The 57671-nt window shown below is 48.3% G+C and carries 55 protein-coding genes and 1 other annotated feature (2 of these 56 running past the window's edge); of the genes, 37 read left to right on the top strand and 18 right to left on the bottom strand.

What is annotated here, in order from left to right:
* Positions 1–1231 carry the 3' portion of an asparagine synthase (glutamine-hydrolyzing) gene (gene asnB / locus D889_RS0101480; RefSeq protein WP_010631333.1) on the top strand. Its footprint begins 620 nt before the window's first position, so only the last 1231 of its 1851 coding nucleotides appear in the window; its start codon lies beyond the left edge, outside the window; the stop codon is at positions 1229–1231.
* Between the two features lie 104 nt (positions 1232–1335).
* Here asnB and D889_RS0101475 read toward each other — a convergent pair whose 3' ends face one another.
* A complete protein-coding gene (locus D889_RS0101475; protein ID WP_010631332.1) occupies positions 1336–3267 on the bottom strand; it encodes a S53 family peptidase in 1932 nt (643 codons plus the stop codon).
* A gap of 439 nt (positions 3268–3706) precedes the next feature.
* On the opposite strand from D889_RS0101475, the gene D889_RS0101470 reads away from it, so the two are divergent.
* A complete protein-coding gene (locus tag D889_RS0101470) occupies positions 3707–4033 on the top strand; it encodes a metal-sulfur cluster assembly factor (RefSeq protein ID WP_010631331.1) in 327 nt (108 codons plus the stop codon).
* A gap of 237 nt (positions 4034–4270) precedes the next feature.
* Positions 4271–4915 (top strand): hypothetical protein, encoded by a 645-nt coding sequence (locus tag D889_RS0101465; protein WP_010631330.1) that lies wholly within the window; start codon positions 4271–4273, stop codon positions 4913–4915.
* A 128-nt stretch (positions 4916–5043) separates the two neighbouring features.
* Here the strand turns inward: D889_RS0101465 and D889_RS0101455 are convergent, their stop codons facing one another.
* Complete coding sequence (locus tag D889_RS0101455) at positions 5044–5352, bottom strand: YppG family protein (RefSeq protein ID WP_010631329.1); 309 nt, start codon at positions 5350–5352, stop codon at positions 5044–5046.
* A gap of 209 nt (positions 5353–5561) precedes the next feature.
* Between D889_RS0101455 and D889_RS0101450 the strand changes: the two genes are divergently transcribed.
* From D889_RS0101450 to D889_RS0101440, 3 genes are all read left to right on the top strand, one after another.
* Positions 5562–6497, top strand: a complete 936-nt coding sequence (locus D889_RS0101450; protein WP_010631328.1) for a beta-ketoacyl-ACP synthase III — start codon at positions 5562–5564, stop codon at positions 6495–6497.
* 59 nt (positions 6498–6556) lie between these two features.
* Complete coding sequence (fabF, locus tag D889_RS0101445; protein ID WP_010631327.1) at positions 6557–7795, top strand: beta-ketoacyl-ACP synthase II; 1239 nt, start codon at positions 6557–6559, stop codon at positions 7793–7795.
* Positions 7796–7957: 162 nt separating this feature from the next.
* Positions 7958–8704 (top strand): DUF3603 family protein, encoded by a 747-nt coding sequence (locus D889_RS0101440; RefSeq protein WP_010631326.1) that lies wholly within the window; start codon positions 7958–7960, stop codon positions 8702–8704.
* A gap of 72 nt (positions 8705–8776) precedes the next feature.
* Here the strand turns inward: D889_RS0101440 and trpS are convergent, their stop codons facing one another.
* Positions 8777–9769 (bottom strand): tryptophan--tRNA ligase, encoded by a 993-nt coding sequence (trpS, locus tag D889_RS0101435; protein WP_010631325.1) that lies wholly within the window; start codon positions 9767–9769, stop codon positions 8777–8779.
* 76 nt (positions 9770–9845) lie between these two features.
* Positions 9846–10101, bottom strand: a binding site (T-box leader).
* A gap of 241 nt (positions 10102–10342) precedes the next feature.
* Here trpS and D889_RS0101425 point away from each other — a divergent pair.
* Positions 10343–12028 (top strand): peptide ABC transporter substrate-binding protein, encoded by a 1686-nt coding sequence (locus D889_RS0101425; RefSeq protein WP_010631323.1) that lies wholly within the window; start codon positions 10343–10345, stop codon positions 12026–12028.
* A 133-nt stretch (positions 12029–12161) separates the two neighbouring features.
* Here the strand turns inward: D889_RS0101425 and D889_RS0101420 are convergent, their stop codons facing one another.
* Positions 12162–12551, bottom strand: a complete 390-nt coding sequence (locus D889_RS0101420; protein ID WP_010631322.1) for a DUF3899 domain-containing protein — start codon at positions 12549–12551, stop codon at positions 12162–12164.
* 289 nt (positions 12552–12840) lie between these two features.
* On the opposite strand from D889_RS0101420, the gene D889_RS0101415 reads away from it, so the two are divergent.
* From D889_RS0101415 to spxA, 7 genes are all read left to right on the top strand, one after another.
* Positions 12841–14520, top strand: coding sequence for a peptide ABC transporter substrate-binding protein (locus D889_RS0101415; protein ID WP_010631321.1), 1680 nt, complete (start codon positions 12841–12843; stop codon positions 14518–14520).
* Between the two features lie 178 nt (positions 14521–14698).
* Positions 14699–15628, top strand: a complete 930-nt coding sequence (locus D889_RS0101405; RefSeq protein WP_010631320.1) for an ABC transporter permease — start codon at positions 14699–14701, stop codon at positions 15626–15628.
* Positions 15628–16635, top strand: coding sequence for an oligopeptide ABC transporter permease (opp3C, locus tag D889_RS0101400; protein WP_010631319.1), 1008 nt, complete (start codon positions 15628–15630; stop codon positions 16633–16635). Before D889_RS0101405 ends, opp3C begins: the two co-directional genes overlap by 1 nt.
* Before the next feature lie 15 nt (positions 16636–16650).
* Positions 16651–17667 carry an ABC transporter ATP-binding protein gene (locus tag D889_RS0101395; protein WP_010631318.1) on the top strand — a complete coding sequence of 339 codons (1017 nt, stop codon included), beginning with the start codon at positions 16651–16653 and terminating at the stop codon, positions 17665–17667.
* A gap of 3 nt (positions 17668–17670) precedes the next feature.
* Entirely contained in the window at positions 17671–18714 is a 1044-nt protein-coding gene (locus tag D889_RS0101390; protein ID WP_010631317.1) for an ABC transporter ATP-binding protein, read from the top strand.
* Positions 18715–19271: 557 nt separating this feature from the next.
* Positions 19272–19397, top strand: a complete 126-nt coding sequence (locus D889_RS15880) for a hypothetical protein (protein WP_018962086.1) — start codon at positions 19272–19274, stop codon at positions 19395–19397.
* 268 nt (positions 19398–19665) lie between these two features.
* On the top strand, positions 19666–20061 hold the full coding sequence (gene spxA, locus D889_RS0101375; RefSeq protein WP_010631316.1) for a transcriptional regulator SpxA: 396 nt from the start codon (positions 19666–19668) through the stop codon (positions 20059–20061).
* A 59-nt stretch (positions 20062–20120) separates the two neighbouring features.
* Here the strand turns inward: spxA and D889_RS0101370 are convergent, their stop codons facing one another.
* Positions 20121–20792, bottom strand: coding sequence for a TerC family protein (locus D889_RS0101370; protein ID WP_010631315.1), 672 nt, complete (start codon positions 20790–20792; stop codon positions 20121–20123).
* Between the two features lie 292 nt (positions 20793–21084).
* On the opposite strand from D889_RS0101370, the gene mecA reads away from it, so the two are divergent.
* The 3 genes from mecA (at position 21085) to pepF (ending at position 25157) form a co-directional block, all read left to right on the top strand.
* Positions 21085–21798: an adaptor protein MecA gene (gene mecA, locus D889_RS0101365; protein ID WP_010631314.1), complete on the top strand. Its 714-nt coding sequence runs from the start codon at positions 21085–21087 to the stop codon at positions 21796–21798.
* 224 nt (positions 21799–22022) lie between these two features.
* Positions 22023–23255: a competence protein CoiA gene (locus tag D889_RS0101360; protein WP_010631313.1), complete on the top strand. Its 1233-nt coding sequence runs from the start codon at positions 22023–22025 to the stop codon at positions 23253–23255.
* Positions 23256–23327: 72 nt separating this feature from the next.
* Positions 23328–25157 (top strand): oligoendopeptidase F, encoded by a 1830-nt coding sequence (gene pepF, locus D889_RS0101355; RefSeq protein ID WP_193379216.1) that lies wholly within the window; start codon positions 23328–23330, stop codon positions 25155–25157.
* A 35-nt stretch (positions 25158–25192) separates the two neighbouring features.
* Here the strand turns inward: pepF and D889_RS15540 are convergent, their stop codons facing one another.
* The gene (locus D889_RS15540; protein WP_141629372.1) at positions 25193–25399 is read right to left on the bottom strand and encodes a hypothetical protein; all 207 of its coding nucleotides are present in this window, start codon (positions 25397–25399) and stop codon (positions 25193–25195) included.
* A gap of 88 nt (positions 25400–25487) precedes the next feature.
* Positions 25488–26396: a DsbA family protein gene (locus D889_RS0101345; protein WP_010631310.1), complete on the bottom strand. Its 909-nt coding sequence runs from the start codon at positions 26394–26396 to the stop codon at positions 25488–25490.
* Between the two features lie 357 nt (positions 26397–26753).
* Here D889_RS0101345 and D889_RS0101340 point away from each other — a divergent pair, with 357 nt between their 5' ends.
* Positions 26754–27785 carry a YitT family protein gene (locus D889_RS0101340; RefSeq protein ID WP_010631309.1) on the top strand — a complete coding sequence of 344 codons (1032 nt, stop codon included), beginning with the start codon at positions 26754–26756 and terminating at the stop codon, positions 27783–27785.
* 31 nt (positions 27786–27816) lie between these two features.
* Here the strand turns inward: D889_RS0101340 and D889_RS0101335 are convergent, their stop codons facing one another.
* Entirely contained in the window at positions 27817–28704 is an 888-nt protein-coding gene (locus tag D889_RS0101335) for a LysR family transcriptional regulator (protein WP_010631308.1), read from the bottom strand.
* A 169-nt stretch (positions 28705–28873) separates the two neighbouring features.
* Between D889_RS0101335 and D889_RS0101330 the strand changes: the two genes are divergently transcribed.
* Positions 28874–30121, top strand: a complete 1248-nt coding sequence (locus D889_RS0101330) for an MFS transporter (RefSeq protein ID WP_010631307.1) — start codon at positions 28874–28876, stop codon at positions 30119–30121.
* 125 nt (positions 30122–30246) lie between these two features.
* A complete protein-coding gene (locus tag D889_RS0101325; RefSeq protein WP_010631306.1) occupies positions 30247–31965 on the top strand; it encodes a M3 family oligoendopeptidase in 1719 nt (572 codons plus the stop codon).
* Between the two features lie 90 nt (positions 31966–32055).
* On the opposite strand, the gene D889_RS15535 is transcribed toward D889_RS0101325, so the two are convergent.
* From D889_RS15535 to D889_RS0101310, 3 genes are read right to left on the bottom strand one after another with little or no spacing between them, the layout of a single operon-like run.
* Positions 32056–32229: a hypothetical protein gene (locus D889_RS15535; protein ID WP_018962082.1), complete on the bottom strand. Its 174-nt coding sequence runs from the start codon at positions 32227–32229 to the stop codon at positions 32056–32058.
* A gap of 17 nt (positions 32230–32246) precedes the next feature.
* Positions 32247–32969 carry a lytic transglycosylase domain-containing protein gene (locus tag D889_RS0101315; protein WP_010631305.1) on the bottom strand — a complete coding sequence of 241 codons (723 nt, stop codon included), beginning with the start codon at positions 32967–32969 and terminating at the stop codon, positions 32247–32249.
* Positions 32966–33559 carry a CYTH domain-containing protein gene (locus D889_RS0101310; RefSeq protein ID WP_010631304.1) on the bottom strand — a complete coding sequence of 198 codons (594 nt, stop codon included), beginning with the start codon at positions 33557–33559 and terminating at the stop codon, positions 32966–32968. Before D889_RS0101310 ends, D889_RS0101315 begins: the two co-directional genes overlap by 4 nt.
* A gap of 203 nt (positions 33560–33762) precedes the next feature.
* Here D889_RS0101310 and D889_RS0101305 point away from each other — a divergent pair, with 203 nt between their 5' ends.
* Positions 33763–34611 (top strand): NAD kinase, encoded by an 849-nt coding sequence (locus tag D889_RS0101305; protein ID WP_010631303.1) that lies wholly within the window; start codon positions 33763–33765, stop codon positions 34609–34611.
* Between the two features lie 68 nt (positions 34612–34679).
* Positions 34680–35603 (top strand): RluA family pseudouridine synthase, encoded by a 924-nt coding sequence (locus D889_RS0101300; RefSeq protein WP_010631302.1) that lies wholly within the window; start codon positions 34680–34682, stop codon positions 35601–35603.
* A gap of 18 nt (positions 35604–35621) precedes the next feature.
* Here D889_RS0101300 and D889_RS0101295 read toward each other — a convergent pair whose 3' ends face one another.
* On the bottom strand, positions 35622–36785 hold the full coding sequence (locus D889_RS0101295; protein WP_010631301.1) for an FtsW/RodA/SpoVE family cell cycle protein: 1164 nt from the start codon (positions 36783–36785) through the stop codon (positions 35622–35624).
* A 291-nt stretch (positions 36786–37076) separates the two neighbouring features.
* Between D889_RS0101295 and fabI the strand changes: the two genes are divergently transcribed.
* Together fabI and D889_RS0101285 are read left to right on the top strand one after the other, a co-directional pair.
* Complete coding sequence (fabI, locus tag D889_RS0101290) at positions 37077–37853, top strand: enoyl-ACP reductase FabI (protein ID WP_010631300.1); 777 nt, start codon at positions 37077–37079, stop codon at positions 37851–37853.
* Positions 37854–38014: 161 nt separating this feature from the next.
* Positions 38015–38248 carry a hypothetical protein gene (locus tag D889_RS0101285; protein ID WP_010631299.1) on the top strand — a complete coding sequence of 78 codons (234 nt, stop codon included), beginning with the start codon at positions 38015–38017 and terminating at the stop codon, positions 38246–38248.
* A 71-nt stretch (positions 38249–38319) separates the two neighbouring features.
* Here the strand turns inward: D889_RS0101285 and D889_RS0101280 are convergent, their stop codons facing one another.
* A complete protein-coding gene (locus D889_RS0101280) occupies positions 38320–39012 on the bottom strand; it encodes a DUF421 domain-containing protein (RefSeq protein WP_010631298.1) in 693 nt (230 codons plus the stop codon).
* A 460-nt stretch (positions 39013–39472) separates the two neighbouring features.
* On the opposite strand from D889_RS0101280, the gene D889_RS0101275 reads away from it, so the two are divergent.
* A complete protein-coding gene (locus D889_RS0101275; RefSeq protein ID WP_010631297.1) occupies positions 39473–40072 on the top strand; it encodes a phosphatidylglycerophosphatase A family protein in 600 nt (199 codons plus the stop codon).
* 128 nt (positions 40073–40200) lie between these two features.
* Complete coding sequence (locus tag D889_RS0101270) at positions 40201–40821, top strand: RBBP9/YdeN family alpha/beta hydrolase (RefSeq protein WP_010631296.1); 621 nt, start codon at positions 40201–40203, stop codon at positions 40819–40821.
* 66 nt (positions 40822–40887) lie between these two features.
* On the opposite strand, the gene D889_RS15315 is transcribed toward D889_RS0101270, so the two are convergent.
* The gene (locus D889_RS15315) at positions 40888–41046 is read right to left on the bottom strand and encodes a Fur-regulated basic protein FbpA (RefSeq protein ID WP_010631295.1); all 159 of its coding nucleotides are present in this window, start codon (positions 41044–41046) and stop codon (positions 40888–40890) included.
* 207 nt (positions 41047–41253) lie between these two features.
* Between D889_RS15315 and D889_RS0101260 the strand changes: the two genes are divergently transcribed.
* The 6 genes from D889_RS0101260 to cydC all read left to right on the top strand — a co-directional run bounded on the left by D889_RS0101260 (position 41254) and on the right by cydC (position 48911).
* Positions 41254–41586, top strand: a complete 333-nt coding sequence (locus D889_RS0101260; protein WP_010631294.1) for a MerR family transcriptional regulator — start codon at positions 41254–41256, stop codon at positions 41584–41586.
* A gap of 223 nt (positions 41587–41809) precedes the next feature.
* Positions 41810–42583, top strand: coding sequence for a GDSL-type esterase/lipase family protein (locus D889_RS0101255; protein ID WP_010631293.1), 774 nt, complete (start codon positions 41810–41812; stop codon positions 42581–42583).
* Between the two features lie 355 nt (positions 42584–42938).
* Positions 42939–44342 (top strand): cytochrome ubiquinol oxidase subunit I, encoded by a 1404-nt coding sequence (locus D889_RS0101250; protein ID WP_010631292.1) that lies wholly within the window; start codon positions 42939–42941, stop codon positions 44340–44342.
* Positions 44329–45342, top strand: coding sequence for a cytochrome d ubiquinol oxidase subunit II (gene cydB, locus D889_RS0101245; protein WP_010631291.1), 1014 nt, complete (start codon positions 44329–44331; stop codon positions 45340–45342). The genes D889_RS0101250 and cydB overlap by 14 nt, the downstream gene beginning before the upstream one ends.
* Before the next feature lie 75 nt (positions 45343–45417).
* The gene (gene cydD / locus D889_RS0101240) at positions 45418–47154 is read left to right on the top strand and encodes a thiol reductant ABC exporter subunit CydD (RefSeq protein WP_010631290.1); all 1737 of its coding nucleotides are present in this window, start codon (positions 45418–45420) and stop codon (positions 47152–47154) included.
* Positions 47151–48911: a thiol reductant ABC exporter subunit CydC gene (gene cydC / locus D889_RS0101235; protein ID WP_010631289.1), complete on the top strand. Its 1761-nt coding sequence runs from the start codon at positions 47151–47153 to the stop codon at positions 48909–48911. Before cydD ends, cydC begins: the two co-directional genes overlap by 4 nt.
* Before the next feature lie 56 nt (positions 48912–48967).
* Here cydC and D889_RS0101230 read toward each other — a convergent pair whose 3' ends face one another.
* Positions 48968–50320, bottom strand: coding sequence for a hemolysin family protein (locus tag D889_RS0101230; RefSeq protein WP_010631288.1), 1353 nt, complete (start codon positions 50318–50320; stop codon positions 48968–48970).
* Between the two features lie 214 nt (positions 50321–50534).
* The gene (locus tag D889_RS14810) at positions 50535–50717 is read right to left on the bottom strand and encodes a YjcZ family sporulation protein (protein WP_010632815.1); all 183 of its coding nucleotides are present in this window, start codon (positions 50715–50717) and stop codon (positions 50535–50537) included.
* A 312-nt stretch (positions 50718–51029) separates the two neighbouring features.
* Here D889_RS14810 and D889_RS0101220 point away from each other — a divergent pair, with 312 nt between their 5' ends.
* The 5 genes from D889_RS0101220 (at position 51030) to D889_RS0101195 (ending at position 55371) form a co-directional block, all read left to right on the top strand.
* Positions 51030–51929 carry an SDR family oxidoreductase gene (locus tag D889_RS0101220; protein ID WP_026039138.1) on the top strand — a complete coding sequence of 300 codons (900 nt, stop codon included), beginning with the start codon at positions 51030–51032 and terminating at the stop codon, positions 51927–51929.
* Positions 51930–52031: 102 nt separating this feature from the next.
* The gene (locus D889_RS0101215) at positions 52032–52673 is read left to right on the top strand and encodes a hypothetical protein (protein WP_010632817.1); all 642 of its coding nucleotides are present in this window, start codon (positions 52032–52034) and stop codon (positions 52671–52673) included.
* Between the two features lie 363 nt (positions 52674–53036).
* Positions 53037–53921 carry a UTP--glucose-1-phosphate uridylyltransferase GalU gene (gene galU, locus D889_RS0101205; protein ID WP_010632819.1) on the top strand — a complete coding sequence of 295 codons (885 nt, stop codon included), beginning with the start codon at positions 53037–53039 and terminating at the stop codon, positions 53919–53921.
* A gap of 59 nt (positions 53922–53980) precedes the next feature.
* Positions 53981–54952, top strand: coding sequence for a glycosyltransferase family 2 protein (locus D889_RS0101200; RefSeq protein ID WP_010632820.1), 972 nt, complete (start codon positions 53981–53983; stop codon positions 54950–54952).
* Positions 54949–55371, top strand: coding sequence for a GtrA family protein (locus D889_RS0101195; protein ID WP_010632821.1), 423 nt, complete (start codon positions 54949–54951; stop codon positions 55369–55371). Before D889_RS0101200 ends, D889_RS0101195 begins: the two co-directional genes overlap by 4 nt.
* Positions 55372–55440: 69 nt before the next feature.
* Here the strand turns inward: D889_RS0101195 and D889_RS0101190 are convergent, their stop codons facing one another.
* Entirely contained in the window at positions 55441–56772 is a 1332-nt protein-coding gene (locus D889_RS0101190) for a DUF6270 domain-containing protein (protein WP_010632822.1), read from the bottom strand.
* A gap of 118 nt (positions 56773–56890) precedes the next feature.
* Positions 56891–57671, bottom strand: partial view of a CDP-glycerol glycerophosphotransferase family protein gene (locus D889_RS15945; protein WP_026039139.1) — the 3' portion only. 383 nt of this gene lie beyond the right edge of the window; only the last 781 of its 1164 coding nucleotides appear in the window; its start codon lies off the right edge, out of view; it ends in the stop codon at positions 56891–56893.

Here is a 57671-nt window from a genome sequence, read left to right as displayed (position 1 = left end):
GGGTCATGCGTTGAGTTATACGAAGGATGGTCTGAAAGTTTGGCGGTACTGGAATGTAAAAAGTCACATCCATCAGGACAGTCTGAACGATACCGTGGCTCATATCCGGTACTTGCTTAAAGATGCGGTGGAACGTCAGCTCTACGCCGATGTACCGGTGACCACGTTCCTGTCCGGTGGTCTGGATTCAAGCGGGATTTCCGCTATCGCTGCCGAATACTTCAGAACAACCGGCCGGCCGCCGCTTCATACGTATTCGATCGACTATGCCGGCAATGACCAGTACTTTCATACAAGTAAATTCCAGCCGAACAGCGATGCACCGTATATCAGGGAGGTATCGGATGCGCTCGGAACGGTCCACCACAGTCTCGTGATCGATAATGAGCAGCTTGTCGGCTATCTGAAAAAAGCGATCATCGTCCGGGATATGCCGGGCTATGCCGATGTTGATTCATCATTGTTATGGTTCTGCGAAGGAATCAAAAAGGAATTCACGGTTGCTCTGTCCGGAGAGTGTGCGGATGAAATCTTCGGCGGTTACCCCTGGTTCCACAGCCCGGAAACATCAGCAAAGGAAGGGTTCCCGTGGATGCGTTCGATTGATGCCCGTCAGGAACTGCTGAATGACCGGTGGAACAGCCGGCTGAACCTGAAGGATTATGCGCTGATGCGCTTCAATGAAACAATTGCCGAAACACCGCGGCTGGAGAGCGAATCAGCGGTTGATGCCCGGCGAAGAGAACTTTTTTATCTCAACATGAACTGGTTTATGACTGCTCTTCTTGACCGGAAGGACCGGATGAGCATGGGCGCAAGCCTGGAAGTCCGTGTGCCGTTTGCTGATCACCGGATCGTGGACTATTTGTGGAATGTCCCGTGGGAGATGAAGATGCTGCACGGCCGCGAGAAGGGGATTCTTCGGGAAGCTCTGAAGGGTTATCTTCCCGATGACGTGCTCTACCGTAAGAAGAGTCCGTATCCGAAAACGTACCATCCGAAATACACGAAAGCAGTGTCTGAATGGCTGCAATCCGTGATTGACCGGCCGTCTTCGCCGCTTCTGGAATTCATCGACAAGACAAAGATCCAGTCGATCATCGATACTCAGGGGGCATCATTTAAGGTTCCATGGTTCGGACAGTTGATGAGCGGACCGCAGCTGATCGCTCACCTGGCAATGATCAACGAATGGCTGGAGACGTATTCCGTCGACATTGTCGATCAATGAAATCGACCGAGAACGGGTGATTACATTGAAAAAGCAGGGAAACCGGGATCATTTCCAGTTTCTCTGCTTTTTCAATTTGTGAATTTGTTGCTCCGTCCACTGAGTTATTTTGCCTGAAAGTCTTGATCCAGTTTGGCAAAATCGATAGTCCCGAGGCCGGTTGCCTGATTATAGAGCGTACCCGCTGTGCCGGTATAGAACAAGTTGTCATTAGTCGCCCCTGTTTCATTCAGCGGCGTGAACGGAGAATCGGCGCCCCTGGCAAAGCGGTAAATCTGACCGTTCCAGAATCCGATACGGTCTTTCTGCCCGCTGTTCATCAGTGCGGTCAGTCCGGCAAGCTGCGGGGATACAACGCTTGTGCCGCCGTAGGTGACAAAGCCGGAATTGGTGCCCGGCGCACCGGGATCAGACAGGTAAACTTTGTAACCTGTATACGGATCGGCGTTGAGTGAAACATCAGGAAGATTTCGGCCGCTGCCGGTACCTGTGACGATCTGAGGGGTGCTCAAACGGGTGACGGAGGAGAAGTCGGCGCCCGGCTGCCAAAGTTTTACCGCTGTAAACGTATTGACACCAGAAACACCTTTCTGATAATCAGGTGTTTTAAAAATGCTGCTGAAACCGCCGCCGCCGCCGACAAAGTAATAGTTCAGCCAGCCGTCAGGATTGTTCAGACCGCGTGCATCGAAATAGGGATACAGATAATCCCAGCTCCAGGCACGTTCTTTCGTGACTGAAATATCCGCTTTCGCAATGGAGCCGTCGGCAAGTTTTCGCTGAAGCGTCCCTGACCAGGGGAGGGTTGTCCCGCCGGCAGCGGTTATATAGGGGCTGTCTGCAGGATTGTCGGCGGCAAGATTATAGGTCCCCAGATCGCGTGTGGCATCGTAAGCACCGGCATCGCCGGCAGAAGCGAACAGGGAAGCACCTTGTGCTGCAGCCTGTTCAAACAGTTGGTTAAAGACCTGAGCATAGGCGGGATCTTCTATTTTCTGCTGTACAGAATAGGTGATCGCTGATTCACTCAACCCCCAGCTGACGGAGATCTGCGCCGCATGATTCTCATTGATGGCGGAAGCAAAGGCGTCGACAAATCCGGAGTCTGTATTCGGACCGACATAAACATTGATATCGGCCTGAGGGGCAAGGGAACCGGATTGCTCAACATCCAGCGAGGTCTCTTCATACCCATTGTAATCCGAACCGCCATCTACAGGTTTGACATGAATTCGGTCAGCCTTTGTATTGATGCCCTCTTCCTTCCAGAATTCATAGGCATCCGAGGGATTAAAGTTCGCCAGTGTGACGATATCGATCGTCTGGCCGGCTCCCGACAACCCCTTGCTGTAAAGCGGCTGAACGTTGTATTGTTTGATCAAGTCTGACGGATCGAGATTCAATGGACCGGATCCGTCTTTCGGCTGCGCACCGACCGGCTGCTTGATCGCTTTTGGGGTCAGCGCTGAATAGTCACTCAGACCAAGGATCGCCAGAACATGCCGGGCTATGTATGCCGGAGCTTTGGGTCCCTGTTTTGTTGCATGGAACGTCTTGCCTTTTAATTTAGCTTTCCGGATATGCACACTGAAAGCTTTATTAAAGTCCCCGACGGTTCCCTTCGCCGTGACGACGAGATTATCCGGATAAACTTGTGAGGTAATGTTATTCTTTGCCAGATAGGCCGTCAGGTCACTGACTGTTTTGGCTGATGCACCGTACCGGTGTTTAAATTCACTGACGCTCAGATACTGATGATAGTTCCGGCTTCCCGGATTGACTGTTGCGGCGATATAGTTCTGCAGCTGTTTTTCTTTGTTTGCTTTCAGAACGATATCGACTGTGACGGGCGTACTGTCCGGTAAGTCGCCAAAATAGCTGGCATTGTCCAGAACGGCACTGCCTGTCCCCTGGCTGATCGGTTCGAGCTGGTTACCATTTGCTCCCGACGGTGCCGCGGCAAATGCCGGAACGGAACCGAAGACGAGAAAAAGTGATAATACTACGGCGGCAATGTGTTTTAGTGATGAATGCATGTGCAAGAACCCCTTTCCTTGTCATCTCTCAATCTCTCTGTGAACCAAAAAAGGAATATCCCCCCTTTTTTGAAAAGAATGATTAATCTAATAGTTTAGATCCATCATACAACCATTTAAATCCAATAGGGTAAACCAAAACTTGCGGGAAAAATGACGCAATTGATATATGAAGGTCTTTCTACCCCGGACAAATCAGGACGAATGACTCACAAACTTGCTCGGAATCGTTAAACATGTCGGGATGATCCGCAAAAATGGTGTAAGAAACAGGGAATAAAGTATGAAAAACAGATCTGGAAAAATATTCTGGGCCGAAAGGACTTTTTTTGCTGCATATGACAATTTACGGAGATAACGGATACAGGGGCGCAAACGGATGAAAAATAGCCGATAATCCGTTATACTTAACACGAGATACGGGAAGGAGGGAACCCCAATGGCCGATAAAGAATCGGAAGAACTGAAGGATCGTGTTCTTGAAGCACTCGAGGATGTGATCGATCCCGAACTTGGTATCGATATTGTCAATCTTGGTCTGGTTTATGGCGTTGACATAGATGATGAAAACAATGTTCTGGTCACGATGACCCTGACCTTTATGGGCTGTCCGCTGTCAGCGTCGCTGACGTATGAGGTGAAGCGCGCGCTCGCTGATATTGAAGGGATAAAGGAAGTTGAGGTCAATTTCGTCTGGGATCCGCCGTGGACAAAGGACCGGATGTCACGCTATGCTCGAATCGCATTAGGTTTGCCTGAGGAATAACGTACTCTGCCCGTCAGAGGCGTTATTTTTTTGCATTCTTTAAAAGCAGTTCTCTTTTCTCCATTTTATCGTTTGGCGTGGATGGTACGGGACCCCGCGGAAACTGAGCACCTGCAGCGGAAAACAAACGCCAGGTTTGATTGAGGATTCGTCGCCTATGGATGAACGCCTGCATCAATTTTCGGCTGACGCCATACACATGTTATTGAGCAGAAATCTAAGGAGGGACCCGATATTTTGAGACAGGCGGTCGTTTTCGGCGGACTTTCCGCCTGTGGTCTGCCCTTATCCGAAGCACTTATGAACCAGGGAGTGGCCGTCTGCGCCCTGAGCTCGGCACTGACCAGGCAGGAGAAGGCCAATGAAGCGGAGCGAGGATACATATTAGGCAGAAATGCGCTGTTCCAAACTGTCGATGAGACGCTGCCTTTGCCGTGCGGCACAGTTTTTATCGCTGATTCATTCCGGACGCGTCCGGACGTAAATCAATTGCTTCAGGACAAGATCGGTCAATTGACAGATGTTGTTCACTTAAAAAAATGGCAACGGTTAATCGTTATGTCCAGCCTTGAGGCTGCAGGAAACGATGCGTCCGTTAATCACGCAGGATCGGCAACCGCCGAAAGAGAGGCTGCCGAGGCAATGGAAGCCTTTCTGATTTCTGCAGTACCCGGAGCGAAGACGCTGATTTTTTTCAGAACCAGACGATCGGAAATGTGCCGGCGCGGCAGCCAGGCATCGAAATACATGGCGGCATTTTATTTTGCCGATTGTCATGGCCTGAGCCGATGGGCTTATGATCCGGATGCCGGTGCCGATACAAAAGCAAACAAAGATCTTAATGCCTTGCTGGGTGAACCGGGGAACGACGAATTCTGCTAGATTCTGCGGGAGTGAGCCGCTGTGGTATGCACTTCACAAACAGGCTCCGGACATCCCGGAATTATAATGAAGAAAAAAGTCCGGGCGCATACCCGGACTTCAGAATGACCGTCATCCCGGACCTGCCGTTAAGGCCGTTTGAAGAATTTTAACAGCGGCGATAACTGCTTAATGGCCGGTGCGGTCTGATTCAGTACGGTAACAAGCTGTGTGGCACCGTTCATCACTTTGCCGACGTCAAAGTGGCCGTTCTGATCCATAAACGGTTTGATAAATCCTGGCTGGGGCGAAAGCTGTGCCGGCTGACCACTTGCCTGCGGCGTGCCGTTCTGATAAAATGCTTGTGGCGGTACGGCAGACGGTGGATACTGCCCGAACATCAGATAAGTAAAGGGATCATAGATTTGATCTCTTGGATTGCGTCCGGAAGGTATCATGGCTTTTTCCTCCTGTTGTCATCAATGAATGAGTGATTTTCCTTCGGTCTTTTCCATTCTATGCATTGACTTGTCTGAGCGTGTCTGGCTCCGGAAGGGAAGAGAGCGGGCAGGAACAGGCTTCAGCATTGCTGGAAAAATTTTTACGTTGTATGATATTATTACCTAGTCATTATATATACTGTTATGAGCTGAGAGGAGAATTCTGGATGTCGGCAGGAATACTTGGAATGGGAAAGTACGTTCCTGATCGTGTACTAACAAATTTCGATCTTGAAAAAATGATGGATACGAACGATGAATGGATCCGGACCCGGACCGGTATAGAGGAACGCCGGATCGCAGACAAAGAGACGAATTCATCAGATATGGCCTATGCGGCCGCAAAAAAAGCTATTGATCATTCCGGACTGACGGTTTCGGATATCGATATGATCATTGTCGCAACGATCACACCCGATCGTCCGTTTCCTTCTGTTGCCTGCATGATTCAGAACAGGCTGGGCGCAGAAAAAATTCCGGCGATGGACATCAGTGCCGCTTGCTCCGGTTTTATTTACGGCATTGTTACGGCAAAACAATTTATCGATACGAAGGCTTATCAGCATATTCTTGTTGTCGGCGTAGAGAAATTGTCGAAAATCACCGACTGGGAAGACCGTTCGACAGCTGTGCTGTTCGGCGACGGTGCTTCAGCGGCGGTTGTCGGTCCGGTGTCGGAAGGTAAAGGCATTTTGTCCTTTGAACTGGGCGCCGACGGAAGCGGCGGACAATATCTTTATCAGGAAGGCAATTATATTAAAATGAACGGACGCGAAGTGTTCAAGTTTGCCGTCCGCAAAATGGGTGAATGTGCCGTTGATGTGGTTAAGAAAGCGGGACTGAAGAAGAAGGATATCGACTTTCTGATTCCCCATCAGGCAAACATCCGGATTATGGAGGCTTCACGGGAACGCCTGGAAATTCCGGAAGATAAAATGATTAAAACCGTTCAGAAATATGGAAACACATCGTCATCATCAATTCCACTGGCATTGACTGATGCACTTGAAGAAGGAAAGATCAAGGACGGCGATCTGGTCGTTCTGGTGGGATTCGGCGGCGGTCTGACATGGGGCGGTCTGACAATGCGCTGGGGCAAATGAGTTTCTTTAGCCGCTGATTCTGAATCCCATCGCAGTAATTTGTTAAAGGAGAGAATGTAATGGAAAGAAGAGTTGTTGTCACCGGTATGGGTGCAGTAACGCCTCTTGGAAATAATGTTGAAACGACCTGGAAGAATGCAGTTGCCGGAAAGTCCGGGATCGATATTGTAACTCGCGTCAATCCGGATGACTTCCGTGCCAAAGTGGCCGGGGAAGTAAAAAATTTTAATCCTGAAGATTTTATCGACCATAAAGATGTTCTGAGGATGGACCGTTTTGCTCAGTTCGCCGTTTCGGCAGCAAAAATGGCTGTGGAAGATGCGGGCTATGTGATCGATGATTCAAATGCAGAGACGACCGGTGTCTGGATCGGTTCCGGAATCGGCGGCATGGAGACTTATGAGAAGGAGCTCCGGGTCTCTATTGATAAAGGTTTCCGGCGTGTCAGCCCGTTCTTCGTTCCGATGATGATTCCGGATATGGCTTCCGGACAAGTGTCGATCATGCTCGGGACGAAGGGAATCAATTCCTGCACCGTGACGGCGTGTGCCACGGGTACAAATTCCATCGGCGACGCTTATGAAGTCATCAAACGCGGCGACAATGATGCTGTCATCTGCGGCGGTTCCGAAGCGCCGCTGACCAATATGTCGTTTGCCGGGTTCTGTTCTTCCCGTGCGCTCTCGACCAACCCTGATCCGAAAACAGCATGCCGGCCGTTCGATAAGAACCGTGACGGCTTTGTCATGGGTGAAGGTGCGGGAATCCTCCTGCTTGAATCACTCGATTCCGCTCAGAAACGCGGCGCTAAGATCTATGCCGAGATTGTCGGCTACGGCGCAACGAGCGACGCCTTCCATGTCACTCGTCCGGATCCGGAAGGCAGCGGTGCGGTCCGGTCGATGAAAATGGCACTCGACAAAGCCGGCCTCAAGGCGGATCAGGTGGACTACATTAATGCGCACGGAACCAGTACGGCAGCCAATGATTCCACGGAGACTAAGGCCATCAAGAAGCTGTTCGGCAAGAAGGCCTACGATATGGCGATCAGTTCGACGAAGTCGATGACCGGTCATCTGCTCGGAGCTTCAGGCGGTGTTGAGGCGATTCTGACGATCAAGGCGATTCAGGACGGCATCGTTCCGCCGACAATCAATTATGAGACACCGGATGAAGATTGCGATTTGAATTATGTGACGGATGGGGCGATTAAGAAGGAAGTCGCTGTCGGCATGAGCAATTCATTCGGCTTCGGCGGTCATAATGCAACACTTGTTTTCAAAAAATATGCGGAATAACTTAATCCCGTTTACAATGAAAATATCCGGAGAAATCCGGATATTTTTTTACACAATGGTACACATCAATAGAAACGACTCTCTGATTCACGGAACCGGAATAATTATCAGACTGGCTGACCATAATGATGTCAAATCACTAAAAGAGGAGACGACTGATTCATGGAGATTATCAGCGATATCTGGGTCAACTGGTTTGAGGGCGAAGAGAATGGTTTCAATGTCTGTGAATTTCATGAATGGCGCAAACACGATTTTATCGAGCTGCTTGATCAGGTGCCGTTCATTAAAGTAGAAAAACCGTTTCTCAGTTACATTGAGAATCATTTGCTTGAACTGCCGGAAGAATTTTTAAAGCCGATCAGAAACAAGAGCATGATCAGTAAGAACAACCAGAGAGAGACGATCGAATATTGTTTTGTTGTTACGGACGGCGTGACCTGTCTGGCCGCGGATACGCTCGGGTACCGGATACCTGTCCGGAAGAGCCGGCTGATTCCCCGCCAGGAAAATATTCTTCTGGATCGCGCAGCAGCGATGGCCGTAGAGCGTGTCGCAGTTCCCGAAGTGACCGGGAAGCAGGCTGACCGGCTGCTTTCCCTGGCCGCGGCGCAGATGCTTGGACTGACACGGCGTGAGCGCCAGGTGAAACAGTTATTATTTATGGCGCTCGACCGTCTGCAGGCCACCGGCTGCGCTGAAGAATTGCGTTACTGGTACACTGAATGGTATCCGGAGAAGTATCAGATAAGCAGAAGCATCGATCCGGATAAAGCGTTCAAAGAAATGGCTATGGATATGAAACAAGGCTGGTCTGAGAAACATGAAGGAATCTGTGAACGCCTGATCAAAGGGCAGCCATACTTTGAAAAAATGTGGGAAATGGAACACGGTCCGAAAGTACAATAAGCGGATGTAAAAACCGGGACAGGTTACCTGTCCCGGTTTTTACATGAGTTGATTTGCAGTTGCAGCAAATCGTCATAAACGGCTGACTCGGCCCATCCCCATTGCCTTGTAGACCTGATTCAATGTACTCCTGGCAATTGTATAAGCTTTTTCCGCACCTTCATCGAGCACCTCGTCCAGTTCCGAGGATTCAATCAGATTCCGGTAACGTTCCTGGATCGGCTTCAGCATGGTTACGACGGCTTCGGCAACATCGGTTTTGAATTCTCCATAGCCTTTACCCTGGTAAGCCCCGACCAGTTCATCGATGCTTCTTCCCGCACAGAGCGAGAAGATATCCAGCAGATTTGAAATACCGGGTTTATGTTCCCGGTCGTACCGAATCGTGGCTTCATCATCGGTGATGGCACTTCTGATTTTTTTAACGATCTGGTTTTCAGGATCCAGTGTAAAAATCGTGCCTTTTTTGTTCTTGTCCGATTTGCTCATCTTTTTCGTCGGTTCCGCCAGTGACATGATCCGTGCGCCGACCGGCGGGATATACGGTTCAGGCAGCGTGAATACTGGAGCGTATTTGTGGTTGAACCGTTCCGCCAGGTTGCGCGTCAGCTCAAGATGCTGTTTCTGATCGGCACCGACAGGAACCAGTTCGGTCTGATAGAGAAGAATGTCCGCCGCCATCAGTGGCGGATAAGTCAGAAGGCCGGCAGGAACGGCATTCTTGCCCTTGGACTTATCCTTGAACTGAGTCATTCTTTCGAGTTCGCCCATATAGCTGATACATTGCATGATCCAGCCAAGCTGGGCATGGCAGGGCACTTCGGACTGGATAAACAGGATGGACTGTTTCGGATCAATGCCCATGGCCAGATAGAGTGCGGCCAGATTCCGAATATTATTTTGCATGGTGGCCGGATCCTGAGGCAGGGTGACCGCATGTTCGTCAACAATACAGTAGATACAGTCATTACCTTTCTGCAGCGTGGCGAAGTTCTGCATGGCGCCCAAATAGTTCCCTAAATGCGGAATTGAAGTCGGCTGTACACCGGAGAAAATCTTTGCCAAAAGAGTTCACCTTCCTGATCTTTTCATAGAGTGCTTGCTGCACGATAAAAGTGAGTATAAAAAAAGTCCTCCCGCCCTGAGGGACGGAAAGACCGTGGTGCCACCCTGATGATCCCGGAAAAGTCCGGGAAACTCATTCCGGATGGCCGATTGCAACGGTCATCCGGTCCGTTTCTAACGCTCGGAAGCGTCGCTGTCTACTCATTCCGTAATGGAAAGTTCGACAGGAAGTTCAGAAGCCCATTCAGTATTCCTTCAGCCGTCCGGATCACATCTTTGCCGGGCTCTCTGAAGACCTCCGGAATCCTACTCTTCTTCCTCATCACACTTACTGCTATAAGATTGTCTGCTCAGTCACAAATTCATAAGTTGATTCTTTTGTATTATACAAAAATCGAGGATGAAAAACAATCCCGGCAGTCACGCGGTACAGAATTATCTCATTAAAACTTAAAATCTGTGTTTTCACAGTTGTTTCATAATTCAGTTAAGGTATAATGATAGCCAAGGCGAGCCGTTCAAGCAAACCGAAAGACATCAGGAAATACATATTGATTCGGGGGGCTTTTGAAAATGAGGAGAAAGAGAAGCGTAACGAGTGCGGCAGTGTCGCTGTTTCTGGCGCTTGCCATGGTGCTGTCCGCGTGTTCCGGGAACAATGCCGGTTCCGGAAAAGCAGCGAATTCAGGATTGGCTGCCAAGCAGCAGCTCAACCTGACGACGACTTCCGACATTCCGACACTGAATTACACACAGGCGACGGACACGCAGTCGACCAATGTACTGGAGATGGTCAACAGCGGCCTGACCAGAATGCATGACGGGAAGACCGAATGGGATCTCGCGGCCGGAGCACCAAAAGTCAGCGCGGATCAGAAAACGTATACTTTTACGCTGAGAAAGGGCATCAAATGGTCCGATGGAAAACCGGTTACCGCACAGGACTTTGTTTTCGGCTGGCATCATGAGAATGATCCGAAAGCAAAACCGGCCTATAATTTCCTGTATGCTTCAGCGGCGATTAAAAATGCCGCAAAGATCCAGAATCCGAAGGACAAGCTGTACGGCAAGTATAACAATCTCGGAATTAAAGCGATCGGTTCGAATCAAGTTCAGGTGACCTTCGACAAACCGGCACCGCCTTTCTTCCTGAGCCTGCTGTCAACACCCGGATTCTTCCCGCAGCGTCAGGATTTTGTGACGAAACAGGGTGCCAGCTTTGCTCAGGGCCCTGAAAATCTGCTTTACGACGGGCCTTTTAAAATTCAGAAATGGACAAAGGGCAGCGGCTGGACTTATGTAAAAAACAACAGTTACTGGAACGCGTCCAAAATTCACCTGACCACGGTTAATGTCAAAGTCATAACGACTGAAGCAACGCGTGTCAACATGTATAAAACAGGATCATCCGATGCCATTGAAAACCTTTCAGGTGAGTTTACTAACCAGTTAAAGAAGACGAACCCGAAGGAAGTTTTCAACGGGCTGACGTCAACAACACGTTTCCTTTACGTGAACGAAAAAACGAATAAATATCTTCGCAACCTGAACCTTCGCAAGGCGCTAAGCGAAGCAATCAATCGTAAAGCCTTTGTCGCGACATTGATGAATAACGGATCGGTTGCTTCGCACTTTGCCGTACCGAAAGGGTTCGTTAAGGGACCGGATGGGAAAGATTTTCGTGCAGCGGCGCCGACCGGCTATCTCACGAATGAGAATGCCAAACAGGCGGCCGCCGACTGGGCCAAAGCCAGGAAAGAGCTTGGCATTAAGACGCTGAAACTGACCCTGCTGACTCAGGACGGCGATCAGCTGAAGGCATGGGATCAGTATCTGGCTTCCCAGATTCAAAGCAAACTGAAAGGGATCAGCATCTCAATTAATCAGCAGCCGTTTGCCAACTTTCTGAAATTGCAGACGGGATTCAAATTTGACCTGTCCTACGGCGGCTGGGCACCGGACTATCAGGATCCGATGACCTATCTCGATATGTTCACGACAAACCAGCCGATGAATGCATCGGCATGGTCTGACAAGACTTATGATAAACTGATTGCGCGTGCAGGCAATGAAACGAATCTGACCGCCAGATGGAAAGATCTGCAAAGTGCTGAGAAGATCCTGATTGAAAATGCCGGGATCATTCCATTGAACCAGGACGGTCAGATATGGGTACAGAAGCCTTACGTTAAGGGACTTCAGTATCCTGTCTATGGGCCAACTGTCGATCTCACAGGCGCATATATACTGAAACATTAATACAAGACTAAGATACGGCCAGGTTCGTGGAAACACATATTAAAAATAAAGCCGGCTAGGCACCTCGGAGACGGTTCCGAGGTGCCTAGCCGGCTTTTGACACAATAGTGTAGTCAATTCGCTGCCCATGCTGTCACAGGAGTGACAGGGAAAGCAGCAGGGAGACCAGAACCAGAATCAGGCTGACGGCAAGCACCGGCCAGGTTACCGGCCAGCGCCTGCCGTCACGGACTTTGTATTCAGCAAGAGGCGTTTCAGGATCGGGCTCATGAAGCTGCTTTTGGCGCCAGGCACGCGCGAAACGTCTGAAGCTGTAAAGGATGCCGTCGAAAAAACCGCCCTGAAAAATAAACAGGATCAGACCGGCCGTCAGGCAGAGCAGGCCGACAAGTCCGAGTGCGTCTGCAAGAGCAAAATAGGAAAGAGACCGGTTCCTGATCAGCATCGTCAGTATTGTCAGAACGAGTTCGGCAGCAAAGACGAGTCCATAAAGGGATGAAAGACGGAGCTTTTTACTTTTCACTGACTGTCACCTCCTGACCATCATAACTGAGTCGGACCGAACAGACAACATCCTCCTGAGATGTGTCAGATTAGCTTACAGAGTTGCAAGAAATATTATTAAAAAAAACAGCATAATAGCAAGTGATTCCCTGTTGAAATTAATAGAAAATATTGTTTTTACTAAAAAAAAGAATGCAAACGATCTGAATAACTTGTATAATAGCGTTTGTAGGTTGATCTTGTCTCCGTATATGGAAGCAGAGAGGCCAAAAAAAGATAATATATTTTCAGGGGAGGTCATTGTCTTTATGAGAAAGAAAGCAAAATGGTCCTTAGTGCTGTCTTTTGTTCTTGCGCTAAGCCTTGTTCTCTCCGCGTGCGGAGGTTCAGGGAGCAGCAGTTCAAATGCCGGCAGCACACTCGCCAAGAATCAAGTGCTGAATCTTGCATCAACAGCAGATATTCCTACACTTGACCCAAACCTGGCAACGGACACAACATCAACAAACGTCATCGACATGACGGAATCCGGTCTGACACGGATGCACAACGACAAGTTCGCCTGGGATCTATCAGCAGGTGCGCCTAAGGTAAGTGCCGATAAGAAGACCGTTACCTTTAAACTGCGCGATGCAAAATGGTCTGACGGCAAAACGATCACGGCTCAGGACTTCGTCTATGGCTGGCATCGTCAGAATGATCCGGCTGCGAAACCTGCCTATAACTTCCTGTTTGCTGCATCGGGCATCAAGAACGCTGCCAAGATTGAAGATCCGACAAACAAGAAATTTTACGGTAAGTACAACTTACTCGGCATTAAAGCGCTCGACGCAAAGACACTGCAGGTTCAGTTTGATCAGGCTATGCCTCCATTCTTCTATAGCATCCTGTCCCAGCCGCAGTTCCTGCCCCTGCGTGCAGATTTTGTAAAGAAGCAAGGCAAGAACTTTGCGATGGGTCCTTCCAATCTTATTTACAGTGGACCTTTTGTTCTGTCTTCGTGGAAAAAGGGTTCAGGCTGGACTTACAAAAAGAATCCAAATTACTGGAATGCAAAAGCAACAAAACTGACGAAGGTTAATGTACAGGTACAGACAAGTCTGGCTACCCGTGTTAACCTGTACAAGACGGGGAAAACAGATGTTGTCAACCTGACTGGTGATTTTACTAATTCGATGAAGCAAAGCAATCCGAAAGATATTCACACTTCTTTGAATTCAGGTACCTTCTTCCTTTATATAAATCAGAAGACGAACAAGAACCTGAAGAACCTGAATCTGCGTAAAGCAATCAATGCAGCAATTGACCGCAATAGCTTCGTCAAAGTTCTGTTTAATGACGGCTCATTGGGTTCTAACTATGTTGTTCCGAAGGGCTTCACGGCCGGTCCGGACGGCAAGGATTTCCGTGGTGACAATCCTGCTAACGGTTATCCTGCAGGTACTACAGCAGATGCAAAGACGTTCTGGAATAAAGCTAAGAAGGAACTCGGCATCAAAAAACTTAACCTTAACTTCCTGAGTTCTGACGGCGATCAGTACAAACAGTGGGATCAGTATCTTGCCGGCCAGCTCGAAAAGAACCTGCCAGGCGTTAAAGTAACGATCAACCAGCAGCCTTGGGCCAACTACCTGAAACTGAATCAGGAATTCAAGTTTGACCTTGCATTCAGCGGCTGGTTCCCTGATTATCAGGATCCGATGACTTATCTGGATATGTGGACATCAGACAACCCGCAGAACACGACCGGATGGTCAAGCAAGAAGTTTGATGCACTGATCAACAAAGCAAAAGCTGAAACAGCTAATCCGACGAAACGTTGGAACGATATGCTTTCTGCCGAAAAGACAATGATGGCTGATTATCCGATTGTTCCAATCTATCAGAGTGGCTATACATGGGCTCAGAAGCCGACTGTTAAGAATTTCTCACAGCCTTCTTATGGACCTCAGTATGACTTTGCTCAGACATACATCACCACAAAATAACAGAGTCATTTAAAGAATGGATTATGGTTTATTTTTGGAGGGAGAGTATGTGTCGGTAAATGGCATATACTCTCCCTTCCCTATTATTTAAAAATTTTTTTAATCCTAATTGCTCCTTTAATTTGGCTATGATGAAAGATAAAATAGATAAGATGAATCAAATTGGAGGCTGGACTTAGTGGGGAAGTATATTCTTAAGCGTATATTCTATATGCTGCTTACTTTTTACGTAGTTATCACGCTTACTTTTCTTTCAATGAAACTGCTTCCGGGTACACCTTTCCAGAACGCGCAGAAGCTGACGCCGACCCAGCTGAATACATTGAAACATTATTATGGTCTGGATCAACCTGTTATTGTCCAGTACGGAAAATATATTTGGAATTTCATTCATGGAGATCTTGGCACATCCTTTCAATTTGGCAACACGCCGGTGACTTCCTTATTGTTCCAACAATTCCCGGTTTCACTGGATCTCGGAATTGAGGCGATGATTATCGGTACGATCATCGGTATATTGCTGGGTATCGTTGCCGGCTTGCATCATGGAAAGACTACTGATTGGAGTGCGATGATTCTCGCAACGTTTGGTTTCTCTATTCCTTCGTTTATTTTTGCCGGCATCTTGCAGTATTGCCTGGGCGTTCTCGTACAGATCTTTCCAGTGGCAGGTTGGGGCGGGCCGATGACCCATGTACTTCCAGTCACCTCACTGGCTGTCGGAGTACTTGCAGAAGTAACCATTTTTATGCGAACGGAAATGGTCGAAGTACTGAATCAGGACTATATTGTTACCGCACAGGCAAAGGGACTGACCAGATCAGCAGTCGTATTTAAGCATGCTGTTCGAAATGCGCTGATCCCGGTAGTGACCATTCTCGGCCCGATGACCGCGGCAATCATTACTGGATCTGTCGTTATTGAAGGCATATTCGGTATTCCGGGGATTGGCAAACAATTTGTTTCATCCATTATCACGAATGATTATCCGATGATTATGGGGACGACGGAACTTTATTCCGGTTTGTTTATCCTGACGATTTTGATTGTCGATATCCTCTACGGTGTGATCGATCCTAGAATACGTATATCAGGAGGGCATTCATAATGGCTGCGGCACAAGGTGAGATTACTCAGGAAATGTTTGAACCTGTCGGTGCTGATAAAAAGGCAAGTGAGCAGATCTCACGGAAAGTAGTCAGCACATGGGGAGATGCGTTCAGGCGGTTTGTGAAAAATAAGGGTGCACTCTTTTCATTTTTTATACTTGTGTTCATCATCTTGATGGCACTTATAGGGCCGCATCTGAACAATTATGGGATCTATAATCAAAGTCTGGTAAGGTCGAATCTTCCTCCGAAAATCAGCGCACTTTCATGGATTCCCGCATTCAGCGGTAAAGAAAATGGCGTCGATATCTATCAGCAGCGCGGCGTCAAACAGGACTTCTGGTTCGGCACCGACCAGTTGGGTCGTGATCAGTGGGATAGAACCTGGGCCGGGACGCAGATATCATTAATTATTGGTTTAATCGCGGCCCTGGCCGACGTCTTTATAGGTGTCGTTTATGGAGGTATATCCGGCTATTTTGGCGGTGTTACCGATAATATTCTTCAGCGAATTATAGAGATCATCTCTGGGATACCAAACCTGGTGTGGATTATTTTACTGATTCTGATCATGCAGCCTGGATTACTGACGATAACGATTGCCATTCTGGCGACAAACTGGGTCGCCATGGCCCGAATTGTTCGAGGCGAGATGTTCCAATTGAAAAGCCAGGAATTCGTGCTGGCATCCAGGACATTGGGCGCCAGTGACGGGCGAATCATCTTTCGCCATCTGATTCCAAATTCACTTGGAATGATCATTGTCAATACGATGTTTTCGATCCCGTTGGCAATTTTCTTTGAAGCATTTCTTAGCTTTATCGGACTTGGCATTCGCGACCCGCAGGCATCTCTGGGCTCGCTGATTAACAATGGATTTACAATATTGCAGATCCATCCCTATCAGACAATTTATCCCGGCCTGATCATCTCTTTACTTTTGATCTGTTTTAATATTGTCGGAAACGGGTTACGCGATGCATTCGACCCGAAATTACGACGCTGAATGTGAGGTACAAGTATGGAAAAATTATTGGAAATTCAGAATCTGAATGTTCAATTTGATATCTTTGGCGCTCACGTCCAGGCTGTCCGTGGTGTGGATCTCGAGCTGAATATCGGAGAAACATTGGCGATTGTTGGTGAATCAGGGTCCGGAAAGTCCGTTACATCAAAGGCAATTATGGGGCTCAACCCGATGCCGCCGGGGAAAGTGACCGGCGGGAAGATTTTGTACAATGGTCAGGATCTGGCACATGCTTCGGATAAACAGATGCAGAAAATCCGGGGCAAAGAAATTTCGATGATCTTTCAGGATCCGATGACCGCTTTGAATCCAACGATGAAAATCGGCAAGCAGATCATGGAAGGCCTGATTAAGCATCAGAATTTGAATAAGCACGATGCCAGAGCCAGAGCGATTGAATTACTCTCGCTTGTCGGCATTCCTAATCCGGATAAGCGGGTAGAGGAGTATCCGCATCAATTTTCCGGCGGCATGAGGCAACGTGTTGTCATTGCTATTGCTTTAGCCTGCAATCCGAAAATTCTGATTGCCGATGAACCGACAACTGCACTGGATGTGACGATCCAGGCCCAGATTCTTGACCTGATGCGTGATATTCAAAAGAAGACAGGAACGGCCATTATTTTGATCACTCATGATCTCGGCGTTGTTGCGAATCTGGCGAATCGCGTCGCTGTTATGTATGGTGGAAAAATCGTTGAAACTGGTACACTGGATGAGATCTTTTATCATTCGAAGCATCCTTATACCTGGGGCCTTCTGTCCTCAATGCCGCGGCTGCACGCAAAGACGGATAAGCTTCTCGCTATACCTGGCACGCCTCCTGATCTGAGCGATCCGCCGAAGGGCTGTCCGTTTGCCCCGCGCTGTCCGTATGCCATGAAAGTGTGCCAGGATCATATGCCTGATTACACAAAGGTAACAGACACGCAGAAAACAGCCTGCTGGCTGCTTGATTCGCGGGCGCCTAAAGTCGAACCCCCGAAAACTGTTGTGGTGGGAGGAAATTGATCGATGGCTGAAAAAGAGAAAAAGGAAAAATTACTTGAAATTAAGCATCTGAAAAAGTACTTTAAGGTAGCGCATAAGGATGTCCTCAAAGCCGTCGACGATATTTCATTCGATATTTATAAAGGCGAGACATTCGGCCTGGTGGGCGAATCCGGTTGCGGAAAGTCGACGACCGGGCGGACCATTATCCGGCTGTATGAACCGACGAGCGGCGATGTTGTCTTTGCCGGTGAGGCTATCGGCGGTAAACTTTCACATAGAGCAAAAAGAGATCTGACCAGCAAAATGCAGATGATCTTTCAGGATCCCTATGCGTCACTGAATCCAAGAATGATGGTCAAGGATATTATTGCCGAAGGATTGAATATCCATCATCTTGCCAAGAGCCCGAAAGAACGTCTGCAGCGTGTTTTTGATCTGCTGGAAACCGTCGGTCTGAACAGGGAACATGCCAACCGCTATCCGCATGAATTCAGCGGCGGGCAGCGGCAGCGAATCGGTATCGCCCGGGCACTGGCCGTTGACCCGGAGTTTATCATTGCCGATGAACCCATCTCCGCACTGGATGTATCGATTCAGGCACAGGTGGTCAATTTGTTGCAGAAACTGCAGGAGGAGCAGGGGCTGACCTACTTGTTCATTGCCCATGATCTCTCCATGGTCAAGCATATCAGCGATCGTGTGGGTGTCATGTACCTGGGCAATATGGTTGAACTTGCTTCGAGTGATGAAGTGTATGATCATCCGCTTCATCCCTATACTCAGGCGCTTCTGTCGGCTATCCCGGTGGCTGATCCTAAAGTGGAACGTACGCGTGAGCGTGTGATTCTCCAGGGTGAAGTGCCCAGCCCGATTAATCCGCCGAGTGGCTGCCGCTTCCGGACGAGGTGCCCGTTTGCCATGGATATCTGCGCAAAAGTCAGACCAAAATGGCATGAAGTGGAAAAAGGACACTGGGTGGCCTGCCATCTTCATGATGAAGGTGTGTCGAAGGATGCAGCTTCACAACCTGCTGAGGCCAATAACAAAATAGCCGCAAAGAAATAAACCGAAAAAGAAAAGCCAGGTTATCTAACCTGGCTTTTCTTTTTCGGTTGCCCCAATAGTTACTGCAGATCACCTTTTTTTCGTTCGCTCCCGGTACTTAAAAAACAAGTGAATAAGGAACACGGCAGCTGCAAAGATAATTATTGTGGTGACGAATCCTTCACGAAACAGATGAAAGTAATAATGTAGAACGATCACTGCGGCCATGATCATTGCCGCCAAAGTGGCACTGAATCGCAAGACACTTTTGCTCCTTTACGGGATGGTGAAAGCATGACGCATAGTTTTCATCTTCATGCATAAACTATTACAAGTTGAATGGGGAAATTGTACAGGTACAAGCTGGCTTTTTATTCGCGCCGATGCAGAAAAAATTCCCGTTAAAGTGACAAATATCGACACTTATTGAGAAAACGCGTCTCTTTTTGAGAGCAGTATTTCTTCCTGTCCTTGACAAGTATAGCAAAGTGGGTTGACAATGAGTAGAGAGGGATAAATAATTAGAAAGTAACTGATTAAGTGTACGGTTCATAAGCTCTTTAAGGAGGCGATAACCAGTGAAACCGAAAGAAGTCAGGCGCAGGCGCAAGAACTCAATCCGCAGATGGCTGAAAGAAACACTGGGTCAATTGCAGCCAAAATCGCAGGATGCCCCGTCGGCGAACATGAAATTGCCAGCATAACGAGATCAATATGGGTCAGTTTGAACGATAAAAAGGGGCAATACCCACTTTTAAGAACTCAAAAAGGAGTTCTTTTTTTCACTATAAAAATATCGGCCTGAGACGGCATTTCTGTCCGTCCTGCGGCGAATGTCCCGCGGATTTATTAAGCCGGATCAATTGTGGCAATTTTTTTACAAAAAAGGGGTATGAAAATTAGAAGAATTATTATATAATAAAGGCATACACAAGAGTGGGGAAGCTTTGATATCCAAAGGAGGTTTGAACTATGGTTACATTGTATACATCTCCAAGCTGCACTTCTTGCAGGAAGGCGAAAGCGTGGCTGAAAGCTCATGATATCCCATTTAAGGAAAGAAATATTTTCTCCGAACCACTTTCCATTGAAGAAATCAAAGATATTCTTCGCATGACGGAAGATGGTACGGACGAAATTATTTCGACACGTTCGAAAGCGTTTCAAGAACTGCATGTCAATCTGGACACAATGTCTATTCAGGATCTGTTTGAACTGATCAGAGACAATCCAGGTCTATTGCGCCGGCCGATTATGCTGGATGATAAACGGCTTCAGGTCGGTTATAACGATGACGAGATACGACGCTTTCTGCCAAGAAAGGTCAGGACTTTTCAGCTGCAGGAAGCACAGCGCCTTGTTAACTAATTTCCAGAAAAATAAAAAGAAAAGCGTCCGGATGATTGCTGCCGGGCGCTTTTTTGTGATTACTGAGTCCTGGAAGAGACGGTATTATAAATCAGACAGATAATCAGTACGGTTGTGATCAGGATCAGCGGGAACAGATACTCGGGAAATCCGTAACCGGCAATCAGCTGTCTGATCACCGGCTCATCATGGATCATTTCCGAAGCGGTATAGAGGAGGACGCCGCCTCCTGCATAAATCAGGAAGGGAATATGTTCCATCGCAATGAGGATCAGCTTGCTGCCCCAGATGATGATCGGAACGGAGATAACAAGTCCGGCGGCGATGTAGCCGATGTGCCCCCTGGCTGCCCCGGCAATCGCGAGCATATTGTCGAGGCCCATCACCGCATCGGCAACAACAATCGTCCGTACCGCGATCAACAGCGAAGAACTTGGATGGAACTGATAATTCTCTTCTTTGTTTGTGACCAGGCGAATCGCAATAAAAATCAGGAAAACAGCGCCGATGAGCATCAGAAAAGGGATATTCAACAGTGAAACGACCATTGCAGTAAGGAAGATCCTCACGATGACCGCGAGTCCGGTCCCGATAAAAATTGCTTTATTTCGCTGCTTTTCCGGAAGCTTTCGGCAAGCCATAGCGATGACCACAGCATTGTCTCCGCCAAGGATAATGTCGATAAAAATGATTTTCAGAATGAATATCACGGTGTCTAAATCGAAGGTCATGGACAGGCTCCTTTCTGATGCTCGGTAATGATTATGCAGACTTGTCCCGGTCTATGACCGCTTATGGGTGTACTTAATTGAACGGGTCGGCGAAAAGCCATCATATTTTCACGGGGCCGCCATAAACTTGAATAATGAATTCCGATTCAGGCAGGAGTGGAAGTTGCACCACTCGGTTGTTTTCTATTTCATTCGTCGCGGAATTATCATACAATGAAAGTACAAGGGGTAAGTTGTCTTGATGAATGGACTGTCGCTCCAGAAATGAAAAGAAGTGGAGGGAGAGATCGCGATGAAAATAGAAAGAATCGATGACTATACACTCAAGTTTTATATAACTTATCATGATATTGAAGACCGCGGTTTTGACCGTGATGAAATATGGAGTAATCGGGACAGAAGCGAGGAACTTTTCTGGCAGATTATGGATGAAGCACATCATCAGGTCTCTTTCTCCATCGAAGGACCGCTCTGGATACGGGTTCAGGCGATGGAGAAAGGCATGGAAATTATCGTCACGCGGGCTCAGGTGGCTAAAGATGGGGCGAACCTTCAGCTTCCTGATGGGAACCGTCAACTTGAAGTGCCGTTCTCAAAAAAGGCGGAACCGGATACCGGGAGCCAGGACGGACAGGGTGACTTCTCGGAAACGCAAACCGATGATGAAAGTCTCGAAGATGTTGCAGATTCAAGTGACGACGAGGATCGGGCACTTTGTTTTGTTATTGAGTTCACAGATTTTGAAGATCTGATTGCCCTGAGTCACGTTTTACCACCGGAAGATGCAACAGAATCCGCCCTGTACGCCTATGAGGGGAATTATTATGTACTGGTCAGATTCTCCGATGCGACTTCTGATGAAGAAGAAGAAAACGCACTCAGCCGGATTCTTGAATTTGGTTTGGATACGCATCTCACCGAATCCGTGCTTGAGGAATACGGGAAGCAGATCATCAGTGACAGGACCTTTGAAACCATCAAGAAAAATTTCCCGTTGATCCAGTAATGAGGCTTCATGAATTAGGATAAGAAGCAGGAGTTTTAGTGAAGGATCACGAATAATGAATGCAGAAGATAGATGCTTGCAGATGAGCCGATCAGGCTCTTTTTTTTAACTTGAAATGGCTGATTGGCCGATTCTCCAGTGAATGGCAGGCGATCAGACGATTCTGGAGCGAAGGTTAACGAATCAGCGGCGGCTGCCCTGACAGAGAGCGAGGAGAGAAGACGATGCTCGTTGCCGAATTGAAAGATGGAGAGCGGGTGGCGCTGGTCACAGAAGGGTTGTCACTCTCCCGGCTCCGGCAATTAAGAACCCGGGAGACCTTCTATTGTCCGGTCTGCCATACGCCGGTTTTACTGAAATTAGGATCCCGAAGAAGGTGGCATTTTTCCCACAGGCCCAGACAGGGCTGTCTGATTGATATGGAAGCTGAGTCTGAAACGCATCTGGACGGCAAGCGGTTTTTATATAACTGGGCTGCCGGCTGTGGCGAAGCCGTGACGCTTGAACACTATCTGCCCGCACTGAGGCAGCGTCCGGATATTTACCTTCCGGGTATTGAGCCAATGGCGATTGAATTTCAATGCAGTACCATCCCGGAACAGGTCATTGATGCCCGAACCAGCGGATACCTGGGTGCGGGCATTGAACCGGTCTGGATTCTGGGCAGTGACCGGCACAGGCGGATCGGCGGCTATCTCCGGATAACCGGTTTTGAGCAGCATGCCATCCGAAAGTCGCTGCATGTCTCCCGCCAACAAGACAGCTTTATATCGTCCTACTACCTCTGCTACTTTCATCCGCGAGAAAAACAGGTGATTCTGGAAAATCCTTTGTTTCCCGTGTCTAAGACGCGGTTTATTGCCGGGGAAATGAAAATCAGCCTTAGCGATTTCAGGCTTTACCGATTAAAGTCTCCCATCAGTTCTTTCTCACGGGATCTGTTCAAATCACTCCTGCTTCAGGAAAAGAAAAAGATACGTCTCCGTCCGCCATGGAGAGTCAGCAGTGAAGAACAGTGGCTTCGGAAGCAGGTTTATCTTCGGCATCAGTATTTTTCTCTGCTGCCTCCGTACACAGGATTACCCCATGAACGTTATCTTCATCTCGAGGTTTCCCCTCTTTTATGGCAGTACTGGATTTGTTTATTGCTGAGAAGCTGCAAAAAAGGAACCTGGTTCACTCCGGAACAGATTCTCAGAAGATCGAAGGAATCAGGCGGCGATGTGCTATTTGTCCGGAGAAAAATGCCGCTGTGTCCGGTTTATTCCACTTTGGAACTGATTCAAACGTATTTAAGCCAGTTGACCGCACTTCGTGTCCTGCATCAACGGTCAAATGCTTTCTGCCTCAGTCCGGAGGCTGTTTTAAAAACTGAATCACTGCCTGTACTTCTGGAATGGGATGAAGCTGTTCTCAACCGGCTGAGTACAAACTGTTTCCCGGAAAGGGTTCAGTGATGCCCTGCTTTTTTGCGAAATTTCCAAAAAAGCTGTAGGATAAAGTAAATTGCCGAGTTCGGGCAGGAGAAAATGGAGGTGCTGTTTTTGTCTGAGAATCAAACGGCGTTGCCAACACGGGATAAAATCCCGGAAAACGAGAAGTGGGATCTTGAAGCGATCTTTCCGGATACCGATTCATGGGAAAAGGCGTTTGCAAAGGTGAAGGAACTGATCACCGAGGTGGAGAGCTTCCGCGGCCGATTAGGCGATTCTGCGGAAACACTCTTTGCATTGCTTCAGAAGCAGGATGAATTGACTGAATTATTATACAAAGTGTATGTCTACGCACATATGAAATCCGATGAGAATACTGCGGATGCAACCTATCAGGCATTGAACGACAGGGCGGGGAATCTGGCAACCGTGGTCGGCAGCAGTCTCGCCTTCATCGTTCCCGAGATACTGGCGATTGATCCGGCAAAACTGGACAGCTTTATTGCTGAGAATAAGGATCTGCAGCTGTATCGGCATGCATTGAACGAGATCACCCGTACCCGGCCGCACGTCCTGGATGCGGAGAAGGAAGCGTTGCTTGCTGCAGCCGGGGAAGTGACGGATGCGTCATCGGTGACTTTCGGGATGTTGAACAATGCCGATCTGAGGTTTCCGAAGATCAAGGATGAGAACGGGAATGAGATTGAAATCACACACGGACGTTATGGCCGTCTGATGGAAAGCGACAACCGGAGAGTCAGGAAAGAAACTTTTGAAGGGATTTACCAGACTTATGGTGCTTTCAGACACACGCTTGCATCGACACTCAGCGGCCAAATCAAGCGGGACAACTTCTATGCCATGGCAAGGCATTACAAATCGGCGAGAGAGGCGGCACTGTTTGCCAATCATATTCCGGAAACGGTATATGACAACTTGATTGCGACCATTCATCAGAATCTTCCGCTGATGTACCGCTACGTTGCGTTGAGGAAGAAAGCGCTCAACGCAGATGAGCTGCATATGTATGATCTTTATGCCCCGCTCGTACCCGATACACAGATCAAGGTAACTTATGATCAGGCGAAAGAGCTGGTCCTGAAGGGTCTGGCGCCATTGGGTGAGGATTACCTGAATGTGATCCGTGAAGGTTTCAAAAAACGCTGGATCGATGTCAGGGAAACGCAAAACAAACGAAGCGGCGGATACTCCGGCGGCAGTTTCGGGACGATGCCCTATATTCTGCTGAACTGGCAGGACACGATCAATAGTGCGTTTACGCTGGCCCATGAACTTGGTCATTCGATGCACAGCTATTATTCACGGACCTGCCAGCCTTATCCCTATTCAGACTATTCGATCTTTGTCGCCGAAGTGGCGTCGACGTGTAATGAGGCGCTGCTCAATCATTATCTGCTGAGCAGCACAGACGACCGGAAAAAGAAATTATATTTGCTGAATAATCAGCTCGAAGGCTTTAAAGCCACGGTTTTCCGTCAGACCATGTTCGCCGAATTTGAACACATCATTCATCAGAAAGCACAAAACGGTGAGGCGCTGACGGCCGACTTGCTGACCAAGATTTATTATGATTTGAACAAAACCTATTTCGGTCAGGATATTGTCGTAGATGAACAGATCGGTCTGGAATGGGCCAGAATTCCACATTTTTATTACAACTATTATGTTTATCAGTATGCGACCGGATACAGCGCCGCTTCGGCACTTTCGGGACAGATTTTGAATGAAGGCCCGGAGGCAGTTGCCCGGTACAAAAATTATTTAAAATCGGGCAGTTCGGATGATCCGATCAGTGTGTTGAAGAAGGCCGGCGTGGACATGGCCGATCCAAAACCAATTCAGCAGGCCATGGATGTTTTTGAAAAGGTTCTTGATGAGACGGAACAATTATTGTTTCATCAATGAACAAAATAGCGTTGGTGACAAAAAAGGATTACCTGCTACCTCCTGAAGGGGGGACGGGTAATCCTTTGATGTTTTGTTTTCATTTTCGGCTGCCAGGTGAACAATCGGACCAGCAGAGTGATGGCAAGAAAAAAAAGACCCCCTGTAGCCAGGAGAGACTCCAGACGAAGCAGCGCCAGCGTGAAATGATAAAACAGGAGTACGACCACGCCAAGAACAAGCAGACACATCAACTGTTTCACATCGATCACCCTGCTGTAAATTTTTCCGGGCGAAAAGTCATCATGCATGTCATGGCAGCGATCGGGCAACCCGGCAGATAATTACAGCTTATTCTGCTTCTGTTGTAATATACCTCCAGAATGTACCGCTCTTTAACGCAACCGGAGCGATAATTTGTTGCAGCTGCAGCTTTCGCAGTTCTTTCAATGCTTCTTCCTCAGGCCAGTCGAAGACAACTGCCACTTCCTTGGTTGTCAGATAAAGCTGATCCTTAAAATAGTGCGTAAGCGACGGGCGTACTGCCGGATAAGGGGTTTCCCCGAGCAGATCGGTCAGGATCTGGACGTAGACCGAATACTCATAGCGTCCGTTGACTTTCACAGCTTCGCGGTCGCTGCAGAGCGTCGAGAAGACGAGTGAAGGCAGCTCGGTGATCGATAGCTCGTTGGCCAGACGGCGGTCACTCTGAAGCGCTTTGACGGAACGGCATGAACGGAAGTCGTTCTCAAATTCATTCAGGTTCAGCCCGGCCATTTTTGCAACGGCACGAAGTTCATCAAAATCATTCATGCCTTTTTTCTCGAGAAAAATCTGTTCCCGAATGCGGCGAAGAAACCTGTTTCCAGCGTTTTGACCCTGAAATCCGGCAGCTTTAACGGCAATGGCAACCGCATAAGGTGAAGGCGGATTCTCAAACCAAACGTCGCTGTCGCAGCACATTCCTGTTAGCTGTGATGTTCGGTCCCATTCCTCGGCGATTTTCTTTGCCTGATGAAACTGGCAAAGATTCTTCGTGTCATGTTTCGTTGTCATTAAAAACCGGAACGTGAAATATTTGTGGTACTCGACAAAGAACTTCTTAATGAGCGGTTCAAATCCCCAGCAGTCCGGGCATAATGGATCAATAAATGCCAGTATTTCAATACGCGGCAAGTGGCGTTCCGAGTGACTATCCAGTGTACAACTTAAATTTCCGGGGGTCCCTTCACAATAAGCGCCTTCATCGTGAAGTGCCATAGGGAATCACCTCTTGATTCATATTTACCCAATGCATGATAATCCGGATCATTTTGAAAAAGATTAACCTGCCTTTAACCGTTTATTTCCATGACGTTCAGATTGTTTTCAGCGAATGATGCAGTCCAGACATGATCTGGATCAATTGTTACAAAATATCGAACGATTTGTAACCTTAGGTCGTATTTCATTGTATCAAGGTTTTGTCGCTGATGGCAACTAATCAATACTATAACCTTGTTCGGAAAATTTGAACTTTAGGGGATCATTGAAGCAGGTCTTGCAACCCGCTATGAGCGTGTTATAATTTGTAGCCCGGACGATTTGATGCTATTTGCAGATGGATTAAAAAAAGAAATGGAGAAAGAAGAATCGGAAATGAAAATCAGCTATATTGAAGACTTGGGGAAGAAACTGGCTATTTCATTGTGTGCGGCATTTTTGTGTGCGCTGAGCATGAATTTGTTATTAATTCCGGCACACGTTTACGCAGCAGGGATTAACGGGGCAGCACAGCTTGTTGCCGATGTGCTGCGCGACGCGCTGAATGTCCGCTTCCCGATTGGTTTGCTCGTTCTCCTGATGAATCTGCCGATCGCCTGGCTTGGCTGGTGCAAAGTCGGAAAGAGCTTCACTTTCTTCAGCTTTGTCACGGTCATTCTCACTTCATTTTTTCTGACTGTCATTCCGGTTTATCCGCTCTCCCGGGATCTGCTTTTAAATTCCATTTTCGGCGGACTGATCTCGGCGATCGGTGTGGGAATCGCTTTGAAATTCGGGATTTCAACCGGCGGTCTGGATATCATCGCCATTTATATGACGCGCAGAAACCGTAACGCGTCCTCAGGAAAATATTTTTTGATTCTGAACGGAATCATTATCATTCTGGCGGGAGCTATTTATGAATGGCAATTTGCCTTATATACCCTGATTTCACGATTTGTCAACAGCTATGTGATCGATTTGATTCATACGAAGTACCAGAAACTGACCGTGATTATTGTGACCCGGCGTAAGGAGGAACTGGTCGCAGCGATCCGTGATCAGTTTGATCGCGGCATGACTGTGATTCCATGTTTTGGCGGATTTACCGGCACTCCCCGTGATACAATCATGGTGGTCATCAGCCACTATGAACTCTACCAGATGGAACAGATGATTAAGAAAATCGATCCTTCCGCGTTTACCAATATTCTGGAGACAAATAAGATTATCGGCTTGTTTCATACAGAAGAGCAGCAGCGGGCGATTCAGAAGATCAAACACGGTCAGGCTGCCAATAATCCCTCTCATGCATTGAGCGATGCGGATTTCAAGTATTTTAAAACCCTGTTTGAATCGAAGACAGAGCAAAAATTTTCCGATCACACGCCCACTCCCGATGAATAAGCAGCTTCCGTTCGGTTTCTCAGAGCTTCACTTATAACTGGGTACCTTTATAGGAAGTAAAGATAAATTTCATAAAGCGCCGGACAGCGGGTGAGAGATAGCGGTCGCCATACCAGGACAGGCCGATGGCTCTCCGGCAGCTCGGCCAGCGGACGTGGACTTTTCTGACTTTAGCTTCATCTATATCGCGTTGATCAGGCAGCAGGGCAATTCCTAATCCAGATGCAACGAGACCGGCGATTGTCGTGACCTCCTCGCTTTCAAAGGTGATATTCGGCGTGATTTGTACCTTCCGGCAGAGTTTATCGGCAATCTTTCTGAGCTCGTAGCCTGGCTTCATGGCGATAATCGGTTCCTGACCGATTTCATCCAGCGTCACCGAACTTTTCTGAGCCAGTCGATGACCGGCCGGGACCATTAAAAAAAGTTCTTCATCCCAAAGCTTTTCCCATTCAATATGCGGGTTTTCTGTGGAATGATGGACGAGACACAGATCAATTTCGCCCTTTTCAAGCTGCTTCAGCAAAGATACGTTATTATTCTGATAGAGTTTAATTTTTGTATTCGGATGCAGGTTCTGGAAACCGCTGAGAATATCCGGGATGATATTCACACCCAGGGTATGCAGGAAACCGAGTGAAACAATCCCGTATTCAGGATCGAGCAGAGATTGAATCTCTTTCTTTGTCATGTTAATCTCATTTAATATCCGATCGGCATGCTTCAGAAAGAGTTTTCCATATTGGTTCAGGATGATATTCCGACCCTGGCGTTCAAACAGACTCACCCCTAATTCTTCTTCAAGCCGGGCGATTGACCGGCTGAGCGCAGGCTGTGAAATCGACAGTGCCTCCGCAGCTTTAGTCATATGCTGAAGCTGCGCTACCTTCTGAAAATATTCAATCTGCTGCCATTCCATACAAACTCACTCCCTACTAATGACGGCCGGCATTGCAAAATTCTCGGCCTTCATACATAATGTACCACAATATAACTCATATGCATGAATAGGATTCAAATAATTAATAAGCTGTTATCAAGACATCTGCGCTAAGATTTTTTAGGAAGAGAGAAAGGATGGACGTTTCATGGAGTATCTATCACCCGAGAGCAGGAATTTCAAAAAAACACTGACAGCCCTGTTCCTCGGCAGTTTTATCATGTTTGCCAATCTGTACAGTACCCAGCCGGTCATCGCGATGATTGCCCGTCAGTTTCGTGTGACACCGGCTGCGGCCAGTCTGACGCTTTCTGCGGCAACGGGTGCGCTGGCGATCACGCTGTTTTTTGTTTCTTTTACTTCCGGTATGTTTGACCGTAAGAAAATCATGCTTCTTGCACTGGTTTCATCCGCATTTTTGTCAATACTTGTGAGCGTGATTCACTACCTGCCGCTGCTGATCGCGGTCCGTTTTGTTCAGGGTGCGCTGCTCGCCGGCTATCCGTCGATCGCAATGGCCTATGTGAACGAAGAGTTTGACAAGAAGGTGCTCGGCTATGTGATCGGCATTTACGTCAGCGGAAACAGTCTCGGCGGTTTGGCCGGGCGGCTGATCGTCGGTACACTGAGCGACGCTTTCTCATGGAATGTGGCGATCGGCATGCTTGGCTTACTAAACCTGATCATGTGTGTCCTTTTTTTCCTGCTGCTTCCGGAATCAAGACATTTTGATCCCGGAAAGAGTTCGCTGAAGCGGACAACGGTCGGTTTTATTGAGAATATCGAGTCGAGGCCGCTCGTTCTCCTTTACGTTCTCGGCTTTATTCTGATGGGCAGCTTTGTCACGATTTACAATTATATCGGGATTCCGCTAATGGCGCCTCCGTATAATCTGAGTCAGACGCTGGTCAGCTTCATCTTCGTTATTTTTCTTGTCGGTACATTCAGTTCCACGTGGATGGGCCGCCTGTCGGATCATACCAGTAAATCCGGCGTGATCATCCTGAGTCTGGTCCTGATGATCATCGGTCTTTTCACCACCCTTGCCGGACCTCTGGCGTTGAAAGTCGTCGGGCTGGCGATGTTCACTTTCGGATTCTTCGGCGGCCACTCGGTAGCCAGCAGCTGGGTCGGCATTCTTGCCAATAGGAGGGAGAAAGCACAGTCTTCATCCCTCTATCTGTTCTTTTATTATGTGGGTTCAAGTGTCGTCGGTTCAACAGGCGGCCTGTTCCTCCAGAATTTCGGCTGGGCCGGTGTCGTCTTTGCTGTCTGCGTCATCTGCGCCATCGGGGTTCTGCTCGCATTGATTGTTCACCATCTGGTTGTTGAAGGTGCGATTCATCATCGCCGCCATCACCTGCACCGGCACAGACTGGCCGGTCAGCACGTCTGAATGTCGTGAATGTGCGGCTGTTTCGAGCCGATACGATAACTTTTTCAGGGAACGCAGGTATCGTTCGCGCCTGCGTTCCTTTCTATGGAAAAATGTGATACGCTGTCAAAGTTGAATGCGTTCTGATGATGATGAAAGAGGTGGCTGAATTGACAACTTTTGAGGAATACAAATACGAGCGTCCTGATGTCGAAGCCTGCAACAAGGCTTTTGCAGAAGCCTTTGAAGCGTTCAAAACCGCTTCTTCGGCATCGGAAGCGGAGAAAGCGGCAGGCAGAATTAATCAGGTGCGCCGGCATCTGGATACATTATTCAATCTGGTTGAAATTCGTCATACGGTCAATACCAATGATGCCTTTTACAAAGCTGAAAATGATTTTATGGATGAGACGATGCCGGTTTTCGAAGGCAAGACGAATATGTACTACAAATTACTGCTTTCTTCTCCGTTCCGCAAAGAGCTTGAGGCAAAGTGGGGGAAACAGCTGTTTGCCCTGGCTGAAGCGCAGGTGAAGTCCTTTTCGCCGGAAGTTATCCCGCTGATGCAGCAGGAGAACAAGTGGGCCTCTCAGTATACACGGCTGGTTGCGGCAGCAAAGATCCCGTTCGACGGCCAGGAGCGTACTCTGGCACAACTGGGACCCTATATGGAGTCGGAAGATCGAGTGATTCGCAAAAGCGCTCAGGAGGCACGCTTCGGCTATTTTGCGGAACATGAAGCAGAGTTTGATGACATCTATGATCATCTGGTAAAGATTCGTACAGAGATTGCCCATAAACTGGGCTTTGAAAACTATGCCGATCTCAGTTACTACCGCATGTCCCGCATCGGTTACGACAAGGAAATGATCAAAGCCTACCGGGAGCAGATCCGCAAGTACGTGGTTCCTGCGGCAAACCGGCTTTACGAGCGGCAGCAGAAACGTATCGGCGTCACCAGGCTGAAGTATTATGATGAACCGTTCAACTTTAAAACAGGTAATGCCAGGCCGAAGGGTGATGCGGACTGGATTATTGAAAACGGTAAAAAGATGTACAGTGAACTTTCTCCGGAGACAGGAAAGTTCTTTCAGTTCATGCTGGATCATCATCTGATGGATTTGATCGCTACGAAGGGAAAAGCAGGCGGCGGTTACTGTACCTATATTTTTGATTATGAGTCTCCGTTCATTTTCTCGAACTTCAATGGTACTGCCGGAGACATCGATGTCCTGACTCATGAAGCCGGACATGCCTTCCAGGTCTATTCAACCCATACGAAGCTGCCTGAATATATTTGGCCGACCTATGAAGGCGCAGAAGTTCACTCGATGAGTATGGAATTTTTCACCTGGCCGTGGATGAAACTGTTCTTTAAGGAAGACACACTGAAGCGAAAATTTGCCCATCTGAGCAGCGCTTTACTGTTTCTTCCCTATGGCGTCAGCGTGGATGAATTTCAGCATGTTGTCTATGAGCATCCTGAATTTACGCCGGCACAGCGGAAACAGGCATGGAAGGTTATTGAAAAGAAGTATTTACCGCACAGGGACTACGACGGATTTGACTATCTGGAACGCGGCGGATTCTGGCAGCGCCAGAGTCACATTTATGAGGATCCTTTTTACTATATTGACTACACACTGGCTCAGGTCTGTGCCTTTGAGTTCTGGCAAAAATCGCAGAAAGACTATTCGTCGGCCTGGAATGACTACCTGAATTTGTGCAGGCAGGGCGGAAGCAAGTCTTTTCTTGATCTGGTCAGGGCCGCGGGACTTGTCTCGCCTTTTAAAGAAGGCTGCGTGGAATCCGTCGTGAAAGCCGTGTCTGGCTGGCTGGATCAGGTGGACGACAGCACGTTCTGAATGAACAACAGTGATCCATTCATGACTATGAGAGAAAAAACAGAGGCAGGGAATCATTCGATGATTCCCTGCCTCTGTTTCCTTTATCGATTATGAAAGAATGCCCTTAAGGCCCCACATAATGATCGCAACGACCGGGACGAGTACCCAGACATTAGGCCCGAACAGTGACCGGTGATCGTGATCGGCAGATTCCAGTTTCTCAAGTCGCTGATCAAGAGCGTCCAGTTTCTTTTCAATCCGGTTTAGCGGCTCTTCATTCATTATACTCACTCCCTGATTCAGATTGCGGCATGGCTGATATGGTCCATGATCCGGCTGACGTAGGCATGTGTTTCAGGAAAAGGCGGAATACCGCCGTATTTCTCTACATTTCCGGAACCGGCATTATATGCCGCAAGCGCCAGGTCGGTTCTTCCGCCGTATCGTTTCAGCAGCCGGCTGAGATATTTCGTGCCGCCGTCAATATTCTGAGCCGGATCGAGCGCGTTGGCTACACCGAGACCGGATGCTGTCGACGGCATTAATTGCATCAGGCCAAGTGCGCCGGCCGGACTCACCGCAGAGGCGTTCCCGCCGGATTCAGCAGCGATTACGGCAGAAATCAGTTCCGGGTCGACATGATACTTCTTCCCGGCCGACTGAATCAACGGTCCATATCCGGACGCCTTATTCTCTGATTCCGAGTGTACAGCATTTGACGGCTGAAGTGCTTCAGACGAACGGGAACCGGTCAGGGTGCTGCCCGCCGGGTTCGGTACCGTCAGAGCGGACAGCTGGTTCCAGAGGCTGTCTGTGCTGTTTCCGGAATCAGTCGTTCCGGCTGAGGAAGAAGGCAAGGCTAGACGGTTCACCCCTTGTGCCGTCAGTACCAGACTGAGAAGGTCAGAAAAGGGATTATCGCTTTGCATTCCTGCTGCAGAGAAAATGCTTCCCTGATTGTCTGTGCTGTCAAAAGCAGAAAGAGCAAGCCATTGCGACAGAGTTGCAGGATCAACGGTCATTCGTCTGTCTTCCTCCTTTCGTCGAGGTGCTCATACAGCCGCATCATTTTACTCTTTGATTTGCGGCGGGGAATGTGAAATTCAGACAACAGGGACAGAAAGATCTGTTTGCCCTGTTCCTGCTCCTCTGCTTCATATTCCAGTTCAAAATCCTGAATACCCAGGTAGGCACTCCGGTCGAAAAACAATTCTCCCTGTTTATAAGGAAACTCCGTTCGCTTCGTGATTAATTCGCCGACATGAATCAACTGGTCGACATTGATGCCCATTTGATCAATAGCCTTCTCCAGCGCTCCTTCCGGCATCACACCATAGTGGATCAGATCGCTGCTTTCCTGATCGGACAGCTGCTGATGCGTTTCAAGAATAATACCGTTACGCGGCTGCTTTAATGTAAAATCATGTTCCCCGCTCAGGTGGCGGATTCTCAGCGCCGCATGGGCATTCTTCAGCGCAAACGTCGGTGTATCAAAATAATCATTTGTTTGTTTGAAAAAAGTAGATTCGTCGCGGTCAAATTTCAGACAGAGCGTGTTAAATTCCGTCTCTTCCAGCATGTTTTTAAATTCAATTTCAAACTTCTGCGACATTCGAATTCTCCTGTTCCGTCAGCTTACCTGCAGAAATTCATGAAGACCTCGTAACTTCCTATAAATTATGACATAATAGTGATAAAGAAACAACAAATGGCAGTGCACAATGAGCAATATCAGGCTGCCTGAGACGGTATCCTCGACCACCGGAAAAATGGAAGCGGGAAAGGAATCATCGAGTGAAAGGAGAAACATCCGGAGTGAATGATTCATCTGAAACGACAGTGACTGATGGAATTCCGGCAGGCAGTCTCAGATCTTTTGCGGTGGAAACCAGGGGGGACGCATTCTCCAATGAGTTGAAAGATCGGATCATCGGGGAACTGACAGCGAAGAATATGGTTTATCTGGACAAGGGGCGTCCGGATCTCGTGATCTCTGTCGGCGGGGACGGAACCCTGTTGCAGGCATTCCATAAATATTTCTATTGCCTTGGTCAAACGGCATTTGTCGGTGTACATACAGGACATCTGGGCTTTTATGCGGACTGGACGGCAGATGAGGTGGACGATCTGACGGCTTCAGTCACGTCGAAACAGTGTAACATTGTCGCATATCCGCTGCTCAATGTCCGGATCAGTTACAAGCATCAGGATCGCGTGCGTTCCTATCTGGCACTCAATGAGTGCACGATCCGCAGTGGTGAGGGTTTGCTGGTGGCCGATGTCCTGATCCGGGGGGAAAAGTTTGAAAGTTTCCGGGGAGACGGTCTTTGCTTTTCGACGCCTACCGGATCCACGGCGTACAATAAGGGGCTTTCGGGGGCAATTATCCATCCGTCACTCCCAACCGTGCAGCTGACGGAAATTGCCTCAATCAATAATCGTGTGTTCCGTACCATCGGTTCCCCGCTGATTCTTCCACGGCACCATCACTGCCAGGTCAGACCGGTGAACGATGATCGCTTTAATGTGACGGTAGACCATCTCTCAACGCTCCACGCCGATGTCAAACAGATGGAGTGCTGCGTGGCGACTGAAAAAATCCGTTTTGCCAGATTTCGCCCGTTGCCCTTCTGGCGGCGTGTTCGTGATGCTTTTATCGGCTAAAAGTGCGAGTATTTTATCGGAAAAAAATCGGATGACAAGGCAATCATTCAGGAAACAGGACAGGACTTATGGAGAAAAAATGTTTTCAATTGGTCAGGCGGATCGGTGCCGCGCAAGAGGGAGAACTTCTCCGTGATTATTTACGTAAGGAACTTCACCTTTCCCACCGCACTTTATCTGCCATAAAGTATAAAGGCGGCAAAATGCTTGTCGACGGGCGGGAACAGACGGTTCGCTGCGTGCTTCACGGGGGGCAGGAGCTGCGGCTCATTATGCCGCCGGAGGAACACAGTGATTTTCTGGTCAGCGAGCCCGTGCCGCTGAATATTGTGTACGAGGATGAATCACTTGTCGTCGTCAATAAACAGGCCGGGATTCCGGTCATTCCCTCACATCAGTATCCTTCAGGAACACTGGCTAATGGCCTGCTGTACTATTTTGAACAAGAAAATCTGGCATCAACCGTACATATTGTGAACCGGCTGGACCGTAATACTTCCGGTCTGATGCTGGTCGCCAAAAACCGGTTCAGTCATGAACGCTTCTTCAAAATGCAGAAACAGAAACAGATCCGGCGCAGATATCTTGCCCTGGCAGCCGGGGTGATCAGTCCCGATAAAGGCATGATCGATGCACCGATCGGCCGGAAAGAGGGAAGTGCGATTGAGCGAAAAGTAGACTGGCTGGATGGGAGACGGTCGATAACCGAGTACAAAGTGCTTAAACGATACACCAGCCGGACGCTTGTCGCTGTCCGGCTGATGACCGGACGGACGCATCAGATCCGTGTTCATTTCTCATCTCAGGGACATCCGCTGCTGGGCGACGATCTTTACGGAGGACCGACGGACCAGCTGACCCGTCAGGCACTGCACAGCTTCGAACTTGTGTTTACTCACCCGTTTACGGGACAGCTCTTCCATCTCCATGCACCGCTTCCTGCGGATATGGCACAGCTGGTCGGTGTTCCTGTATCCCTGGATCAAATTTAACCGGTTATCCGGACTTTTTCAATCCCCGAACATCATGTTCTGCGACTGCATGCGGATACTTTGGACAAGTCCGATACTGGTCATCATCGAAAGCAGCGAGCTGCCGCCATAACTGAGAAACGGCAGCGTGATCCCGGTAATCGGCATGACTTGAATGGTCATGCCGATATTTTCGAATACCTGAAACATAATCATACCGATGACACCTGTACAGATATAGGTACCGAATGCGTCATGTGTACCGGTCGCTGTCCGGACGATCCGTGAAATGAGGAGAAAGAACAGCAGGATCACAATAACCGAACCGACAAAGCCGAACGTGCCGCCAATGACGGAAAAGATAAAGTCTGCGTACGATTCAGGCAGTGAGATCGATGAATTAAATGAATGATTGAAAAACTGTCCTGATCCGATCGCATTCAGCGACTGAACCAGCTGATAGCCTTCCTGGTTCTGATACTGATAGGGACTGGCCCAGGCAATAAACCGGTCACGCTGGTGAGCCTGGAGCACGATATTGATAATAAACGGGAATTTAAACCAGCTGACGACCAGAAAGACAAGTCCGGCAATCATCGCGGTGACCATTCCGGTGATCAGCTTCCAGTTAATGCCGCTGACCACGATGATCGCGAATATGATGCTGAAAATAACCAGTGCCGACCCCAGATCCGGCTGGGCAAAGACGAGCATTAATGGGGGCAGGGACACAAGCGCAATTTTCCCCAGCAGCAGCAAATCTTCATGCATGCCCTTGATCGGGTAGAGTTCATGATGTTTATCAACAACCGCTGCCAGCGATACGATTAGAAAAAGTTTCATAAATTCCGACGGCTGCAGGTTGCCACCCGGGAAACGATACCAGCTCCATGCACCGTTCAGCTGTATCGCCATCGGCACAGGAAAGCCCTTCTTAGCAAGCAGCAACCCGGCGAGCAGAACGAAACCGATGCTATAGAAAATCCAGTGCATCTGTTTCAGACGGTCATAACCGAGCGCCATCACACCGACCATGACTGCACCGCTGATGAGATACCAGATCAGCTGCAGCTGGACATAGTGAAAACGGCCGGCAGATCCGGTTGGCGGTACATTGTAAAGTGCAATACAGCTGATGCAGGCGAAGAGGGCGATAATAAAAAGCATGGTCACATCTATTTTATTGAGTGATTCTCTGTTCATCGACAAGCCAATCCTTTACGTTCATTATCGTTCCGTATCACACAAAAACATAACCTAAATAATCATAGCTTAATGCGGTTAAAAAAGATACAGCCATTCCCGTATGATTTTTTTACCATTATCTTTCAAGTTGTTATAATCATTCGTCTGTCACTCCTGCAACCTGCATCTTTCAGCAGGATTCCCTGAAACCGGCAAGACATCTCCGGAGGCTGTCTCCGCGGGGGTGCACGGATTTCGTTTATGGTATAATAACCGATGGAATGAAAAGCTGATCAGGGGGTTCTGATTATGGAATTGACATTGGAAGGGCGTACATACGTGGTTATGGGCGTCGCAAACAGGCGCAGCATCGCCTGGGGGATTGCACAGGCTCTGGACCGGGCCGGCGCCCGCATCATATTTACATATAATAATGAAAGGTTCAGGGAATCTGTCGAGAAACTGGCAGCAACGCTCAACGGAAAAGACAGTCTGTTCTATCCATGCGATGTCACCAGTGATGAAGAGATTGCTTCAACTTTTGATAAGATTAAAACGGATGTCGGGACGATTAACGGATTGGCACATTGTATTGCTTTTGCCAAGAAGGAGGAACTCGATGGGGATTATATGAACACGACGCGCGACGGCTTCCTGCTTGCCCAGAATGTCAGTGCTTATTCGCTGACCGCAGTGCTTAAAGCAGCAAAGGGCCTGATGACTGACGGGGGCAGTGTCGTGACGATGACGTATCTTGGCGGTGAGCGCGTGGTCAAGAATTACAATGTCATGGGTGTTGCCAAAGCCAGTCTCGACGCGAGCGTTAAATACCTGGCAAATGATCTCGGAAAGAACGACATCCGGGTTAACGCGATTTCGGCCGGACCTGTCCGGACACTCTCGGCAAAAGGTATTTCTGATTTCAACAGTGTCCGTTCCCTCATTGAGGAGAAGGCGCCGCTGCATCGTTCGATCAGTCCCGAAGATGTCGGAAATGCAGCGCTGTTTCTGTTCAGCGATCTGTCCCGGAATATTACCGGAGAAACCCTTCATGTCGATGCGGGGTTCAATATTATCAGTATCTGATCTTCTGTATGCAGATGCCCTGCTGCCGCAGGGCTTTTTTTCTGCCTGGAAACCGGATTCCCGCAGCTGATTCAACTATTTGTTCACCGGCTTGTCTTGATTCACCGAAAGGCATCTTTTTGCATATAGTGTCTTCGAGACTAATCCGGGAGGAGATCAACATGTCAGAAGGTAAAAAAAAGGAACCAAGAACGATACATGTCGATAAATTAATCATCAAAGCGGATGAAGTAGTTTTCGAACGGGAGCCGCACCGGCCGCACAATCCGCACCATCCGGTTTCCGGCCAGCAGCCGATACGGCGTGATTTCTGGGGCTTTCCGATTCCGGAAATCAGAACCGGAGAGACTGAAGAAGAGACACTGGAGAGCGAAAAGAAAGAAGACGAAAAATAAGTCAGATGTTGTATCGGTAAACGAGCGGATCCGGATCACCGGACCGCTTCTTTTCGGTCCGAAACCGGTGTTCAGGAACCGGAATGGATTTTCTGAAGGTAAAGACCGTTCTCTTCTGTCCACTCGGCAAGCATGATCTGATCCGGTTTGTCGGCAGTCTGCCGGTGTAATTCGCTGATCAGCCATTGCCTGGATTTTCCTGCCTTCTCAAGATTGTTTTCCAAAATCTCACCATCACTGATCAATGTGATCGGCATCGAGACGTGGAGCGGATCTAATTTGAGATCACCGCGGCACACTTTTTCAAAGGATGAATTTCTGATGACAGAAATCTTTCCATTCGGTTCCAGTATGGCATAGCTGACCTCTCTCATTGAGAAAATCTCCCGGTCGCGCAGCAGCATCTGCAGGTGATTCATATCCATCTTTGCTTTTTTCAGTGCTTTCCGGTCAATACAGCCCTGACTGATCACCAGCAGCGGCTGACTTTCAAAAAAACTACGTGACCGGTATAGTTTCAGCGTGATCAGATCAACGAGGAAGATTAATAGGCCCCAGAAAAAGATGGCAAAAAGGACTTTGAAAATGTGCGTTTCAGGGTCATAAATGGCGTCGCTCACAAAATCACCGACGACGATCATCGAGATAAAATCGAATGGCGTGGCTTCAGACATCGATGCTCTGCCCATCACCTTCGTTAATAGAATGAGCCCGATTAATCCGATACTCAGTTCAATCATCATCGGTCCGATCGTATGCATCATCGAGTGGTTCCTCCTGACAGTAAAAGTATCGCGTCCGTGCCGTATTCAGGCACTTTGTAGTTAGGTTGCGGCCTGAGCACAATTTTATACAGGAGAGGAAAAACCGGTAACGTGATTAAGGACGGGAAAAGCTGAAACCATCCGGGCCGGACGGCTTGCGTGGCCGGCAGAAATTGCGCTATGATGACGATACGGCCGGTTCAGTCGGCAAACGAACGAACAACAGGTTACGGAGAATGTTTCCCCTGCTGCTGTTTGCTGTCACCATAGCCTCTCTGCCGGACAAGAAATCCGCGCTCAGAAAATAGGCGCATCCGGTCATTTATTTGTATCATAAGGTATTTTCGTACGACATAAAATGAATAGCAGGACGCTTTTGCTTTGCGCAGGTGCGAATAAAAAAAACAAATCGTACGATGTTACAATGGGGTATGATGTTTCTGGAAGGAGTCGCAGAAAAATGAATGAGCGTCAATATTTGAAAAGTATGACTTATGCGCCCGGGTTGCCGGAAGATGCCACGTTCTATTCAGCAAATAAGAAACGTGTTACTTCAAAAGCGATTGCTTCGGCTGTGGAACGCGAGTTGAAGGAACGCGGTGTAAAAATTGATGACATTGCCGAACTTGTCTTCGATTTGCAGCGGCCGTTTATGCCCGGTCTGACTATTCAGACTTGTGTGGAGAACGTGAAGGGTGTACTGGCAAAGCGTGAATTACAGCACGCCATTCTGGTTGGCATCGAACTTGACCGGCTTGCTGAAAAGAAGAAACTGAGCGAACCGCTTCAGTCGCTTATCGACCAGGATGAAGGGCTGTTCGGCGTTGATGAAACAATTGCGCTTGGCGCCGTCTCGAGTTTCGGCAGCATTGCGGCAACCACATTCGGTTATCTGGACAAAGTCAAACCGAAAATCATTGGAAAACTGGATCTGGCCAAACACGGACGTGTCAACACATTTCTGGATGACCTTGTGGCCAGTATCGCTGCAGATGCTTCGAGTCGGCTGGCACATCGCGTACGAGATGAAGAAGAGCGGCGTTTGTCTTCAAAAAAATAAATGTATTGCAGGGGGCTCATCATTGATGAACCCCCGATCTTTTACAGCGGAAAATTTATGATATAATAATCTAAAATTCCAAGTAATCAGATTGATTAAATAACAGATAACCTGAGATGAGGTGCTGAATGGTGACGGATTTTCTGATTTTGCACGGTTTTTCCGGGAGTACGGGAGGACACTGGCAGGAGTGGCTTTCCCAGGAGCTGGAAAAAAGAGGATTAAGTGTTCGCTTTCCGCAGTTTCCGGACTGGAATAAGCCTGATAAATCAACGTGGCTTTCTCTGCTGAATAAGATCATGGCCGACATTCATGATGCCGGCCGGCTGACTGTCGTCGCTCACAGTCTGGGCTGTGTGCTCTGGCTTCACTATGCGGCCCAGGCGGCCCGAAAAAAAGTAGGGAAAGTGCTGCTTGTTTCTCCGCCGGCCGTTCATCCGGTTCCTGATTCGTTGAACTTCTTTTTCCCGGAAACTTCCGAAGCAAAGGATCAGGCTGAAAGGGCAATCGCCGGTTTCTATCCTTTCCCGTCCGATACAGGCTCGCTCTCTGCCGCTGCAGAGAAAACGGCGATTATTACTTCGACAACCGATCCGTTTATGCCGGGTGACTCAATACTTGATTATCGCGCATACAAAGTACCGGTCGTCCTGCTGCCCGCAATGGGACATATCAATGTGCGTTCAGGATACGGTCCCTGGCCCTGGATGCTTGACGCCTGTCTTCATCAGGCTTTTCCATTTGCCTGACTTCATTTGCTTACATAAAAGCCGGATCAGAAGCAGCGGCTTCCGGTCCGGCTTTTTCGCGGCCGGTCAATTTTTGTTCAGCAAACGGTGATACGTATTTTCAAGCTCTTGAAGCGACAGTTCATACAATTGATGGTTTCCGGCTTTGTAAATGCCCCCGGCCAGCAACTTCTCGATCATCTGTTCCTTTTTATCCGCTCTTGGAACTGTAAGTATACCTGACATCAATCAAACCTCCCGCAGTGATTGCCTGTACGGATCATCCTGATGATTTCCGGACACTTTTTCTTACACTTTTATTATACGGGTTAACCACTAAATAATCTATGATTGTGTCACTTCATATGACAATAATGTTGCCGGTTTCTTGCTTATGCTGTAATATAATCTTACACATATTTACGGAATGAAGAAAGTGACGGGGGTGATTGGATGGCCGCACATTCTCAACGAGATGCCTATCTATTCAAGAAAGTGATTTCAATTGGCACAGTCTGCGAATTAACAGGTCTGAGTGAACGACAGATCCGGTACTATGAGAAGAGAAAACTGGTTTTTCCGGAACGTTCGGAAAAAGGCAACCGGAAATATTCGTTTTCTGATGTGGAGACGCTGATGGATATTGCGAATAAAATGGAGGACGGGATGCAGACTGCCGAACTTAGAAAGGAATTGCAGAATGCGCAGACGAAAAGATATGACAATAAACTCCGTGAACGTATGATCAGAGGTCAGCTGAACGCCTATTTTAATAAGCGGGATTAAGAGCGCAAGGAACATGCTCATCTGCAGACCCAGCGGCGGTTCATGGCAGCCTTAAAACGGGCTGTCTTTTTTTATCTTTGAAAGGCTCCTGAGAAATGATTGAATCGGTCAGTCCGGGAGGCTTGTCTGGGACAAAAAAACTGATTCACGGCGAATACCTGAAACGTAATTGTAATCATTCAGGAGAAACTTATGAAAGACCAGGTCAGGAGTTGTCCTCACAATGAAAAATAGAAAGAAATGGTTTCATCTCTCATTAGTATTGAATCTGTTACTCGCCCTTCTCGTCGGCACGTTAGTCTTTCAGTACCGTTCGAATCAGGCTGTTGCCAGGCATCATCTGACCGTCGTTGAGGAAAAAAAGCCGGTACGCAGCAGCGAGATTGAAAATACGGCAACCGTTGTTTCATCGAAGAATAAGACGTATCAGACCAGGCGAAGTGTTTTCTACAGTCTGGAAAGCCCGAAGGAAAAGCATCAGATTGTGTTTCTCGGCGACAGTATCACACAGAACAATAACTGGAATGAAATGTTCGCGAATCCGAATATACTCAATCGCGGGATTAGCGGCGATACGACAAACGGTATTCTGCACAGAATAAGTAATATTGTTTACCTGCAGCCCCGCAAATTGTTTATTATGGCCGGCATTAATGATTTCACCGTCGGCCGGACAGTCAGTAAAGTCACCCAAAATTACATAAAGATCATCCGGATCATTCGTAAAGCGTCGCCAGCGACGACGATCTATGTCCAGAGTACTCTACCGGTCAATAATGCCTTGAACGGTTCGCTGACGAGTCCGGAGAAGATACTGATGCTCAATCATAATCTGAGAAACTACTGCGCACAGACGGGTATCCGGTTTATCAATCTGTACCCGTTTTTTGCCGATGCGTCCAATCATCTTAGAGTGGGTTATACCTATGACGGCACCCATCCGAACGGCAAAGCTTATCTGGTCTGGAGAGCATACATCAGTAAGTATGTTCATTGAGGGCAGTCGCGCAAACAGGGAAAAGGACATGGTTATCCTCGGCGGTCACAAATATGACATACATTTGACACAATGTATTCACTGAATTGGCAAGAAATAATAACCGATTATTCGCTTCGTAGATGTAAAGTAGTAAGTGAAGTGTGACATCTGTTACATTTTATCTCCTTTCCCTTCAGATTATGGAGATGTTTCCCGGGAACACGTCCCTCGCGTCCCTTTGGACCAGAGAGAAGCTACCCGGAAATGTGACCATCCGGAAGGGGGGCGGGAGGAACTGTTCGGGCTTACTTTTTTATAACCGCTTTCATTTTAAAACTGCTTTTTGTTTACTTTAAGAAAAGAGGGAGCATGCATGGATGTATTGAGCCTGGCAAGATTTCAATATGCGGCAACGACCATTTTTCACTTCTTTTTCGTACCGTTGTCCATCGGCCTCGTACTGATCGTTTCAATTATGGAAACCCTGTACGTGGTTAAAAAGGACGAAATCTACAAAAAAATGACACGGTTCTGGGGCAAACTGTTCCTCATCAACTTTGCCATCGGTGTTGTCACCGGAATCTTGCAGGAATTCCAGTTCGGTATGAACTGGTCCGAGTATTCCCGGTTTATGGGAGATGTCTTCGGCGCGCCGCTGGCGATCGAAGCCTTACTCGCCTTTTTCCTTGAATCGACGTTTATTGGTATCTGGTTATTCGGATGGGATCGTTTGCCGAAGGGAGCGCATCTGGCCTGTATCTGGCTCGTCACGGCCGGAACGAGTCTGTCGGCACTCTGGATTCTGACAGCGAACTCATTTATGCAGCACCCTGTTGGTTTTGCAGTCGAGCATGGGCGTGCTGTCATGACCGATTTCGGTGCGCTTCTGGCGAACCCGCAGCTTTGGGTTGAGTTTCCGCATACCATTTTCGGATCCTTTGCCACAGGTGCGTTTATGGTTGCCGGAATCAGTGCCATCGTACTGCTGAAAAAGAAAGATGTTGAATTTTATAAGAAGTCGTTTAAAATCGGTATCATTGTCGGTCTGATTTCAGGTGTCCTTCTGGCATTCGCCGGGCATTTTCAGGCTCAGTATCTGGTACAGACACAGCCGATGAAAATGGCCGCCAGTGAAGCTCTCTGGAAAGACAGCGGCAGTCCGGCCGCCTGGACGGTTGTTGCCTCGATTGATACAAAGAACCATGTGAATTCGGGTGTCGTCAAAATTCCTTATCTGCTGGATTATCTTTCTTACAACAAATTCAGCGGCAATGTTCAGGGCATTGAAACGATCCAGAAAGCCTATGTGGAAAAATACGGGCCGGGTAATTATATTCCACCGGTGAAAACAACTTTCTGGAGCTTCCGGATTATGTCGGTCATGGGCGGAATCCTCTGCATTCTTGGCATTATCGGTGCGGTGCTTGTCTGGAGAAACAGACTGGTCAAAAACAGATGGTTCCTGCATCTCATGGCCTGGGCAATCGGCGTGCCGTACATCGGCGGCACAATGGGCTGGATCATGACGGAAATCGGCCGGCAGCCCTGGACGGTATTCGGGCACATGCAAACGGCTGCCAGTGTTTCACCAAATGTTTCGGCAGGCGAACTGCTTTTCTCGATTATTTCCTTCTTGAGTATGTATACGATACTCGGTGCCATTATGGTTTACCTGTTTGTTCGTGTCGTCAGACAGGGGCCATCGCTTGGTGCCAATCAGAAAGCTCAGTCGGATGATCCATTTGACGGGGAGGCGTATCACGTTGTTACTCAGTGAATTATGGTTTCTGCTTATCGCCGTACTGTTTATCGGCTTCTTTTTCCTTGAAGGCTATGACTTCGGCGTCGGTATGAGTACGCGCTTCCTTGCGAAAAATCAGCTGGAACGCCGGGTGCTCGTCAATACCATCGGACCTTTCTGGGATGCCAATGAAGTCTGGCTGATTACCGCCGGCGGCGCCATGTTCGCCGCTTTCCCAAACTGGTATGCGACGCTGTTCAGCGGATTTTATGTCCCGCTGGTGGTCATGCTGCTTCTTTTAATTGCCCGCGGCACGGCGTTTGAATTCAGAGCCAAAGTGAATCAGCCGAGATGGACCAATACGTGGGACTGGGCTATTTTTATCCCCAGTCTGCTTGTTCCGTTTCTCTGGGGTGTTGTGTTCTCTTCGCTGGTTTTCGGCCTGCCGATTGACAGTAAAATGAATATGCACGGGGTGTTCACCAGCTTCGTCAATCCTTATACGGTACTTGGCGGCCTTTTGATCACGCTGCTGTGTTTTTACCACGGACTGGTTTATCTGTGTCTGAGGACGACGGATGACATACAGGAAAGGGCACGGTCCCTGGCTAAGAGTATTTTCTGGCCGCTGGCTGTCGCTGCACTCGCATTTGTCATCGTGACTTATTTTGTCACCGACCTGTTCGCACGTCGCGGTGCCATCCTTGTTCCTGTATATATTCTGGACGTACTGGCGCTGGTACTGTCGGTCGTTTTCCTGGTTAAAAAGCGGGACGGCTGGGCATTCGGGATGAACGCAGGAGTTATTCTGCTGACGGTTGCCTCACTGTTTATCGGCCTGTTCCCGAGAGTGATGATCAGCAGTATCCGGCCGGCCTATGATCTGACGGTTTACAACGCGTCATCCGGCAATTACTCACTCGGTGTGATGACCATTGTTGCCGTCACATTACTCCCGTTCGTTATTGGTTATTCGATCTGGAGCTACTATGTGTTCAGAAAACGGGTATCGAAAAAGGAACACCTGCAGTATTAAGTATTGAGACGGATGAAGAAAGGACGTGAATGCTTGGCCCCCTGACACAGGTTGCGGATTCTGCCAAGCTTGTCTATGGATCGCGAAATATTTACCTATCATGGTGCCAAACTGCTCTTTTTCATTGTCTCTGTTCTGACAGGTCTTGAGGGAATCTTTATTATTGTTCAGGCAGTGATGCTGGCCGGAGTCATTTCCGGACTTTTTTCAGGGCAATCTGTTTTCTCTTTGGAGAACCAGACCGTCCTGTTTTTTTTAGCTGTTGTCCTCAGATACTTTTGCAAGCTGGCGATTAAAAGTCTGACATTCCGGTTTGCCGACCGTACAGGCTCGGAAATGCGGAATCATTTCTTAGCCACTGTTTTTACCCGCGGGCTGCCAATGATTAAAGAAGAAGGAACGGCCACGCTTGTCTCACTTGCCATCGAAGGGGTCCCCAAGGCACGCAAATATCTGGAACTGTATCTTCCGAAAATGGCAGCAAACGGTATTCTGCCGATCATGATCCTTTGCTTTGTGGCCACTAAAGACATGCTCTCTGCGGTTATTCTGCTTGTCACCATACCTGTATTGATTCTTTTTATGATTCTGCTCGGACTGGCGGCACAGAAAAAGATGGATGAGCGCTGGGCATCGTATCGTGTGCTTTCCAATCATTTTCTGGATTCGCTGCGTGGTTTGCCGACACTGCGCTATCTGGGCCTGAGCCGGGCTCATGAAACGAGTATCCGCAGAGTGAGTGATAAATACCGGCAGATGACCATGCGGACGCTTAGTCTCGCTTTTCTGTCGTCCTTTGCGCTTGATTTCTTTACGATGCTGTCGATTGCCTTTGTGGCTGTTGCACTGGGGCTCAGGCTGATCAACGGACAGATATTGCTTGATCCGGCTCTGGTTGTGCTGATCCTCGCTCCTGAGTACTTTCTTCCTGTCCGGGAACTCGGCCAGGATTATCACGCCACTCTTGACGGTAAGGAAGCAGCACACAAACTGACGCGTTACGCCGGCGATGCAGGAACGCGATTCACAGCGGGAATCGAGCCGCCGGATGACGGAAACGATTCATGGTCGGCGGCATCTTCCCTGTCATTTCAAACGGTTTCGGCCACGTACGCCCGGAGCGATGGAGAAAAGGTCTTAGATAGCCTGTCTTTTACGCTGAACGGCTTTGAGAAAATCGGGATCATCGGTGCCAGTGGTGCCGGGAAATCGACATTGATCAATCTCATCTCAGGTTTTATCAGCCCGTTATCCGGCCAGATACGAATTGACGGGAAACCGGCAACACTCACTGCATCGGCCTGGCAGAAGCAAATCACTTATATCCCTCAGCATCCGTATTTATTCAGCGGTTCGATCGGAGATAATGTTGCTTTTTATGCACCAGAGGCGACAGCGCCCGAGATACGACGGGCGGTGCAGGCTGCAGGACTTGGCACCTTTGTCAGCGGTTTGCCGATGGGACTTGACGAGCGGATCGGCTCGGGCGGACGCGCGCTCAGTGGCGGTCAGGAACAGCGTGTGGCACTGGCACGTGCCTTTCTGTGCCGGCGTCCGATTCTGCTGCTGGATGAGCCGACAGCACATCTGGATATCGAGACCGAGTATGCGCTGAAGGAATCGATGATCCCGCTGTTTGACGGGAAACTGGTCATTCTGGCGACCCACCGGCTTCACTGGATGGATCAGATGGATCGAATCCTGGTTATCGAACACGGCCGGCTGCAGGAATCCGGGACGCAGGAGGAACTGCTGAAACGGCAGGGAGCCTATACGAAGCTGGTTCGAACGCAATTGGAGGGACTGCAATGAGGAACTGGGTGTTCCCTTATTTTAAAAAGTTCTGGCGCCGGCTGCTGCTGTCGGCAATTCTTGGATTTCTGGCGTTGTTCTGCGCAGCCGGTCTGCTGTTCACATCCGGCTATCTGATTTCGAAAGCAGCGCTCAGGCCGGAAAATATCCTGCTGATCTACGTGCCGATTGTCGGCGTCCGGGCATTCGGCATTTTCAGAGCTTTTTTTCGGTACACTTCGGACCTGGCAAGTCATGATACGGTCTTGCGCATCCTGTCCGGTATGCGGACACGGCTCTATTCCATTCTTGAACCGGCAGCGCTGTTCATTCGTTCAAAATTCCGAACCGGCGATCTGCTGGGAATTCTTTCAGATGATATTGAGCATCTTCAGGATCTCTACTTAAGCACAGCACTGCCTGCAGCTTCTGCAGTGCTGATTTACGGCATGTGGATTTCCCTTCTCGGCTGGATGGACGGGTTATTCGCCCTGATTATGGGGCTTTACCTATCGATTCTGCTGGTGGTCTTCCCGCTTCTGTCGCTCGTCTTTACCAATAAATTTCGCCGGCAGTTCTCCGTTCAGCGACATCATTTGTATGAGAAACTGACGGATGCGGTGCTGGGTGCCGGAGACTGGATGCTCTCCGGCAGACAGAAAGATTTTCTGGACCAGTTTATGGTTGAGGAGAAAAGCATTTCACGGATTGAAAACCGGCTGCATCGGATCCGGCGGTGGCGGGAATTTGTCAGCGAGCTGCTCATCGGCGGGAGCGTCATCGCCCTTTTGCTCTGGTCGCAGCATATGGCCGCGAGCGGCCATATGTCGCGGACGCTAATTGCTGCTTTCGTTCTGGTGACTTTTACAATTGCCGAATCACTGATTGCCGTCTCTGAAGCCGTTGAACGGCTGCCGCAATACCATGAGTCCTTTTCAAGACTTCGGCGGACTGAGACGATGCCGGAGAAAGAGACCGATGTGCCGGCGGAGAAAGGCCGGGTGCCATTGCCGGAAGCGCCGGTCACGATCGATGTGGCCAATCTTTGCTTCAAATATGGCGAAACAGAGAGATGGGCGATCGATCACCTCTCACTGGATGTCAGGCAGGGTGAACGTATTGCACTGATCGGCCGGAGCGGGGCCGGTAAAACAACACTGACGCATCTGATCTACGGCGCACTGAAACCGACCCGGGGAACGGTGACGCTGAACGGTGTCCCCGCATGGCAGATCGGCCGGCATGTTTCCAGCATTATTTCGGTACTCAATCAGAGTCCGCATCTTTTTGATACATCGGTAAGAAATAATATCGCTTTAGGCAATGAGCAGGCGAGCCGTGAGGAGATCGTTCAGGCGGCCAAATGGGTCGGGCTTCATGAGCGGATTTTACAGCTGCCTCACGGCTACGATACCCAGATGCATGAAGCAGGAGCGATTTTTTCAGGCGGGCAGCAGCAAAGGCTTGCGCTTGCCAGAATCATGCTCCGGAATACGCCTGTTGTGATTCTGGACGAACCCACGGTCGGTCTGGATCCGATTACTGAGAAGAATCTGCTTCAGACCTTCTTTACCGTACTCAGGGGGAAAACACTGATCTGGATTACGCATCATCTTGCCGGTGCCGGGCAAATGGACCGGATTATCTTTCTCGAGGACGGGGCGATTTGCATGTCCGGCTCGCATCGGCAGTTGTTGAAGGAAAACCGGCGATATCGGGAATTGTACCGGCTTGATGTACCGGATCACCTGGCAAAGAGGATTCAAGGACATGAATAAGGGACGCGCTTAAATGCGCATCCCGTTTTTTTTGGGCCGAAGAACTGACCGCGCCATTAATAGGTTGATGGATCCGGTGCGTTTTTATGATGATCGGTCTGTGACGCCTTGTTTCCGGTAACATCAGATTTGGTGATTTTTATTTTTTTGATCTGGTGCGGGTCCATCGCAATCACTTCAAAAGATAAATCCTTGTAAGTGAGTACTGAACCTTTGTGGATGCCCGGGTCCTGCGCGAGCATCCAGCCGCCGATGGTATCCAGTCCCTCTTCTTCAATATCGGTCTGGAACTGACTGTTTACATGAACAATCAGCAATTTTCCATCGACGACGATCTGGCCATTGTCCATCTTTTTTATCGGCGGTTCCTCGGTATCGTCATATTCATCGCGAATTTCACCGAAGATTTCCTCGATAATATCCTCAGCGGTGACCAGGCCGGATGTTCCTCCGTATTCATCGGTCAGAACGGCCATATGGATGCTTTCCTTTTGCATCCGTTCAAGCAGTGAACGAACCGGTATCGTTTCCAGAACGGAGAGTATCGGCCGGACATAGTCATCAAGCGCGTGTACTTTCGTCGTCAGGATATCGTTAAAAATGTCTTTTATGTTAATGATACCGACGATATGGTCCTTGTCATCTTCAGCAACGGGAAAACGGGTGAATTTTTCATCATGAATGGTTTTTAATGATGTTTCAAACGGGTCCTCTTTATACACGCAGACGATCTCGGTTCGCGGGACCATGATTTCTCTTGCGGTCCGGTCATGAAAATCAAAAATCCGGTTCATATAGCGAAGCTCTCCCTGGCTGATCTGTCCGCCTTTGAAGCTGTCTGAAAGGGTCAGACGCAGTTCATTCTCTGTCAACGCCGTCTCATGGGTTTCATCCGGGCGGAATCCGAACAGGCGCATGACGCCGTTAGAGAGCGCGTTAAGCAGCCAGACAAAGGGGAAGAACAGCCTGTGAATCCAGATTAGCGGATAGGTGACTGCAAGCGTGATCTGCTCCGCTTTCTGAATGGCGATCCCTTTCGGGGCGAGTTCACCGAGCACAACACTGAGAATTGTGACGAGCAGAAATCCGGTCAGTGTGGAAAAAGTTACGGTCATGGCGTTGTTCAGGCCAATCAGATGAAAGAGGGGGTGGAAGAGATGGGCGACAACCGGCTCGCCGATCCAGCCGAGAATCAGGGCAGTCACGGAAATGCCGAGCTGTGTCGTTGACAGATAAGCGTTCAGGTGGCGGATGATCTGCTTCGCTGCTTTTGCCCGCCGGCTGCCCTGACGAATAAGCATATCAAGCTTTGTCGCACGAATCTTGACAATAGCAAATTCAGCAGCAACAAAAAATGCTGTAATAAGAATCAGAAAGATCACAATCAGCAGTCCCAGTGTGTCGTTCACGCGTTTCCTGGATCATCAATCGTGAAGTCCAGGAATCACCTCCTCGTTCGTCAGGATGCCCTTCTCACATATTATACAATAAAAAGAGCGATTTCTTGTACTGTGACGGGCGAATCATTTTAATCAGATAATGACCGGCACGGGGAGCGAAAAGGGGAAGATCACTAAAAAAGCCTGAACAGGATTGGCCTGTTCAGGCTTTTTTTCAATTTGTTCAGCAGACAAAAGTTGCGCCAACGATAATCAACAGGATGAAAAGAACCACGATCAGCGCAAAACCGTTACCACAGCCGAAACCGCCTACCGGATAGCTTGGATAGCCGCCGCAGCCGCACCCGTCGCCGGCGCCGCCGTATACTGGATTGGACGGATAGCCGCCCATGCCGAAATTGCCCATTCAGGTCACTCCTTTATCACGAGATATGATATTCTATGTCGCCTGCAGGTAAATGGCGATGAAATAATACGCCCTGACGGCCAGATGTGCGATGGCCCATTTTTTGCTAGTTCGCCTTCAGGATGTGAAAAAATGTTTTTTGGGCATGAATAAACCGAATGAACTTTTCTTCTCAAAAAGCGCTGTTTAACAATTGTGCCGGTTTTTGCCACGCCGCCATTTGGAGCGGAAGGCAAGCAACTGGAGCAGAAAACAACAGTCAGGTTTATCAGAATCTTTCAGGATGATACAGTCCGGACAGGAGTGATGACAATGTACCCCATTTACCCGTTGTACAATAAGAAGATGACGATGAAGGAACAGCTGCTTTCTTTCCCTGCACAGCACCAGAACCGGCAGCCTGGTTTTGAATACGAGATGAATCCTCAGCCTCTGTCTGAAAATCCGGAGTATAAAGGGAGCGGCAAGCTGACAGGGAAAGTGGCCGTGATCTCCGGCGGCGACAGCGGCATCGGGCGGGCAGCGGCGCTTGCCTTTGCCCGTGAGGGGGCAAGGGTCGCGATTATTTATCTGAATGAGGACAAGGATGCGGAGTGGACAAAGCAGCGCATTGAAGCACTTGGGAGCGAGTGCCTGCCGATCCGTGCCGATCTCAGAGAATCAGAAGCTTCAGAGACAGTTGCGGCACAGGTTATCCGGCATTTCGGCGGAGTCAGCATCCTGGTGAACAATTGTGCTGTTCAGTTTGTCAGGCAGAGCCTGACCGAAATCAGTGACGACCAGCTGCTTAATACATTCAAGACCAATATTTTCTCATATTTTTATCTGACCCGGGCGATTTTGCCTCATCTGACGTCCGGAAGTTCGATCATCAATACGGCCTCGGTCACGGCTTATCGCGGATCGAAAACGCTGATCGATTATTCGGCGACCAAGGGGGCTATCGTCTCACTGACACGATCGCTTTCACAGAATCTGGTACCGCAGGGCATCCGGGTCAATGCAGTCGCACCCGGGCCGATCTGGACGCCGCTGATCGTGGCCAGCTTTAAGGAGGATAAGGTCGGAACGTTTGGAACGGACATGCCGATGAAAAGGCCGGGTCAGCCGTTTGAACTGGCTCCGGCTTATGTGTACCTGGCTTCTGATGATTCGCGCTACATGACCGGTCAGGTACTGCATATCGGCGGCGGTGAAATGGTCGAATCCTGAACCGAAACCCGCTGCTGCTGGTTCTGAAAATCATCTTGACAATCGAAAATATTTCCCTCACTCTTAAAAATGGTATGTGTTATTGAGTTGGAGGCAGGAACAATGGGGAAAATGGACGAACAGATTATTGTTGTCAGCAGGGCGTCGCTGTTCGGGACGGACACGGATACAGATCTGACCTTTCAGGGTACCGAACAGGACCGGCAGCGGGTCAGCAAACTGGAAAAAAGGATGGCGGCACATTATCAGGTGATGCGGCGCGGTGATGCCGAGCAGAATCCGGAGTATAAACAGCCGATTCCTTATGCATTACTGCGAAAGGGAGATCGTTATTTTTCCTACGAACGGCTCGGCGGCGGTGCAGAACAGCGCCTTCACGGCAAACTGTCGATCGGCGTCGGCGGACATATGAATCAGGTTCCGGGAGAAGAGGACTTCCGTCAGCAGCTTGCCGACAATCTGAAGCGTGAAATCAATGAAGAGCTGATTCTCGAAGGAGCGGATCTATCTCATATAAAAACAATTGGCCTGATTAATGATGATGCTTCTGAAGTCGGCCGTGTCCATATTGGGGTGCTGGTCGCCATTGATCTTCCTGAGTCCAGTCAGGTAGCTGTCAAGGAGAAAGACAAGCTCTCAGGATCCTGGAGAAGTTTGCCGGCACTCAGGGCAAGCGACATTTATCCGCGGATGGAAAGCTGGTCGGCACTGGCGGTCGATGCACTGATTCAGAACAAAGACTGAGTTCCGTCTGAGGACGCCGAATGCAAGCGATCAGTCAATCTGCCGGGCCTCGCTGACACGCCGCAAATGCATCGTCGGGATCCGGATCGCCCCGTCGCTTTTTTCCGCACAGCCCAATATGTGCGGTTTCTTTAAGTGGAACAGAAAATGCCGGCGCACAGCGAATAATGATAGACGGTAAAAGCCTTTTTTATAAATTGAATCGCGGAATTTTTTTAACAATAGCGATTCTTTGGTACCCTTAAGCGATACTGAGCATATGTAAGGATTTGCGAGAACTTCGTGTTGGTGATTAAATGAATGTGCAACACCTTTAAAAATTTATTGATGAACCGTATCTGATTTTGTTGAGGAGCGAAGACGATGCAAAAAGTACGTAAAGCCATCATTCCGGCAGCCGGGCTCGGGACACGTTTCCTGCCGGCGACCAAAGCGATGCCGAAAGAAATGCTGCCGATTGTCGACAAACCGACGATTCAGTATATTGTCGAAGAAGCCGTCAATTCCGGAATTGAGGACATCATTATTGTCACCGGTAAAGGGAAAAGGGCGATTGAAGACCATTTTGACAACGCTTTCGAATTGGAAGAAAATCTGAAAAACAAGAAAAAGTTCGACCTGCTTCAGAAGGTCCGTCAGTCGTCAAAAGTCGATATTTATTATATTCGTCAGAAAGAGCCGAAGGGACTGGGCCATGCCGTATGGTGTGCACGCAAATTTATCGGTAATGAACCCTTCGCCGTACTGCTCGGCGACGACATTATTCAGAATGATCCGCCCTGCCTGAAACAGATGATGGATCAGTATGATAAAGTTCAATCGAGTATTGTCGCCGTTAAAGAGGTACCTGAAGACCGGACGAACCGGTACGGGATCATTGATCCGGCAAGCAGGAAAGACAGGCTGTACGACATTCGCGGATTTGTCGAGAAACCGCCGGTCGGTACGGCACCTTCTAATATTGCGATTATCGGCCGCTATATCCTGACACCGGAAATTTTCAATTTCTTGAGCCAGAAACAGATCGGCTCAGGCGGTGAAATTCAGCTGACCGACGCTATATCCCAGCTGAATCAGAAAGAGAAGGTCTATGGCTATCAGTATGAGGGAAAACGTTACGATGTCGGCGAGACGCTTGGCTTTATTGAGTCCAATGTCGAGATGGCTTTGACGCGGGACGACCTCAAGGGAGACATGCTTCGTTATCTCGATGATCTGCGGGAAAGAATCGCCGAGAAGAAGCTCTGAGCGTTTACCGACAGAAACAGGCTGGTGATTATTTGCAAAGAAACAGGGAGTCCGCACGGTTGAGCATTGTTGTCCCGTGCTTTAATGAAGAAGAAGTCCTTGACGAGACAACTAAAGAACTCACAGCGATACTTGACCATCTGGTGAAGAACCGGAAGATCAGTCCGGACAGCCAAATCTTTTTCGTTGACGACGGAAGCCGCGACCGGACCTGGACGCTGATTCAGCACAAGTCGGAGGAAAATCATTTTGTTCAAGGGGTCAAACTCAGCCGCAATTTTGGTCATCAGTTTGCGCTCCTGGCCGGAATGGAAACAGCCGTAAAGATTTCCGACTGCATCATTTCCATTGATGCCGATCTTCAGGATGATGTGCAGACGATTCCGAAGATGGTTGACAAGTATCTTGACGGATTCGATATCGTTTACGGCGTACGGGATAAGCGGGACACGGATACGTTCTTTAAGCGCAATACAGCGCTTGCCTTTTACCGGTTAATGAACCGGATGGGTGTCCGTCTCGTGCCGAATCATGCCGACTTCCGGCTGATGAGCCGTCGTGCGGTGGAAGAGCTGGCGCACTATCATGAGGAAAACATCTTTCTCAGAGGTATTGTCCCGCTTCTCGGTTTCCCGTCGACGAAAGTCTATTATAATCGCAAGGAACGGTTTGCCGGGAAATCGAAATATCCCTTTAAGAAGATGATTGCCTTTGCTGTCGAAGGGATCACGTCGTTCAGTGTGGTTCCGATCAAACTGGTGACCAGTCTCGGCTTTTCGATCGTAGCGATCGGTGTTGTCATTGCTGTTTATACGCTGGTCGTATGGCTGATGGACCACACGATCAGCGGCTGGACATCACTGATCCTGTCGATCTGGCTCGTTGGCGGGATGCAATTGATTGCCATTGGCGTCATCGGCGAATATGTCGGAAAAATTTTTAAAGAAACAAAAAGAAGACCAAGGTATACAATCGAAACAAGCACGCTTGGTCCGGCAGAAAAACAGGGCAGGGGATCAGGAAACAAATGAACGATCAGCCTCATTTTTTAGAGAAAAAGCAAACCGGCAGCCATTACTATGCAAAGGTCATCAAACAGGGGATCACATTCGGGTTTGTCGGCATTCTGAATACGGCAGTAGACTTTGTTACATTTATTTTGCTGACCCATTTTCTGTCCGTTTATTTTCTGCTGGCACAAACCCTGTCGTATGCAGCAGGCACGCTGAATAGTTACATCTGGAACTCCAGGGTCACATTTTCTGCATCAAAGAAATCAAAAACCCGTTTCCTTAAATTCATTATTCTGAATGTCAGTGTTCTCCTCATTACGCTCCTGGTGATGCATACACTGCAGTTTCTTCCACTGTATGTGAACAAAGTGATCAGTACGATTGTCGGGCTGGCATTTAATTTTGTATTAAGTAAATTATGGGTGTTTAAGGCATAAATCTGCGTATAAAAAAGTGAGGATATCCATCGTGATGTCCTCACTTTTTTATACGCTTTTTTGGAAAGATCAGTCTTCCTGATAACCCGGTTTCCACGCTGTGGCTTTAGGTCCAGCCTCTACCTGAATGTTGCGCCATTCGATATCTCCGTTGCGGAAAAGATAGGGAGCTACCTTGATATAACGGCCTTGATCCGGTCTGAAAGTGAAAGTGATTGGAGTCCATTCATTTTCTTTTACTGGATAATCATCAACAGTCAAGTAGGTATGGTACAAAGAATTTTTTTGCCATAATTGGAAAATCTTTTGGTAGACCCGGATCGCGAAAAAAGCCCTTTTGTCATCGAGTGACTTTAAATCTCGAATCTTGACTTCAAAAGAGACCGTAAAAGCTGTCCGGCTGTCCCCTTTAATTTCCACTGGGTTAGACCAGATTTGCCGGTTGATATTCTTCTCTTCATTACTTTCACTGATTCTGACTGAATTTGATCCGTCTGTATTTTGTACAATCTTAAAGTCGTCTTCCCAATAAGACCAGTAGCTTTTTCCAAAATCAAAAGTTGAATTCCGGATTAAATTAACTGGCTTACCTGTATAGGACGATGGTGTCTTTTGATCCATTAAGTCGTCAAAGACGATTTTTAACAGCTTGTCTCTGAAGTCCAGGTAGAAATCTTTTGTGTAGTGTACAAAGAATAAGCCCCAGAGATGATTTTCATCACCCAGGTATTTCTTCTCTCCATAGTCCAGCGCACGAACAGAATAGTGATCCAGGAGGTAGCAATCCATCCTGTCCCACATTTCGTTCATCAGCTTAAGATTCCTGGGCTTATCAATATGCTCTGCGATCGACTGGATGCGCTGTTGTTCATGATCATAGTACTGATCGACAAACCGTGCCTTGTTGACAATTATCTTACAATCCGGAAGATTTTCCTGCATAAATCTCATAAACGCATCCGCGTTTTGCTTCCAGAGGTTGAAATAACGATCCGCATCTTTGGTGACTTTGTATTCTTTTCCCAGATGCAACTCTTTAAAAATGCTTACTTTTTCAAACATCCAGATTTTGTTTGTAATAAACGATCCATTTACTTCACGTGCGCCATAATAGACATCTCCGTAGAAATCCAGAATTAGATAATCAGGACGAGTTGTGAGCAGACGGTAAAGAATCGATTTATCAAGCTCGGTCAGAAAATTTTCTTTGTTAAATTGACTGATATCTCCTTCTGCACGATAAGCATCATAAGGAATCGGGTCAGCCATGAGTGAGATCGTCGACATCTGATTTTGAAACGAGACAATTTCAAAAAAATCTTTATAGTTCGGAACGAATTTTGAATTGAAAGGATCTCTGGATACACATGAACCAATTTCTGCAATCCTGATCTTATTCATTACCCTTTTTCCTCCGATATTTTATGTGATGTGAAAGAAAACTGAATCTTTTAACTTAACCATTTGAAACAGGCAGCAAGAAAATCCTTGCTGCCTGTAAGTATCTCCGTGCAGAGACTTAGTGCTTATCCTGTAAGAATGTCTTCACAACGCGTTCAGTTGAATGACCATCTTCCCATTGGCAAAATTTATTATAGAATTCCGGATATGGATTGTCACCGTCATAAGCCAGTGCCTTTTTGACGCTTGGAATCAGATGATCCATGTCCTTGACGATCGGTCCGGGTGCTTCCTTTTGAAAGTCAAAATAGAAACCGCGAATTTCATTGGCGTAATCATCAAGATCATAGGCATAGAAGACGATCGGGCGTTTCAAATTTGCATAATCAAAAAACACTGATGAATAGTCCGTAATCAGGCAATCGGAAACCAAATATAATTCACGGATATCTTCATAGTCTGAAACATCAATGGCAAAATCCTTATAACCGCTCAGATCCATTTGTTCGGCAATCAGATAGTGCATTCTCATCAAGAGTACCGTGTCCTTGCCAAATGTGTTTCTCATTCGCTCAAGATCTAACTTTAAGTCGAAGGTATAGTGGTCAATTTTCTTGTACTCATTATCACGCCATGTCGGAGCGTATAAAATCACTTGCTTGTCCTGTGGAATGCCGAGCTTTTCTTTGATGAGACTGATGTCGTGCTGATTGTTCTTTTGATACAGCAAATCATTTCTTGGATAACCTGAGTTAATCATTTGCCCCTGAACCTCAAACGCACGTTTGAATATTTTTGATGAATAGGGGTTTGGTGCAACACAATAATCCCATTTCCGTGCTTCTGCGGTAAACTGGCTATGATATTTAGCAAGCGTCATCCCCGGCATCGTGATATGC

The sequence above is a fragment of the Sporolactobacillus vineae DSM 21990 = SL153 genome (genome assembly GCF_000377985.1).
Lineage (GTDB): Bacteria > Bacillota > Bacilli > Bacillales > Sporolactobacillaceae > Sporolactobacillus > Sporolactobacillus vineae.
The sequence above is the reverse complement of the archived record's forward strand: the minus strand, read 5'-3'. Positions and strand labels throughout refer to the sequence as shown.

Bases quoted from the DNA above. Each gene is read 5' to 3' on its own strand.
- D889_RS0101475 (WP_010631332.1), bottom strand. From the start codon at position 3,267: ATGCATTCATCACTAAAACACATTGCCGCCGTAGTATTATCACTTTTT.
- D889_RS0101470 (WP_010631331.1), top strand. From the start codon at position 3,707: ATGGCCGATAAAGAATCGGAAGAACTGAAGGATCGTGTTCTTGAAGCA.
- D889_RS0101455 (WP_010631329.1), bottom strand. From the start codon at position 5,352: ATGATACCTTCCGGACGCAATCCAAGAGATCAAATCTATGATCCCTTT.
- D889_RS0101450 (WP_010631328.1), top strand. From the start codon at position 5,562: ATGTCGGCAGGAATACTTGGAATGGGAAAGTACGTTCCTGATCGTGTA.
- fabF (WP_010631327.1), top strand. From the start codon at position 6,557: ATGGAAAGAAGAGTTGTTGTCACCGGTATGGGTGCAGTAACGCCTCTT.
- D889_RS0101440 (WP_010631326.1), top strand. From the start codon at position 7,958: ATGGAGATTATCAGCGATATCTGGGTCAACTGGTTTGAGGGCGAAGAG.
- D889_RS0101425 (WP_010631323.1), top strand. From the start codon at position 10,343: ATGAGGAGAAAGAGAAGCGTAACGAGTGCGGCAGTGTCGCTGTTTCTG.
- D889_RS0101415 (WP_010631321.1), top strand. From the start codon at position 12,841: ATGAGAAAGAAAGCAAAATGGTCCTTAGTGCTGTCTTTTGTTCTTGCG.
- opp3C (WP_010631319.1), top strand. From the start codon at position 15,628: ATGGCTGCGGCACAAGGTGAGATTACTCAGGAAATGTTTGAACCTGTC.
- D889_RS0101395 (WP_010631318.1), top strand. From the start codon at position 16,651: ATGGAAAAATTATTGGAAATTCAGAATCTGAATGTTCAATTTGATATC.
- D889_RS0101390 (WP_010631317.1), top strand. From the start codon at position 17,671: ATGGCTGAAAAAGAGAAAAAGGAAAAATTACTTGAAATTAAGCATCTG.
- spxA (WP_010631316.1), top strand. From the start codon at position 19,666: ATGGTTACATTGTATACATCTCCAAGCTGCACTTCTTGCAGGAAGGCG.
- D889_RS0101370 (WP_010631315.1), bottom strand. From the start codon at position 20,792: ATGACCTTCGATTTAGACACCGTGATATTCATTCTGAAAATCATTTTT.
- mecA (WP_010631314.1), top strand. From the start codon at position 21,085: ATGAAAATAGAAAGAATCGATGACTATACACTCAAGTTTTATATAACT.
- D889_RS0101360 (WP_010631313.1), top strand. From the start codon at position 22,023: ATGCTCGTTGCCGAATTGAAAGATGGAGAGCGGGTGGCGCTGGTCACA.
- pepF (WP_193379216.1), top strand. From the start codon at position 23,328: ATGGAGGTGCTGTTTTTGTCTGAGAATCAAACGGCGTTGCCAACACGG.
- D889_RS0101345 (WP_010631310.1), bottom strand. From the start codon at position 26,396: ATGGCACTTCACGATGAAGGCGCTTATTGTGAAGGGACCCCCGGAAAT.
- D889_RS0101340 (WP_010631309.1), top strand. From the start codon at position 26,754: ATGGAGAAAGAAGAATCGGAAATGAAAATCAGCTATATTGAAGACTTG.
- D889_RS0101335 (WP_010631308.1), bottom strand. From the start codon at position 28,704: ATGGAATGGCAGCAGATTGAATATTTTCAGAAGGTAGCGCAGCTTCAG.
- D889_RS0101330 (WP_010631307.1), top strand. From the start codon at position 28,874: ATGGAGTATCTATCACCCGAGAGCAGGAATTTCAAAAAAACACTGACA.
- D889_RS0101325 (WP_010631306.1), top strand. From the start codon at position 30,247: ATGATGATGAAAGAGGTGGCTGAATTGACAACTTTTGAGGAATACAAA.
- D889_RS15535 (WP_018962082.1), bottom strand. From the start codon at position 32,229: ATGAATGAAGAGCCGCTAAACCGGATTGAAAAGAAACTGGACGCTCTT.
- D889_RS0101315 (WP_010631305.1), bottom strand. From the start codon at position 32,969: ATGACCGTTGATCCTGCAACTCTGTCGCAATGGCTTGCTCTTTCTGCT.
- D889_RS0101310 (WP_010631304.1), bottom strand. From the start codon at position 33,559: ATGTCGCAGAAGTTTGAAATTGAATTTAAAAACATGCTGGAAGAGACG.
- D889_RS0101300 (WP_010631302.1), top strand. From the start codon at position 34,680: ATGGAGAAAAAATGTTTTCAATTGGTCAGGCGGATCGGTGCCGCGCAA.
- D889_RS0101295 (WP_010631301.1), bottom strand. From the start codon at position 36,785: ATGAACAGAGAATCACTCAATAAAATAGATGTGACCATGCTTTTTATT.
- fabI (WP_010631300.1), top strand. From the start codon at position 37,077: ATGGAATTGACATTGGAAGGGCGTACATACGTGGTTATGGGCGTCGCA.
- D889_RS0101285 (WP_010631299.1), top strand. From the start codon at position 38,015: ATGTCAGAAGGTAAAAAAAAGGAACCAAGAACGATACATGTCGATAAA.
- D889_RS0101280 (WP_010631298.1), bottom strand. From the start codon at position 39,012: ATGATGCATACGATCGGACCGATGATGATTGAACTGAGTATCGGATTA.
- D889_RS0101275 (WP_010631297.1), top strand. From the start codon at position 39,473: ATGAATGAGCGTCAATATTTGAAAAGTATGACTTATGCGCCCGGGTTG.
- D889_RS0101270 (WP_010631296.1), top strand. From the start codon at position 40,201: ATGGTGACGGATTTTCTGATTTTGCACGGTTTTTCCGGGAGTACGGGA.
- D889_RS15315 (WP_010631295.1), bottom strand. From the start codon at position 41,046: ATGTCAGGTATACTTACAGTTCCAAGAGCGGATAAAAAGGAACAGATG.
- D889_RS0101260 (WP_010631294.1), top strand. From the start codon at position 41,254: ATGGCCGCACATTCTCAACGAGATGCCTATCTATTCAAGAAAGTGATT.
- D889_RS0101255 (WP_010631293.1), top strand. From the start codon at position 41,810: ATGAAAAATAGAAAGAAATGGTTTCATCTCTCATTAGTATTGAATCTG.
- D889_RS0101250 (WP_010631292.1), top strand. From the start codon at position 42,939: ATGGATGTATTGAGCCTGGCAAGATTTCAATATGCGGCAACGACCATT.
- cydD (WP_010631290.1), top strand. From the start codon at position 45,418: ATGGATCGCGAAATATTTACCTATCATGGTGCCAAACTGCTCTTTTTC.
- cydC (WP_010631289.1), top strand. From the start codon at position 47,151: ATGAGGAACTGGGTGTTCCCTTATTTTAAAAAGTTCTGGCGCCGGCTG.
- D889_RS14810 (WP_010632815.1), bottom strand. From the start codon at position 50,717: ATGGGCAATTTCGGCATGGGCGGCTATCCGTCCAATCCAGTATACGGC.
- D889_RS0101220 (WP_026039138.1), top strand. From the start codon at position 51,030: ATGTACCCCATTTACCCGTTGTACAATAAGAAGATGACGATGAAGGAA.
- D889_RS0101215 (WP_010632817.1), top strand. From the start codon at position 52,032: ATGGGGAAAATGGACGAACAGATTATTGTTGTCAGCAGGGCGTCGCTG.
- galU (WP_010632819.1), top strand. From the start codon at position 53,037: ATGCAAAAAGTACGTAAAGCCATCATTCCGGCAGCCGGGCTCGGGACA.
- D889_RS0101195 (WP_010632821.1), top strand. From the start codon at position 54,949: ATGAACGATCAGCCTCATTTTTTAGAGAAAAAGCAAACCGGCAGCCAT.
- D889_RS0101190 (WP_010632822.1), bottom strand. From the start codon at position 56,772: ATGAATAAGATCAGGATTGCAGAAATTGGTTCATGTGTATCCAGAGAT.